Raw genomic sequence first — 46,028 nt, 5'->3', positions numbered from 1 at the left:
AAGGCGCATGGCTATGGAAGTCAGGGATCTGGCAATTGCTCAAATCGTTGTCTTATGTGGCGGAAATCCTGATATTTACTTCAAAACATAAAGAAATGGTCGGAATTTCTTCCGACCATGACTAGCCCCAAGGCCCCTTTCCATAAAATTATCTACAGTGATTTACAAACTCACCCCACGTTTCCACGGAATGAAATCATCCTGATGCAGTTGCTCAGCTTTCGTATATACTTCACCGCTGGCAGCCTGGATCACATATTCCAGGATCTGCTCACCCATTTCTGCAATGGAGTGCTGACCACTGATGATAGAACCGGTGTCGATATCGATGATATCAGGCATGCGGGTAGCCAGTTTGGTATTGGTGGCCAGTTTTACTACCGGGGCAATCGGGTTGCCGGTAGGGGTGCCTAAGCCGGTGGTAAACAGTACGATATTAGCGCCGGAACCTACTTCTGCAGAGGTGGACTCCACATCGTTGCCCGGTGTGCAGAGCAGGTTTAAGCCTGGTTTGGTTACATATTCAGTATAGTCGAGTACATCGGTTACCGGGGAGGTGCCGCCTTTTTTAGCAGCGCCTGCGGACTTGATAGCGTCGGTGATGAGGCCATCCTTGATGTTACCCGGGGAGGGGTTCATATAAAAGCCGGAGCCTACAGATTGTGCCTGGTTTTCGTACGCACGCATGATGCGGATGAATTTCTCAGATGTATATTCCGTGGTACAGCGGTTAATCAGTTCCTGCTCTACGCCGCAGAGTTCCGGGAACTCGGACAGGATGGAGGTACCACCAAGTGCAACCAGCAGGTCGGAAGTATGGCCCACTGCCGGATTGGCGGAGATGCCGGAGAAACCATCGGAGCCGCCGCATTCCAGGCCTATCACCAGTTTGGAGAGTGGTGCAGGCTGGCGGGTAACTTTGTTGGCTTCCACCATTGCGAGGAAAGTATCTTTAATGGCAGAAGAGAGCATATTGAATTCGGAAGAACTCTTTTGCTGCTCATATACCAGGATTGGCTTGTTGAAATCAGGATTCAGCTTTTTCAGTGATTCCTGCAGGATGCTTACCTGTGCGTGCTGACAGCCGAGGCTCAGCACTGTTGCTCCTGCCACGTTTGGATGGTGAATGTAGCCTGCCAGCAATGCGCAAAGAGCATCTGAATCCTGGCGGGTACCCCCACAACCACCTTCGTGGGTGAGGAATTTAATACCGTCTATATTAGGGAAAATGGTGCTGCGACTGTTTGTGTCTGCTGATTTACCTGCTTCATAATTTTTAATCGCATTCAGGTCCCCTTTTTTATAAAGGGCTACCAGGTCGGTCACCTGCTCATTGTAAACCTCTGCAGGCGCAAATCCCAGCCCTTTTTCGAAGGCGGTTTTGATGACGCTTACATTCCTGTTTTCACAGAATACCAATGGTATAACCAACCAGTAATTACGGGTGCCTACCTGGCCATCCTGGCGGTGGTAGCCCATAAAGGTCCGGTCCTTCCACTGGCTTACGTCAGGAGCCTGCCATTGCTCGCTGCCATCTTTTTCATGAAAGGCGTTGGCGTCATGAATCACATTTTCTGTGGTCATCAGTCCGCCCTGCCTGATGGTGGTTACCGCTTTGGCTACCAGTACACCATACATGGTGATCGGGTCTCCACTCGTGACATCATTAATAAGGAATTTATGTTTGGCAGGCGTAAGCTGCAAGAGTTCTATGTTGTGGCCGTTGAAGGTGATCTTTGTTCCAGCCTGGAGGTCTTGTAATGCAACCAGCACGTTATCTGCCGGATGTATCTGTAAATAACTGTTCATAAAGGCTAAAGTATGAAGATTTGATGCGGGCTGGTAATACTATAATGTTAATCCCTGATGAAATTTTGACAAGTTGTAAAATCAGCTGAAATCTGTTACAGTGGCAAGTTACGAATGAATCAGGAAATGAGAAATAACAATTATGAGGGTTTAAATACCATTTGAAAAAAAGTTTATGCAAACGTTTGAACAATTATTACATTTAGATACTTTTATCGACCACGTTGACAACGGGACAATGAATTTTTAACAGTCCGGGCAGGCTGATACCATCTTTGGGGGAACATTTGCAACCAATTTTAGTACGCGAGCGATGCGGTGCCCGGAGCGCTTTTCTTATAGTAAACAACTAGCCCTATGAGGTTGAATCATTCTATATTCCACGTTGTGTTGGCTACAGGACTAAGCCTGGCCACACCCACCGTTACGGCACAGCAGAAAACTGCGCCGGCCAATTACCTGGAAAATGCCTGGAAACAGGCCGGTGGCGCAGCTGCCATCACCAATGCGGCTACCTGGCAACAACAGCTTAAACAGCGTATTGCCTCCCGGCTGGCAGCTATTGACGCGGCTACCCGCCAGGACATGATTGCCGATGCGGAGAAAGCCATGTCTTTTTCATGGCCTTCCATCACCGCGGAAGTATACCTGCAATTCAGGGATAATGGCAATCGTATCAACTTTGAAAATATTCAGTTTGAGCGTCGTAAAGTGCTGGCCACGCTCATTGCCGGAGAGTTGGCAGAAAACAAGGGCCGCTTTATGCCACAGATCGTAAATGGCCTCTGGCTGATCCTGGAAGAAAGTACCTGGGTACTGCCTGCGCACATCGGTGCACAGAAGCAGGGCAGCAATCTGCCTGACCCGAACGAACAGGTGATCGATTTGTTTGCCGGTGAAACCGCTATGACGCTCTCCTGGGCCCAATTCCTGCTCCGCAGTGAGCTGGATAAATATTCCGTGATCGTGAATAAACGCATCGACTATGAGCTGGAAAAAAGGATTTATACCCCTTACCTCCAGCGCAACGATTTCTGGTGGATGGGCTTCAAAGGCGGACAGGTAAACAACTGGAACATCTGGATCAACTCCAACGTACTGAAAGCTGCATTGCTCAACCTCACGGACACGGATAAACGTAATCTGGTGATTGAAAAAAGCATCCGCAGTGCCGATAATTTCGTGAACGCTTACGCACCTGATGGTGGCTGTGATGAAGGTCCGAGCTACTGGGGACACGCAGGCGGCAAGCTCATTGAACTGCTGGACGATCTGAACAGCAGCAGTGGTGGTAAGCTGGATTTCAGTAACAATAAGCTGATGCATGCGATAGGTGCATACATCTATAAAATGCATGTGGACAGCAACCGGTTTGTCAACTTCGCAGATGCTTCGGCACGCAGTGTGCCGCCTTCCCAGGATGTATTTATGTACGGCAAAATGTACAATGATGAGGAACTAAAGCAATTCGGCGCTTACCTCAATCAGCTGGAACGCCGTGGTGGCGATAATATCCGGATTTCCGCACTGGGAATTTTCGTGTATAAATTATTATTGGGAGATGAAATGCTGCGTACGAAAGCCGTAGCGCCATTCGCGGGTGTTAACTGGTTACCGGATTTACAGGTATTGTCGCTCCGCAGCAAGCCAGGCAGCAGCGCTGGACTGTTTTTTGCCGCACAGGGCGGACATAACGCCGAAAGTCACAACCACAATGATGTAGGCAATTTTGTGTTGTATATGAATGGTAAGCCTGCGGTGATTGATGTAGGTGTGGGTACTTATACGAAGCAAACCTTCAGCAAGGATCGTTACAAGCTGTGGTACATGCAGTCGCAATGGCACAACTGCCCTACCATTAACGGTGTGCAGCAGAAAGATGGCCGTGCTTTCCAGGCGAACCATGTACAGTTTACGCCGCAAAAAAGCGCTGATAAGCTACAGATGGATATAGCCGCTGCTTATCCGGCGGAAGCACAGGTGAACAAATGGCAGCGCACTTTCAATTTCATTCCCGGCAAACAGCGCCTGGAACTGACGGAGGCCTACGCACTGAAGGAGTGGAAAGAAGCCTTCCGGGATCATTTCATGACCTGCCTGCCGGTAGATGCCAGCAAAGCCGGAAAAATAGTGCTGTCAGCAAAAGAGGGAACGCTGGTGATTACCTACAACCCCGCTGAGTTTGCGGTGGAAACGGAGCAGCAGGAAATCGCAGATGGGCGCTTGTCGCCGGTATGGGGCAGCAGCGTAACGCGTATTACGCTGGTGTCGAAGGGGAAGAAGCTGACCGGTAGCCACAGCATTGCATTTGTGATGGAATAGCCCTGCAAGGCAAGAAAGTAATGCGCTACTTGTTGCAGAAAAGTAAGCTGGTCGCCTTATTGGATTTGTGATGGAATAGCCTTGCAAGGCAAGAAAATTACGAGCTACTATTGAACAAAAGTCAGCATTGGTCAATGAGTAAGGCTATAATAGCACACCTGCTACTGCATGAAAGCAGCATCAGAACATAACAAACCGGGAGATGCCACACCGTCGTCATATCGATGAAATAACGATTTAGCATGCGCTGGCATCTCCCTGTAAAAATATTTTTTAACACAGCCAAACACAGTGCTGACAAGCCTTTCCGATGAACAATGAAAAAAGGGCTTGGATTATTGCAAACGTTTGCATTAATTTAGAGTCTTGATAGACCGGCAACTGGTAACAATGCTAAAAACAATCAGGCCTTGGAAAGAAGAAACTTTATCAGGATGGCCCCGTTAGCCGGACTCGCGGGAATGATACCATCGGCGGCATTTGCATCAGCCACCACCACGCAAGAGAACAATTCCACAGCTGCACTTACCGACCGTGCGTACCACGTTCAGCTATTACAGAAAATTGTTGCTCCCGTTGTGGAAAACATGAGCAGGGGTACCCTGAAGAAAAACATGCCGAAAGAAAAAGGTCCGGGATATGGGCTGGCACTGGAAAAAGTGACCTACCTGGAAGCTTTTGGCAGATGTATTTCAGGCATGGCACCATGGCTGGCATTACCGGACGATGCTACCGCAGAAGGTAAGCTGAGAAAGCAACTGCGCGAGCAGGTGCTGCAAGGCATTGTGAATGGCGTAAATCCGGCATCGCCCGACTACCTGAATTTCCGGGAAGAAGGGCAGCCATTGGTTGATGCAGCATACCTGTGCCAGACATTTATGCGCGCACCAAAGGCTTTGTGGGAGCCGCTGGACAGCAAAACCAAACAAAATATAGTTACCGAACTCAAAGAGCTGCGCCGTATAAGGCCGGCTTATAACAACTGGCTCCTGTTTGCAGGCATGGTGGAAGCCTTTCTGTTGTCGATCCATGAAGAGTATGAACCGCTGCGCACGATGATTGCCACGCAGAAAATGAAAGAGTGGTATGCAGGAGATGGTTTTTATGCGGACGGGCCGCAGTTTTCACTCGACTACTACAACGGATACGTGATACACCCTATGTTCACGGATATGTTGAAAGTACTGATGGACAACCAGCAGGGTACCAAAGCAGATTATGATCAGGCCATGAAACGTATGCAGCGCTTCGCTGAACTGCAGGAACGCATGATTGCTCCTGATGGTACTTATCCTGCTTTGGGACGATCTATGACCTATCGTACGGCTGCCTTTCAGCCTCTCGTACAGCTGGCATTAATGCATCAGCTGCCGGAAGGAGTGGAGCCGGCTCAGGTGCGCTGTGCCATGACCGCCATCATGAAACGCATCTTTGAAATGGAAGGCACCTTCGATAAACAAGGGTGGCTGCAACTGGGTATAGCAGGCCATCAGCCGGAAGTAGCGGACGTATATACCTCTACCGGCAGCCTTTATATCTGCACCAACGGCTTCCTCGCATTGGGGCTGCCTGCGGAAGATCCTTTCTGGAGCGCACCTCCCGCTGAATGGACCGCGCAGAAAGTATGGAGTGGAAAACCCGTGAAAAAAGATTATCACGTGACCTATTAATTTAAAAACTAACTAAGCGTTACAGTATATGGGCAAAAATTATGAATCCCGTTATGCAAGCAGTCCTGCCGAAGTAAAGCAGATGAACACTGCGCAGTTGAGAGAAGCCTTTCTTATTGAAAAAGTATTTGCTGCTGACCAGATCAACTGGGTGCACACACATTACGACCGCTACCTCACCGGTGGCGCTATGCCTGTTAAAGGCGCCATGAAACTGGAAGTGATAGACCTGCTGAAAGCCGATTATTTCCTGGAACGCAGAGAGCTGGGAATGATCAACGTAGGCGGCGATGGTACGGTAGAAGCAGATGGCGTAAAATACGAGATTGCCTTCAAAGAAGCACTCTACATCGGTAAAGGCACTAAGGAAGTTACTTTCCATAGCAAAGATGCCGCAAATCCGGCTAAATTTTACCTGAACTCCACGCCGGCGCATCATACCTATCCAACAAAGAAAGTTTCAAAAAATGAAGCTGAAATTGTTACTTTAGGAGCACTGGAAACTTCCAATCACCGTACCATCAACAAACTGCTGGTAAACTCCGTACTGGAAACCTGCCAGCTGCAAATGGGTATGACAGAACTGAAGCCAGGCAGCGTGTGGAATACTATGCCGGCACATACGCACGACAGAAGAATGGAAGTTTACTTCTACTTTGAAGTACCGGAAGCACAGAGTGTATGCCACTTTATGGGTCAGCCGCAGGAAACCCGCCACATCTGGATGCAAAACGAACAGGCGATTATTTCTCCGCCATGGTCCGTTCACTCCGGTGCAGGCACCAGCAACTATACCTTCATCTGGGGTATGGCCGGCGAAAACCTCGACTACGGCGATATGGACCACTGCAAAATCAATGAGCTACGTTAGTAACTGATATAATCCGTAATCATGATGAAAAATATACTGAAGGTGAGTCTCGCGGGACTTACCTTATTCCACGCATCCGCCGCTATGGCGCTGCCGGTGGGCGACTCCTCTCTGTCGGCCCCGTCAGTAATTGCCCAAATGGAGAAAGTAGGCACATGGCAATGGAATAAACTTGATACCAAAGGGTTTGCTTACGGCCGAACCAACTGGACCAACGGTGCCTTGTATACAGGCATGTTCAAACTGGCACAGGTATCCGAGAATCCCTCCTATATCCGCCACCTGGTACAGGTAGGAGTGGAAAGTGACTGGAATACCGGGCAAGACCGCTTCCACGCCGATGACTACTGCGTAGGCCAGCTCTATTCCCAACTCTACTCCATCTACAAAGATCCGGTAATGATTGAACGCTGGCGCAAGCTGGCCGATACCATCGTGGCCCAGCCACATACCGAATCACTGGAATGGGTAAACGGTATCGCACACCGCGAATGGGCCTGGTGTGATGCCCTGTTCATGGCTCCTCCCGCACTGGGATACCTGAGCACCGCCACCAACGACCCGAAATATCTGCAAACTGCCGATAAACTGTGGTGGAAAACAACTGATTTTCTCTATAGTAAAGAAGATAGCCTCTACTACCGCGATGCCACCTTCTTCAATAAAAAGGAAGCCAACGGCGCCCGCATGTTCTGGAGTCGCGGTAACGGCTGGGTAATCGGTGGCCTCGCACGCCTGCTCGATAATATGCCGGCTAACTACGCCAACAGAGCAAAATTTACGGAGCTGTTTAAACAAATGGCTTATAAGGTAGCACGCCTGCAAACCAGCGATGGTACCTGGCATGCGAGCCTGCTCGATCCAGCCAGCTACCCCTCCAAAGAAACAAGTGGTACCGGTTTTTACGTGTATGCGTTAACGTGGGGAGTGAACAACGGTATCCTGCCGGAGAAAGAATTTTTACCAGTCATCAAAAAAGGCTGGGAAGCCCTGGTAAGCTGCGTGCAGCCAGGTGGTAAACTCGGCTTTGTCCAGGAAATTGGTGCAGCCCCCGGCAAAACCACTGCGGACGATACAGAAGTATACGGCGTAGGTGCGTTTCTGTTAGCAGGCGCTGAGCTGATTAAACTGGATATCAGTCACCAACAGGGTGTGGCCATTCAAATGACTAACAGCACTGGTGTTAACCGCCCGGGTGAGTTAGTGGAGATAGCCATGTCCTCTTTTGCCAAAGCACAAGGAAAGGCTAAAACCTTCAAAGTGATCAATGCGGTGACCGGCAAAGAAATCCCGTACCAGCTGGTATCTAATGGTGCAAAAGCAGCATCTTCCATCCTGTTGCAGGTAAACGCCGCACCTGGTGCTACCGTGACCGCCTTTGTAAGAGAAGGTGAGCCGGCACCGGTTAAAGCTGCCGCCTACGGCAGATACGTGCCGGAACGTAAAGATGACTATGCCTGGGAAAACGACCGCATGGCCTATCGTATGTACGGCGCCGCACTGGAAAATACCCCGAAGGAAATGGCCTTTGGTATTGACGTATGGGCAAAACGTACCAATGAACTGGTGATCAATGAATGGTATAAAACCGATAACTATCACCACGACAACGGCCAGGGCCTCGACTACTACAGTGTTGGCCTCACGCTGGGTGCCGGCGACAACGCGCCTTACATCAAAGATTCCATCTACTTCCCTAAAAACTACCGTAAGTATAAAACACTGGAAAACGGTCCGCTGCGCACCACCTTCCAGCTGATATACGAAAGCTGGAACGCTGCCGGCACACCGGTGACTGTGACCAAAACCATCAGCCTGGACGCCGGTTCACAATTGAACCGTATGTCGTACCAGTACAGCTTCAAAGGCAAGGAAATGCCGGTAGTAACGGGCATCGTTAAACGTAAAGAAGCAGGCACCATCCTGCTCAACGAAAAAACCGGTGTAATGGGTTACTGGGAGCCGCAACATGGCGAAGATGGTACCCTTGGACTGGGAGCCGTATTTCCGGAAGCTAAGCCAGGCATGAAAACAGATAACGTACATTTGCTTACGCCAGGCGTAGCCACCAGCACTGCCCCTTATGTGTATTACATGGGTGCAGCCTGGAGCAAAGGCGGACGTTATACCAATGCAGCCGAATGGTTTAGCTACCTCGAGGATTTTGCAAAACGCGTGCAACATCCGATGGAAGTAAAAATTAAGTAATTCTTCAAATTAGAAATAATGTTTGAATTAAACGGAAAAGTAGCCCTGGTAACAGGTTGCAAACGTGGTATCGGTATGGCGATGGCAGTGGCACTGGCAAAGGCCGGTGCAGACATCATCGGCGTATCTGCCTCACTGGAACTGAGTGGCAGTGAAGTGGAGAAAGCAGTGACTGCATTAGGCAGGCGTTTCAAAGCTTATCAGTGCGACTTTGCAGACAGAGATTCCCTGTATGCCTTCATCAGGCAAGTGCAGAAAGACGAGCCGGTAATTGATATCCTGGTAAACAACGCAGGTACCATCATGCGTAAGCCTGCAGCTGAGCATCCGGATGAATACTGGGATACCGTAATCAACACCAACCTGAACGCACAGTTCATCCTCACCCGCGAAATCGGTAAAACGATGATTGAAAGAGGCAGCGGAAAAGTGATATTCACCGCTTCCCTGCTCACTTTCCAGGGAGGTATCAACGTACCAGGCTATGCAGCCAGCAAAGGTGCCGTTGGTTCACTGGTGAAAGCATTCGCCAATGAATGGGCATCCAAAGGGGTGAACGTAAACGCTATTGCACCGGGGTATATCGCTACCGATAACACCGCCGCACTGCGCGCCGATCAGCAACGCAGCACCTCCATCCTCGACCGCATACCTGCGGGCCGCTGGGGTGAGCCGGAAGATTTTGAAGGACCTATCGTATTCCTTGCTTCTAAAGCATCAGACTATGTGCACGGAACTATCCTGACCGTAGATGGTGGCTGGATGGGCAGATAACATACTATCATTGCAGGAAAAGCCATATAAATTCCATGAGTAAACGAACAGAAAAAACGATTGTAGATATTGCGGAAGAACTGCAACTCTCAGTTTCCACAGTATCCAGGGCGCTGAACGACCATCCTAACATCAGCGCACGTACGAAAGAACGTGTGAAAAAGGTGGCCAAAAAAATAGGATATCGTCCGAATGCACTCGCTGCAGGTTTGCGTAATAACAAAAGCAAAACCATCGGCCTGATAGTGCCCAGAATTTCTATGTTTTTTCCTGCAACGATCAGTACCATCATTCAGAATAAATTACAGGAATTCGGTTATAACCTGATCATCTGCCAGTCAAACGATTCCTACGACCAGGAAGTAGCCTTGGCGAATACTTTGTATTCCGCAAGGGTGGACGGACTGGTGGTGTCCACCACACTATACACCACTGATTTCTCGCACTTTGATATCTTCCGTAATAATAACATTCCCCTGGTGTTTTTTGACCGGGTGCCAAAGGATTATAACGTGAAGGTGATTAAGGGAGATGACTACCGTGGCGGTTATGTAGCCACCACGCACCTGGTAGAGAAGGGCTGTAAAGACATTGTGCATATCTCAGGACCGCTGACCTGTTGTTTATACAGCGATCGTGTGGCAGGTTACAAAGCAGCATTGCAGGAGCATGGGTTAACGTCTAAAAAGAACCGTATTTTTTACCAGGAACTGACGCGTGAAAACGCCTGGCAGACCTGCGAAAAAATATTCGGACATCAACCCTATCCGGATGGCATCTTTGCCTCCAACGATACTACTGCAATTACCATCGTCGAATATTGCAGAAAGATGAACCTGCGCGTACCGGAAGATGTGAAAATCGTTGGCTACTCCAATGATCCCCGCACAGAAATCGTGACGCCGCCAATATCTTCTATCGACCAATATCCCGCCATGATGGGTGAGCGGGTGGTAGCTGTACTGATGGAACTGATCAACGGCCGCCAGAGCGCTGAACCACGATATTCACAGGAGATAATTCCTATCCAGCTGATAGAGCGGCAATCCAGCGCCGGAAAGTCAAAAACGGGCAAAAAGAAATTGACTTTATCTTAACTCAGACGTATATACGAAATCATGAAAAGAAAGCTTATTATTCCATTATTACTGTCAGCATTGTGTTTGCAATCGTATGCACAAGTTGGCAAGGCCAACAAGGACCTGCTGAAAAAAGCAGATGAATCCTTACAGTTTGCCGCCCGTCAGTACAAACTGATGGCCAAACATTTACCTGATTCTGTATTGCCAAAAACAACGAATTCAAAAACAGGTGCATTGGCAACTTCCGGCAGTGGCTGGTGGTGCTCCGGATTTTACCCCGGTGTAAACTGGTACCTGTTTGAATACACGAAAGATCAGGCCTTCAAAGATGAGGCGCTGAAACGTCAGGCACTGGTAGAGAAAGAAAAAAATAACAAAGGAACACATGACCTCGGGTTTATGATGTTCTGTCCTTTTGGCAATGCATACCGTATTACCAAAGATCCGGCATATAAAGATGTGCTGCTCACCAGCGCGGCCTCTTTATCCACCCGTTTCAATCCAACGGTAGGTTGTATTAAATCATGGGACCATGGCACCTGGAAGTTTCCGGTGATCATTGATAACATGATGAACCTGGAGCTGCTGACCTGGGCCAGCAAAAACGGCGGTGGTAAAAAGTTTGCAGAGATTGCTAAAACCCACGCCAACACTACCATGAAACATCATTTCCGTCCGGATTACAGCTCTTACCATGTAATTGATTACGATCCGGCTACAGGCGCGGTGTTGCAGAAAAAAACGCACCAGGGCCTGGCAGATAGCTCTGCATGGTCGCGCGGACAGGCATGGGGCCTCTATGGCTACACCATGATGTACCGTGAAACAAAAGATAAAAAATACCTGGCGCAGGCAAAACATATTGCGGACTACATTCTCAATAATCCACACATGCCGGCTGATCTGGTGCCTTACTGGGACTATGATGCGCCAAACATTCCAAATGCGCCACGTGATGCTTCTGCCGCAGCTGTTGCTGCCTCGGCATTGCTGGAGCTGAGCAAATACACCGACAAAGCTACCGGTAACCGCTACTGGGGTGCAGCTGAAACCATGCTGACCAGCCTCTGTAGCCCTGCTTACCTGGCAAAGGAAGGTGAAAACAACGACTTCATCCTGATGCATAGCACAGGGTCACTGCCTCATAACTCTGAGGTAGACGTTCCCCTGACGTATGCGGATTACTACTTTGTTGAGGCGCTTGTGCGCTACAAACAATGGGCTAAATAATATCTTAAAGGTAACGGGGTGGGGGTTTTCCTTCACCCCCTTTTTTGATTAAAAAATTCAACACTGTGAACAGAAGAAATTTCCTGCAAGCCATCCCCGTAGCGGGGTTGGCAGGCTCCTTAGGTACTGGTAACGGACTATTGAAAGAAGTAGCAGCCAATGCGGCGGCGAAGCCGGTATCCGACAGAGATTATAACGCCACTTTACTATATCGTATATCCCATCCTGTTATAGATGCACTGAGTCGCGGCCAGCTGAAACAGCAGATGCCGCGTGAAGTAGCGCCTCACTACGCCAAACCGGTAGATAAAGTGACCTACCTGGAGGCTTTTGGCCGTACCATTTCCGGCGTAGCTCCCTGGTTGGAATTAGGGGGAGATGATACTGCCGAGGGCAGGCAGCGTGCCGCGTTACTGCAAAAAGCTAAAGTGGCGATGCACCAGGCCACTGATCCTAACGGCGCCGACTATATGACGTTCAATAATAAGTTTGATGCACAACCCCTGGTAGACGGTGCTTTCCTCGCACTCGGCATTCTGAGGGCGCCTAATCAGCTGTGGGGGAACTTGCCTGCCGCTACGCGCCAGCAAGTGATCGACGCCCTGAAAGGACTGCGTGTAGCCAGAACGTTTAACAATAACTGGGTACTGTTTGCTGCCATGATTGAAGCGTTCCTGCTGCAGTTTGATGGCGGCTGGGATCGTAAGCCGGTGGATACCGCCATCAGCAAAATGATGGAATGGTATAAAGGTGACAGCATGTACGGCGATGGTTCCTCCTTCCATTACGATTACTACAATGGCTTTGTGATGCACCCGATGTTGGTGCAGGTGCTCAAAGTGCTGGTGGATAAAGGGGAAGGCAGCAAGGAACAATATGAGCTGGCATTAAAGCGCATGCAGCGCTATGGTGCCATCCAGGAGCGATTGATCATGCCTGACGGCGCATTTCCGGTAGTAGGCCGTTCTATGGCGTACCGTAGTGGGGCATTTCAACCGCTGGCGCAACTGGCGCTGGAAGATAAACTACCGGCAGAGGTTTCACAGGCACAGGTAAGAGGTGCATTAACGGCCATGCATAAACGTATTTTTAGTAACCCTGGTAACTTCGACAAGCAGGGCTGGTTGCAGATAGGTTTCTGCGGACATCAGCCGGAAATTGGCGATTATTATATTTCTACAGGTAGCTTATATCTTTGCACCAACAGTTTCCTGCCGCTGGGATTGCCAGCGCAGCATGCGTTCTGGACGGCGCCTGCCGCGGACTGGAGCGCCGTGAAAGCCTATGGAGGGCAGGGGCTTAAGGCTGATCATGCCATCGGAATATAATCATGGAGCAGCCAGTAATATGCCTGGCTCGGCAATAATATTTTGCAATACAGCAGGGGATGAGATATAACCAAATATCTCATCCCCTGCTTTTTTATACATGGGTGCTAAAGGTGCTAGCTCCCGGAAAAACCTGCAGGCATCAATATTTTCCGTGAGTGAGTAGTCGGCAGGAAGATATTTATTGGTGGGTATAAAGCTATACAGTCCTCCGTTGCTGCTCATAAAATGTGAGAGGATATAATCTGCACATCGGCGGGATACTACCAGTGCTGCTGCATTTGCTGTGACCTTATACAAGGAGTGCTGTGCTATGCCGGTATACAAAATATCACTAAGTGTCAGCGTTGTTTTAAAGGCCGTATCGTGCAAATAGCCACCATCCGGCGTTTTATAATAGTGTTCCAATTCCTTAAGAATGGTAGTCGCTTTTTGCAGATATACAGGGTTAGGGGCCGCTGTATACAGGTGTAAAAGTGCGGTAGCAAGTTGTGCGTTTTCTTTGGCGTAGCAGGTACTGTCTATCCTGGGAATCCCCTGCTGTAGTCGCTCGCTTGCATGTAGTTGAAAGTAATCACCGGCGTGTACGCCCTGAACAAGGTCTGCATCCTGAGAATTATAGTAGAGGCCGGAGGGACTGCACAGAAATTGATTGAGGTAGGAAAGGATATGCCTGGCTTGCAATAATGCGCTGCTATCCTTAGTGGTGGCATAGTAATCTGCATAAATTTTGATGTAACGTGCCTGAATGCTTAATATCTTTTCGAAATGAGGATAGTCCCATCCATTGCGTGTACTATATTGATATACGCCTCCCCACACGCTGTCATTTAGTTTATATGACTGTGGAATGGTAATCCGTAACCACCTGCGGAGTAGTGAATCAGTTTGGTACTGTTGCAGTGCATAGGCGATACCATCATATTCGAGGAAACGTTGTTGCATATCATATCCACCCTTTTTCATATCCAGGTAGGAGATGAAATTGTTACGTACGAAAGTGGCGGTAGCCGGAGACCATTTTTTTATTTTGTAGGGCTGGCTGGTAGTCCCTGATTTTGCTGGTGGCATGATGCGCGCTGCTGCATAAGCCTTTTGGAGTAGCGCCAGAAATGGCTCCGGAGCTTCATACCCGGCATTTTTCAGTATTTCCCTGCCATCTTCATAAAAAATAATAGTAGCAGGCCAGCCATAATCCTTGTAGCGTGCAAACAAGTCCGGACGCTTATCCTGATCCTCCCTTACCGTAATATAGTTTTCCGCCAGATACTTGCTGATCTGCGGGTTGTTGTAAGTAGAATCGTCCATTACATGACACCAATGGCACCAGCTGGCGCCAAGGTCCAATAATACTGGTTTATGTTCCAGTTGTGCCTGTTTGAAGATGTCAGCGGAAAAAGACTGCCAATGAATCTCCTGGGCCATCAGCGGCAAATTAGCAGCCGTAAATAATATGAAAAGTAACCAACGCATGTTATCATGTACGGGAGGCCGGTCATTTTGGTTCACCTCCATCTGAAATGATGGAGGTAACCAGATTTACAGCCAGGTAATCGGGAAACCGTGCAATGGCATCGCACCGTGGCAGCAATTTTAAGGGTGCAAGTATAGCACTGCTGCGAAATCCCGGCAGCGTAGCATTTATATCTCCCTAAACAAGAAAAGCCCACGCAGGAAATTTTTTGAGGCAAATGAATATATAAATAATTGTAAATAAGACTAATAATAAACTCCGCTATAGTTATCCCTCTTTATTTGTTTAAACTTTTATTAGGATATGAAATAATTTATTATTTTTATCGTATAACCTATTACGATAGTATAAAGCTTATTGAGATAAAGAAGTAATAACCAAAATCTGATTAAAGTATAATCGCACGTAAAACTGCCAATTTTTTGTTGTAACCAAATTTCATTGACTGCTTGTAAATGCTTAGAGGAAATGATCCTGATGCCAAATTGTGTCCTTGTGTTACTATTCATCTACAACGCTAAACCGATTTATTAACTGTATAACTTTCTACCTATAACATAGTAAGAGGAAATGCCAATGATGGTATAACGACTTTATTTATTCATTCAACCAAAATCTGAACTTCATGAGGAAACTATTACTCGTGGTGGCCAGCATGCTATTACTAGCATTTTCTGTAATGGCCCAGAATCAAACTGTTTCAGGTCGTGTCACTGACGAAACAGGTGGCAACCTGACAGGAGTAACTGTGAGTTTTCCGGGTGGTAAAACCGGGACAGTCACCAACGTTAAAGGGGAATTTACACTCACCATCCCCGCAGCAGTTAAGCAGTTACGTATTTCATTTGTAGGCTACGAAACCAAATTGGTAGCCATCACCGGCAGCAACGTTGGGGTGGTAACGTTAGGCCTCGACAGCAAAACAATTTCAGAGGTTGTTATCGTAGGTTACGGTACACAACGCAGAACAGAAGTAACAGGAAACATCGCCTCCGTGAGAGGAGGTGCAGTAGCTGAAATGCCTATCCAGAGCTTTGAAGCGGGATTAGGTGGCCGTGCTACCGGTGTGCAAATCACCGTTCCAAATGGTGTGGTAAATAACCCGCCGGTATTCCGTATCCGTGGTGTAAACTCCTTGTCACTGAGCGCATATCCGCTGATCATTATCGACGGTGTACCTACCTTCACCGGTGATCAGGGCGCAACCAGTGCACCACTCAATCCGCTGGCAAGTATTAACCCGAGCGACATCGCCAGTATCGATATCGCTAAAGATGCGGCTGCTACCGCCATCTATGGTAGCCGCGCAGCAAACGGTGTGGTATTTATTACCACCAAGAAAGGCAGAATGGGTAAAACCAGGTTTAACTACGACGGCTGGGTAGGCTGGAGTAAGCCTACACGCCTGCCTACACTACTTAATGCACAACAGTACATTGATATCAAAAACGAAGGATTAAAAAATGCGAATAACGCTGCCAGGTATAAAGCCAATCAGGATGCAAACGGCAATATGGTAGATGTGAACTGGCTGGATGTAGTTTATCGCGACAAAGCATTTTCACAAAGCCATAGCTTCAACGCTTCCGGCGCTACTGAAACTACCAGCTACTATTTTTCCGGTGGTTATACCAACCAGGAAGGTATCCTGAAACGTAACTCTTTTGGTCGTAAAAATCTGTTGTTTAACCTCGATCAGAAAATAGGAAAAGTACTTACCGTAGGTACTAAATTGTCCTACAGTAATGAGCAGAGTCTGATTTCCGGTTCCTCCGGATCACTGGAAGGAGAAGCCTTCAACTCCGGTGGTTTGGCCAGGCTGGGCTTTCTCACCTCACCTACTACTTCCCCATACAATAACGACGGCTCCTATAACGTAGACGGTGCGCAGATCGGCCGTCAAAACAACCCGGCACTGGCAGTAGGTATTTACAACCCTCAGGTATTGCTGGACCTGGACCACTCCAACACAGAAAACAATCACATTCAGGCAAACGTATACGGTGAGCTGAAACCATTCGACTGGTTAACGTTGAAAACCAACTACGGTATCGACTATCTGCTGATGAATAACGACATCTACCAGAACAACCAAAACGGTGATGGTTATGCCTCCAATGGTGATATCTTCAACATCTACACACAAGTTAAAAGATGGGTGTGGACCAACACCGCTGACCTGAATAAATCATTCGGTAAAAATAATATCGGATTGCTGCTCGGTCTGGAACAACAGCACGATGACTATCAGCGCTATGGTCTGGAAAGACAGAATCAGACAGATAATATGTTCAATACAATTCAGGGCGGCTGGCTGAGTGATTTCTCTACCGGTTTAAGCAGAGGTGAAAACTATCTTTACTCTGCCTTCTCCCGATTGAATTATAACTACGATGCAAAATATTTCCTGAGCGCCAACCTGCGTCAGGATCAATATTCAGCCTTGTCACCCGGTCATAAAAAAGGTACCTTCTACGGCTTTAGCGGTGGTTGGGAAATAGCGAAAGAAAAATTCTGGTCCGGTAGCGGCATCGGTAATGTGTTCAGCAATTTCAAAATCAGGGCAAGCTACGGTAAAGTAGGTAACATGGCAGGTTTGGGTAACTTCGACTTCATGTACCTCTACACCCCGCAGTTATTTGGCGGTGCCCCATCCATGTACTTCAGCCAGTCCGGTAACTCAGCACTGGGTTGGGAAGAAAGCAAGAAAACGGATGTGGGTATTAACTTCGGTATCTTAAAAGACCGTGTTAATTTTGAACTCGCTTATTACCACAACAATGTGGACGGCCTGATCCTGCGGATGTCATCCCCTCCAAGTTCCGGTTTACCTTCTACCATCCCGGTAAACGTTGGTTCCCTGTTCAATAAAGGTATAGAGGCATCTGTAAACGCTACAGTTATTGATCATGGTGGCTTTACCTGGACTTCTAACTTCAATTTCAGCTACAACAAAAATCAGATCACCTCTCTGCTGGATGGTGTGACTGAAATACCATACACTACCAGTGGTCTGGAACAAACTTCCATCAATAAAGTGGGCATGCCGGTAGGTATGATTTACGTGGTACGTTCTGCGGGTGTAAATCCGAAAAACGGTCGCCGTATGCTGATCAACAAAGACAACAAACAGGTGGAATATGATCCGTTAGCGAAGGCTTACTACGATATGGAAGGCAAGCCTGTGAGTGCAGTGAGCGTAACCTCTGCAGTGCCTTTTGCGAATACGAATCCAAAATATGTAGGTGGTTTCGAAAATACTTTTAGATACAAAGGATTTGAACTGAATGTAATGCTGACTTACCAGGCAGGTTTCTCCGTGTATTATGGCTCCAACGCGGGCTTGAGAGATCAGCGCTATTGGAATAACAGCACCGATGTACTGAACAGATGGCAGAAAGAAGGTGATGTAACCGACTTCCCTAAAATCTATTACGGTGATAACGTTTCCAACGGTTCTTCCTATGCTATTTCTGCCAACGTGTTTAAAGGAGATTTCGTGAAGCTCCGCAATGTTGGTTTGAGCTATAACATTCCTTCCGAAGTAGTGAAACGTGCGCATCTCAGCGGAGTACGCGTGTATGCACAGGCACAAAACCTGGCTATCTGGACTAAATATCCTGGTCCTGATCCGGAAGTATCTTCCAATGGTAACAGTCCATCCGGACAGGGTATTGACCGTAATACACTGGCCAACGGCAGAACTGTAACAGTAGGTGTTAATGTTAATTTCTAAACCGAATGAAGATGAAAAAAATCAGCATATATACACTGTTGCTGGCAATGGGGCTGGCTTCCTGCAGTAAAGATGATCTGCTTAATCCGATTCCTGCCGGTGATATGCCCGATTACGTGGCATTTCAGACTAAGGATCGTATAGCGAGTTTGAACAATGGGTTGTATACCCGCTTAAAAGACGGACGTTTTCTTGGAGGTAAATTTCAGATCGCCAATGAAGTACGTGCAGAAGATTATCAGAATGAATTGTCTAACAGCGTAACCTTTAACCTTACCTGGAGAAGAGGCGCCAGCAATGAAACGCAGGAGGTAAAAGAGATCTGGAACTATGGTTATCTCACCATCAATAATGCCAATCTTTTCATCGACGGTATGAATGCCGGCGGTGGTAGTAAAGTTGTTGGAGACGAGCTGGCCAAAGTTTATATCGGTGAAGCCAAATTTGTACGTGCACTTTCCTACTTTAGTCTGCTGCAGTTATACGCCCGCCCATACTGGGATGGCAATGGCAGCAAGGCCGGTTTGATTATTTATACCGAAGGTAATAAAGACAAAGGCTCTTACCAGAAAGCGAGGAGTACAGTGGCTGAAACCTATACACAGATCCTCAAGGATCTGGATGAAGCCGAAACAGCTTTGCCTAAATCAAGTGCCGGCTCAAGTACCGCAGTAACACATGCTAACTTTTACAGTGTGATCGCTTTAAAAATGCGTGTATACCTGCATATGGGCCAGTACGATAAAGTGGTGACCGAAGGTGCTAAAATTGTAAGCGCAGCGGCACCTTATGTATCTCCCGGTGGTCATGGCTTACAGGCGGATGTTACCAAAGTGTTTCAGGCGCCGTATACCACCAACGAGTCTATTTTCTCACTGCCTTTCACCAGTACGGTGGGTGACTTTCCGGGTACACAAACACAGCTCGGTTACTACTTTGCGCCAAATGATGGTCCGTATGGCGGTAATGGTGAGTACACACTTATCAGCACCGGTATTGTAAGCGATGCCGGCTGGAAAGCGGGCGATGCACGCCGTGCCATGGTGTATAATGACGGTGCGGATAACTATATGACCAAATTTGGTACACCTAGTCCGTATACTGACTGGGTACCGGTGTTGCGCTATGCGGAAGTACTGTTGAACCTGGCAGAAGCGAAAGCGCGGTTAGGTGCTGGTATTGATGCAGGTGCACTGGCGTTGCTGAATGCCATCAGGCATCGTTCTGATCCTACTACTACTTTTGTGGCCGGTGATTTTGCTGCCAAGCAAAATTTAATTGATGCCATCACAAAAGAAAAACATATTGAAATGCTGGGCGAAGGCTTCAGAGGAATGGAAGTAACCCGTTTGGGACTGCCATTTGTAGCCAGGGGTGGTATTGTAGCGATAGATCCTGCCGCTGCAAAATACATTTACCCGATATCTTCCGATGAGCTGGTGTATAACAAGCTTTGCGTGGATAACCAGTAAAATTTTTGTTTCCTCTTTGTAGCGGCGCGGCATTTTCCAATGCTGGTCTTATTCATAAGCAATAATGGAGTCCCTCCCTTCCCAAGGGGGGGACATTCCGTTTTAAGCAGCGCTTACAGGCTCTATAACCCTGTTGCAGGGCTTCTTGTTCATCCCCGAAAAAAACACGGTTCTCTGTTTTCATGCGTTTACCAGAGCTGCATTGCAGGGTCCCATATATTTTCAGTTTTTTATTGCCACCCAGGGTGATGGTGCCTGCCTGTATGAGTTGCAGGAGTTTTTTGCTGCGTGTGTAGGCGGTGGTGCCCAGTTGTTGGTGGTGTATCATAAATATTTTTCAGGGAGATGTGAGTGCTGCTCTGGCAAGGTATCGCGTGTAACCGTGTTTGTTAGTGAGCGGTAAGTGCCCGCCTGGTACCAGTAATACACGCGTATCAAACATCTTTTTCCGGGGAGATGTTAGCGGCCTCCCAGCCCAGTATCGCGTTTTTGCGGGTAGCACCCCAGTGGTAGCTGCCGGTTTCCCCGTTGGCTTTTATCACGCGGTGGCAGGGAATCAAAAAGGCCACCGGATTGCTGCCTATGGCGGTACCTACTGCGCGGGAAGCGTTAGGGTGATTTATTTTTTGCGCGATGTCCGAATAGGTGCTCACGGCTCCCAGCGGTATATGCAGCAGCGCATCCCAAACTTTCAGCTGAAAGGGGGTGCCTTTGAGGTGGAGCTTGATGTCGGATAAGCTGGCCCAGTCCTGCGTAAAAATATACAGGGCATGCTGTTGCATCAGATCCGTCATTTGCCTGAAAGTGGCTGCGGGAAAGGCTTGTACGAGTCCGGTAAGTGCGGCGGTTTCATCTTCCGCAAAAGCCATATAACAGATGCCTTTAGTGGTGCTGGCTACAATCACGTTGCCAAAAGGGCTTTCCGCGAAGCTGTAGTTGATTTGTAAAGCTTTTCCACCGTTTTTGTATTCGCCGGGTGTCATGCTTTCGATGTTGATAAACAGGTCGTGCAGGCGTCCGGTGCCGGAAAGCCCTGTTTCAAATGCCACATCCAGGAGGGTGGCCTGGTCCTGTTTGAGCAGGGATTTGGCGTAGTCGAGGGTGAGGAACTGCAGGAATTTTTTGGGAGATACGCCTGCCCATTCTGCAAACACCCTTTGGAAATGAAAAGGGCTAAGGTGTGCAGCAGCAGCTATTTCCCGTAGGTCCGGCTGTTCTTTGAAGTGGGTTTTAATGTAGTCGATGGCGATTGCCACTTTTTCATAATTGTCCATATCAATCACTTTTAACACAAAGGTAGTCGGGGTGACTTGACCGGTAAACCCGATAATTGCGCAGTTTATCTATATCATATTTTGTGATATGAGTTTTTTTTGTAGATTTCCAAAGATAAAGGAAGCTATTAATACCTAAAATTTCATGGTCATGAAAATCAAGAAGAGCATGGCTTTATTAGCCGCTGCCTTTGTGGCTGCCGGGGCGCTCTGCTCCCTGTCGCTGCCACAGCAAGCGGAGAAGCCAAAAAACCTGAAGGTGCTGCCTAAAAACATCAGTCATGAAGAGCTGATTGTGGTAATGCGCAACTTCAACAATGCCCTGGGGGTAAAGTGTGGATTTTGCCACGCGCCATCCAAGGATGATCCCAAACACATGGATTTCGCCAGTGACGAAAATCCGCACAAAGGAGTAGCACGCGATATGATGCGTATGACCAGCCGTATTAACAAGAAATTTTTCAAAGGTTCCGAGCCGATGACAGTTACCTGTTATACCTGTCACCACGGTAATGAAGAGCCAGTGAGCAAGCCTGCCGAAAAGGCACCACAGGCGGCGCCTGCCAGGTAAGTTTTTCCGGCCCTTTAGGGGGGGGACTAAAAAGTAAAATGAAGGCGCCGGGCGTCGCATGTATGCGGTTTTGTTTCCAGCACTTACCACTTTTAGTCAGCCTCAAAAAGCCCGTAGGGAGGGCATTTCAGTGTCCTTCCTGCGGCCTCCGGTATCCAAGCCCAGTTTTAACACCGCGAATACACGAAATCACGTATCTTTGCATCTGTCTTTTGAGATAATAGCATACAACCTGAAAAACTTGCTCTCCTCATTGGTCATCTGTACAGGATTTTTTACCTGTAACGTATTCATAACAGACCAGATAAACTTTCACATTATTTGTAATAGCTAATCCGGTCAACCCCGACGCACATCCCGGGTTAAATTATTAAACATGCAATTTGAGCAATTAGGGCTTATTGAGCCCATTTTGAAAGCAGTAAAAGCCGAAGGCTATACGACCCCAACCCCGATCCAGGAACAATCCATTCCAATTGTATTAACCGGAAAAGACCTGTTAGGCTGCGCCCAAACCGGTACTGGTAAAACAGCCGCTTTTGCGATTCCTATTTTACAGCGACTCTACAATGAAAACCTTTCTTCCGGCGGGTATAAGCACATCCGTGCACTCATCCTCACGCCTACACGCGAGCTGGCCTCCCAGATCGGTGACAGCTTTACCGCCTATGGTAAGCACACAGGCCTGAAACATGATGTAATTTTTGGTGGTGTACCACAGCACAAACAGGTGATATCGCTGCGCAGCGGTACCGATATCCTGATTGCTACGCCAGGCCGTTTGCTCGACCTGATGAACCAGGGTATCATCTACCTCAATTACCTGGATGTATTTGTACTGGATGAAGCAGACCGCATGCTGGACATGGGTTTCATCAACGATATTAAAAAAATTATCAAGGAACTGCCTGCCGAAAGACAAACACTGTTTTTCTCGGCTACCATGCCTCCTAAGATTTCCCAGCTGGCCAGTTCCTTACTGTATAAGCCTGAAAAGGTGACCGTTACGCCTGTTTCTTCCACTGCCGAAAGGGTGGAGCAGGGGGTGTATTACATCCGCAAAAAAGATAAACAGGCATTGCTGGAGCTGATCCTGAAAAACAAGGAGATAGACCGTACCATCGTGTTTACACAAACCAAGCACGGAGCGGACAGGATCGCCAAAAACCTGAAGCGCCACGGCATCACTGCCGATGCGTTGCATGGGGATAAATCACAGTCTTCCAGAGAAATGGCGCTGGCCAACTTCAAAAGTGGCCGTATGCGCGTGCTGGTAGCTACTGACATTGCTGCCCGCGGTATTGACGTGGATGCACTGGAACATGTGATCAACTATGACCTGCCGAATGTGGCCGAAACCTATGTGCACCGTATTGGTCGTACAGGAAGGGCCGGCGCCTCCGGTATTGCCCTTTCCTTCTGCGATCATGAAGAAAGAGATTACCTGAAAAGCATTCACCGGCTTACCAAACAGGAAATCACTGTGCTGCGCCATCCGTTTGAAGAAGCGGCCAACATGGAAGCAAGAAGTGCTAACCCGGATGCACCAAAGGCAGATCCGCGCAGGCCAAAGCCAAGAAACATGCACAAGAAGCGCTATCAGAATGATAAGCGTGATAAGAAGAAAGTAGATTTCTAAGATATGGGTTCTCCGGAATCATTGTAAAGACAGGATGTATCAAAAGAAAACGAACGTCCTGAGCATTACCTAAATGACTGCCTGACTCCATCAGGCACCCGAATAAAAAGTGGGTGTATCAGACTTTTGATACACCCACTTTTCTATATTGCAATTTGTGTGGACCTTCGTATGATCATAGAAGAGCGGATCACTGTATTTCTCTCCCAATTTTTGCTCTTCCTTTTTTCCAGCATATTAAATAATACGGTGGCAGCACTTTTGCCCATATCATGGGCAGGCTGAATGATGGTGGTGAGCCCGGGATTCAAGAGGCTGGCTGTTTCCAGGTTAGAGAAGCTGAGTATTTTTACGTCAGCTGGTATGGAGAGTCCCAGCGATGCGCAGGCATGGTAGCTGGCGATAGCCAGTTTTTCCACGGAAGCAAAAATGCCATCCGGCTTTTCAATGGCCAGCATATTGGTTATCAGCTCCTGGTTGCGTTGCGGATCGGTGCTGCAGGGCAACAGTAACGACTCCACCTGGCCACTTTTTGTGGCGATGGCCTGTTGAAATCCCTGCATACGTTTGCAGTCGATTGACAGGTGCGGGGAGATGGAGAGGTACGCAATTTTTTTACAACCCACCTCCATCAGGTGATGGGTGGCCAGCAGGCTGCTGTCGAAATCATCAGTGGTAACGGTGGGAGCATCCAGATCGGCGCAGATCCGGTCAAAAAATACGATGGGAATACCCTGTTCCCGGATAGGGTGCAGGTGCTGTATATTGGTGGTATTTCCCGCCATGGACATCAGGATGCCGTCTACCCTTCCACTCAGCAAATGCTGAATGACCTCCGCTTCTTTCTGTTGATTTTCGTGGGTGAAATAAATCAGTACATGATAGTTCTTTTCCTGTGCAATGGCTTCTATACCATTGATTACGTGGGAAAAAAAGTTATTGGAAATTTCCGGTATAATCACTGCAATAGTTTTGCTGCGCTGTCGGCGCAAGCTGCTGGCATAGTGATTTGGCTGGTAATTTAGCTGCCGGGCCAATGCATGTACTTTCTCTTTTGTTTCTGCACTGATCTCATAGCTATCCATCAGCGCCCTTGATACTGTGGATATTGCCAGGTTTAGTTCCCTGGCAAGCATTTTAATGGTGATTGCACTCATAAGACTTTACCTCTTTTTCATACTCTGTGGACCTGATACTAATTTAGCGCAATTTGATGTTTTATGCAAACGTTTCCGTAGAATTTTTCCGGAGTCAACCGATTTGCCCCTACATTTAACCTTACTGGTACAAAATATTAGCCTTTCAATAAAAATTACACTAAAAGCAGAGCTATGTTCTCGCGTAAATTCCTTTTAATCGTTATGATGCTGTTTGGTGTCCTCGCTACTTCGGCCCAAACAAAGAAGCTCACAGGAAAAGTAACCGGGGTGGATAACAGCCCCCTGCCGGGAGTCACCGTTCAGGTATCCGGTACTAAAGTAGCCACTGTCACATCCGGAGAAGGTACGTTTACCTTAAACATACCCGCAGGCACCAAGGCGGTGCTGCTACTCTCGTCTATCGGATATGAGCCGTTACAGTATACGGCCACCACGGATAATGTAACCATTGTCCTGAAGGAAGCAGTGAAATCATTGTCGGATGTAGTAGTAGTAGGATACGGTACCACCAAGCGTAAAGACCTCACTGGTTCCATCAGCTCCGTGCCCATTGCCAACATCGAAAAATCACCGGTATTTGGTACCGCCCAGCTGCTGCAAGGGCAGGTGAGCGGCGTGCAGGTAACGCAAACCAATGCGCAGCCCGGTGCCGCCTTCTCCGTGCGGGTACGTGGTACCAACTCCATCACTGCCGGCAGTGATCCGCTGTATGTGATCGATGGTTACGCTGGTGCGGATTTCTCCACCATCAACCCATCGGATATCGCTACCATCGACGTTCTGAAAGACGTATCAGCCACCGCTATCTACGGTAGCCGCGGCGCTAACGGAGTGGTAATCATCACCACCAAACAAGGTGTGCCAGGAAGAAATAATGTGTCGGTAGACTTTTACCGCGGCGTACAGGAAGTGTCCCGCATGCTGAAAATGATGGATGCTACCCAGTTTGGGAATTACCTGAATACGGTACAAACCTATCAGGGCAAAGCACCGGTATATACACAAGCCGGCCTGGATACCCTGGGTAAAGGCACCAACTGGCTGGATGAAATTATCCGTACCGCACCGGTAACCAATGCGAACGTTTCTCTCTCCGGAGGAAGCGAAGGCACGAAGTATTTCCTGGGCGCAAGTTATTTCGATCAGCAGGGTATCATCATTAACTCCGGTTATAAAAGAGGAACGCTGAGGTTTAACCTTACCCGCGACATCAGTAAAAAAGTACGTGTAGGTATTAACTCATCTGTTTCCTACAACACACAAGGCCTGGCTGCCATCAACTCCAACGGAGGTTCTACCGGCGGTACATTGCTGGATGCCATGCGTATCAGCCCTATCGGCCCGGTGTATAATCCGGACGGCACCTATACTTTCGTGGGTGCTAACCAGGACCTGCTTTCGCAGATCGGTAACCCTGTGGCAAACGCCATGCTTAACACCGATAAACAGAAAGAGATCCGCACTTTCGCCAACATGTTCGGCGAATGGGAAATCATAAAAGGGCTGAAACTCAGGTCTACCCTGGGTGGTGAGTACAGGTCTACCCGTGAGGATATCTTTCATCCTACCACCACCTACTGGGGTGCACAGGATAAAGGGCTGGCTTCTATTGAAAACCGCGTAGCTTATAACTACCTGACAGAGCATACCCTCACTTACGATAAAGCCATCAATAAAAATAACGCCATCACCGTATTGGCTGGTTATACCTATCAGCTGTGGAGAACGGAAGGTTCTACCAACACGATCAATAACCTGACTACCAACAAATACGGTACTACCAACATGAGCGTAGGTACCGCCGTGCCGGTAAGGGTGCAGCCGTATGAAAATGCGATTCAGTCCTACCTGGGAAGAATCAATTACCGCCTGATGGAAAAATACCTTTTCACGGTAAGCATGCGTGCGGATGGAACTTCCAAATTCGGCCCTAACAAAAAATGGGGTTATTACCCTTCCGGTGCTTTTGCCTGGAGAGTATCCGATGAGGAATTCCTGAAGAATGTAAAACAGATCAGCGACCTGAAAGCGCGCATCAGCTATGGCAGCGTAGGTAACCAAAGTATAGATCCTTATCTCTCTTTACAACAATATACTACCAACAGTTATATTCTTAGCCAGGGCCGCGTAGTAGGTACTTCCGCCAACAACCTGGGTAATGCTGACCTGGGGTGGGAAAGTACCAGTGCATTTGATTTCGGGTTTGACCTGGGACTGTGGAATAACAGGTTGACCATTACTGCGGATTACTACAATAAACAAACCTCTGACCTGTTGTTCAACAAAGCAATTCCTTCCACATCCGGCTTTACAGGTGTGATGGCGAATATCGGTACAGTAGAAAACAAAGGTTATGAATTGGGCATCAGCAGTGTAAACATTGAAACGCCGAAATTAAGCTGGACTACCTCATTCAATATTGCTACCAATAAAAACAAGATTAAAAGCCTGGGTGGACAAAACAACATACCACAAGGTAACGTAAGTTCCTCTGTATTCCCTGGTGGTCAGAACTCTGGTATCCTCAGGGTAGGAGAATCCATTGGTTCCTTCTATGGGTACCAGTTTGGTGGTATCTGGCAATCACAGGAACAGATCACCGCAAGTGGAACCAAACAAACTGTAAAACCAGGTGATCCGATTTATGTGGATCAAAATGGCGACGGCGTACTTTCTGCCGATAAAGACAGGGTAATAATTGGTCATGCGCTGCCTAAATTCACGTACGGTTTCACCAGTAACCTGAAATATGGTCCATGGGCTCTCAGCATCTTCCTGCAAGGGGTACAAGGTCAGGATATCCTGAATGTAAGCCGTATTGAAATGGAAAATGGCGCTGTGTACAGCAACAAGTTTGCTTATGTGGCTACTGACAGTTGGCATGGAGAAGGTACCAGCAACACGCTGCCTGCCATCGGAAGCGGACTTAGAAGAGCATCCAATGTAACCAGTGATATTGTGGAAGACGGAAGTTTCCTCCGCATTAAAACTGTAACGCTCTCCTATCAGCTGCCACTGCCAAAAATAACCAGGGATGTATTTAAGTCGGCCAGCATTTATGCTACCGTACAAAACCTGTATACATTCACCAACTATTCTGGCTTTGATCCGGAGGTGAATACGTACGCTAATTCCTTCGGTAACTATACTTCTCTAAATATTGATTACAACCCTTATCCAAACATCAGAACCTATATGGTAGGTGTTAAGTTCGGATTCTAAAAATTGTATTCACAGAGAAAACTATTAAAAATGAAAAAACAAATTTCCATCATATTATTGGCAGCAGCCGCCATGTTTGGTTCGTGCAAAAAAGGGCTGGATGAAACACCGGAAGGGTTTCTGACAAAGGATAATGCCTTTGTGGACGCGAGTGATGCCCAGTCAGCAGTTAACGGATTGCTCAGTGCATTACAACCGCAGGCTTATTATCAGCGTACTATTTATGTTATCACCGAATGCTCCGGCGATGCGTTGCAGCCTATTGCCGGACAAACGCCAGAGCGCCTGGAAATGTTCAACATCACTTATAATGCAGGTAATGTTGAAATCCGTAACTGGTGGCAGAACAGTTATAAGTTGATTTCCCGCGCAAATGATATCATCGCTTATGTTCCTGCCATTAATATGGATGAAGCGCAGAAAAAGAATTTGCTGGGCAATGCTTATTTCATGCGTGGTATGGCCTACTTTGATCTCGTAAGAAGTTTTGGGGATGTACCATTAATGCTGACTCCTGTTACTTCCATCGCTGATCCGAATATGTTCCCTACACGTACTGAAGGTGGTACAGTATATAAGCAGGTTATTGAAGACCTTAAGTACGCGGAGGCTAACTGCTTCCCTGAAAATAAAATTACCCTCAAGGGAATGGTTTCTTCCGGCGCTGCCTCAGCCATGTTGGCAAGGGTATACCTGCAACGCAACAGTACCCAGTGGAAAGATGCTGCGGACAACCAGAATGCGTTGGATGCATGTAACAAGGTAATTGGTTCAGGCCTGTACAAGCTCCTGGACAATTATGCCGATGTTTTCGACTGTGACAAAGAAAATGGACCAGAGCACATCTTTAGCGTGCAGTTTGGTACAAACGGTTCCGGTACTACGCAGAACATTATCGTGAGGATGTTTTCACCTGCAGGCCTGGGTGGTTCAGGCTCATTCATGACCACGCAGCAGTTTTTCCAGAAAGGTTACTTCTCTGCGGCAGATACCCGCAAAACCTTTAACCTGTCTGATTTCGATGGTGCTAAAAAAGTAGATCCCTTCATTTACAAATACCGGGATGCGCAATGGGCCAAAAACAGTAACAACGCCCGCAATAACTGGCCTATCCTCCGCTACGCTGACGTGCTGATGATGCAGTCCGAGGCAATGAACAATCTGAATCCGGCAGATGCCGCCAAGTTCGACGGCCTCAACGCCGTAAGGAAACGTGCAGGCCTCACCGCGCCTGAGTTTCAGCTGAACCTGACCAACACACCTAATGCCCAGGCTTTTGTGGATACCCTGGTAAACGACCGCTCCCGTGAGCTTTGCGTGGAAGGCCATCGCAGATGGGACCTGATCAGGTTAGGTAAGTATAAAGAGGTACAGCAGTCGCTCGGCCATAAAGTGGAAGACTACCAATTACTGCTGCCATTGCCGCAAACAGAGCTGGATGCTAATACAGCCCTGAAGCAAAATCCGCTATATAACTAAAATTAAAAGATATCTTTCCAAAGGAGGCCGCACACTGTTGCGGCCTTTTTTTTGCTGTAAAATCCCCTTTTTCCCATCAAAAAAATGACGATAGAACTATTATATACATCATATTCCCGAATAAATAACCGTGATGTCACTGTGTTATTCCTTATTTTGAGCAGCCTTTTATCTGCTATCACGATAAGAATACGGGGTTATCTGAGAAATCCCGTTGACCATTTGATATTGTATTTTTATTTTTTGATTTTGACCCTTTTAATGAGATGGATACCCGAGCCAACAAATTGAGTGAGCTAATTCGTAGACGTCCCGCCATGTTTGTCGGAAACCTGCACTTTACCGGTTTTGCCAACATGCTGGAGTTTGTATTAGAAGAAATGTTAACTGAGATCACGACTGATACGACCATTGAGATTGAATTCCTGAAAACCAATGCTATCCGGATGACTGCAAAAAAAGTAGCCACCGCCGGACTAATTAACTGTATCTATAATCTGGATCAGCCGGATATGCAACAAACCAATTCCCTGCCGGTAGCCATCATCGTGGCGCTGAGCCTGCACGCGGAAATGGAGATCCATCACCTGGCTGATGTGATCACGCTCGATAGTAAACAGGGGGAATACATTCTTAATGCGAAGACCGGCGAACATACGGCCGGCCAGGTTATCATTGAGTTTACGCCAGACCCGCTGATATTCCATGAGTTTACCCCTGATTATGAGCAAACCGCTGCACTGATGCAAAAGTTCGCTTACCTGTACCCGGGGGTAAAAATCATTGTGGAAGACCACCGGCAGGACCACCGGCGTAACGTGTTCCGCTACCCACAGGGCATCAGCCGGCTGCTGGATATGGCCGTTGCACAGCATCCGCATGCCAGCCCGTTTTTCAGGCTCGACCTGAAAGCGGCCATACGCGATTATGTATACCAGGTGAGCTTTTGCTACCAGCCATTGTGGCTAACGACCTCGTATGTACGTTCTTTTGCCAACCACTATGAGCTGTTTCTCGGTGGAGCCTTGATAGAAGGAGTACAGGATGGTATTATATTAGCGATAAAGGAGGCCGCGCTGATCACAAAAACAAAAATCCGCATCAGTAAAAAGAAGCTGGTGGAAAGCATGATCCTGATTGCAGCGGTGAGGGGGAAGGGACTGGAATTTGTAGGTCCCGGAAAGTGGCGGCTGGAGGCTGCTGCCGTGAAAAGTGATATTAAGAAATACGTGTTTGCAGAAGTAGCCAGGTACCTCGCCATCAACCCCGATGAGCGGAACCGTGTAGTGCTGAATTTTGCTTACGAATTTGAATAGTGTAGCCGGGTTTCCGCTGCCACAGCAGAGAAACCCGGTCTGAATTTACTATTGTAATATGCCGGCAGGAATTTTGCCATCGATTTCACTGAAAGATAATCCCAGGAGTTTAGCTACCACAGGTGCTACATCTGTCACATTCATTTCCTTTACCACCACACCTTTTTTCAGGCCAGGACCGAAGGCCACAAAGCCGGTCTGAATTTCTTTAAAGTCCGGATAGTACCCATGGGCGCCACCTTTACCGGCTTTTACCAGCTCCCCTTTCAAGGTGCCGGAAATGTTGATACCATCGCTGGCAGCTAAGGCCAGGGCAGCATTAGGATCCGCCCCTACCTGTGCGAGTTGCTTTTTATCAATAATATTAAACATCGCCTGTTGATTGGCAGGCAGTGCTTTGAGCAGCGCCAGTACTTTATTGAGGGTAGCCACATCGTTTTTATCTTTCAGATGCAGGAAGGCAGATCCGCCACTGGTATGAAATTGGGCTTTCCAGTCGCCGGTTGCTACGTTATTCATCAGTCCATTTTTTGCCAGGAGTATATTGGGCGAAAAAATCTGTTTCACGTTTACAAAGCCGTGGTCGCCGGTTACAATGATGACGGTACTATCGTATATGCCTGCACGTTTGAGTGATTCAATGACGGTACCGAGTGCTCTGTCGGCGCCGGCTACTGATTTGCGTACCAGGAGGCCGTCGCGGCCTTCCTCATGCTCGTAATGATCCGCGCAGGGGAGGTGCAGTGTGGTAAATGCCGGTTTGTAGGTTCGGATGAGGTAAGCGCCAATGCGGGCTACGTTTTCGTCCATGATCAGCTCGCCGTTTTCCATGGTGATATCGGCAGCGGCCATGGTGCCGGTAGCGTTCTCCTGTACCTCTTTCCAGAGGTTTGCCGGCGTGCATACCGAGGCGGTAAGCTCACGGCGGTCTTTATTATTGCCTGAAGGCCAGATGTCAGGTACATTATAATCCACCGGCGCACCTACCGTTACCGGCCAGATAACGTTGGCAGAAGTTTTACCCGCTTTACGTACGAGGTCGTACAGTGTCGGCGTTTTAATAGCTTCATATTGCCAGTACCAGCGGCCCGTAGCGCCTGCAGGCTCAAAGGGAGCATTGTAAAACACACCATGCTTAGCCGGCGTTACACCGGTAATGATGGAAGTATGATCCGGATAGGTAACACTCGGGAAGATGCAGTTGACACCGTCGGCGGCCACACCGTTTTCTTTCAGGTGCCGCAGGTTAAACATGCCCCAGGAGGCATCGGTATAAAATTCAGGCCGGAAACCATCGATCGTTATCAGCACCACATGCGATGCCTTTTGTGCGTAAGTACCAACGCCGGCGGCCAGTAGCGCGCCCAGCAGCAACATCTTCTTCATTTTTTTGGGCGCAAAGATATCCTGTAGTAAAAATTATATATGTTAAGTTATTATTAAGCGGCGGTAAACATTCTCCGAAAAAAGCAACGCCTGATGATTACTTTTGTGCTCCTATCTAAAATCAGGCGTCAGTGAATAAAAAATATTACATCATAGATTTCGACAGCACCTTTACGCAGGTAGAGGCGCTGGATGAATTAGCCCGCATTTCTTTGCAGGATCATCCGGACCGTGAGCTTATTTATAAAAAAATAGAAGACCTCACCAACCAGGCCATGGAAGGGAAGTTGTCGTTCAGGGAAAGCCTGGCAGGCAGAGTGAAGCTGCTGGAAGCTAACAAAGAGCACCTGAAGCTACTCGTGAAGCACCTGAAAAAGCTGGTTTCTCCATCTTTCGCCAGAAATAAAAATTTCTTTAAAAACCATGCGGATGAGGTATTGATTGTGTCTGGCGGGTTTAAAGAATTTATTACACCGGTAGTTTTACCTTATCATATCCGTAAAGCAAATATTTATGCCAACACTTTTGTGTTTGATGAAACCGGAAAAATTATAGGTTATGATGAAACCAATCCGTTGTCATTTGAAGGTGGGAAAGTGAAGCTGCTGAAGGAGCTGCAACTGCAAGGGGAAATCCATGGTATCGGCGATGGCTACTCCGATTTTCAGCTGAAAGAATTTGGCATGATCAAGAAGTTCTACGCCTTTACGGAGAATGTTGCCCGTAAATCCGTGGTAGAAAAAGCAGATCACGTAACACCGAGTCTCGACGAGTTCCTGTATATCAACAACCTGCCTGCGGCCATTTCCTACCCTAAAAACAGGATTAATTGTGTGGTGACAGCACAGGTGCCCGACCAGGTGGTGAAACAGCTGAAAAAAGAAGGATATACGGTAAAACAGGTGGAAAAACTGGAGAGCAGTCAGGTAGCCAAAGCGCGTATCATTGTTGCCGGAGGAAAAGAAAAGATCAGCGGGGAGGTATTGGAAGCAGCAGGCAAGCTGAAACTGATTGCGTACCTGGGTAATGCAGCCAAAGCTATTTCCCTTGCTACCTGCACCCAGAAAGGAGTGATAGTATTTGATGATTTTAAAAAGCCTGCGTCCGTACTGAAACGCATTACCGGGTTTATCAATAACGGTGATTCGTTTAAGAGTGTGAACTTTCCGAATATACAGCTGCCGGCATTATCAAACGTGCATCGCTGTATTCATGTGCATAAAAATGTACCGGGTGTGATGGCGCACATCAACCAGGTGTTTGCGGATCATCAGATCAACATTGTATCACAGTACCTCATGACCAATGATCATATCGGGTATGTGATTGCAGATATTCGTTCGGACTATGATAAAGTGTTGTTGAAAGCGTTGAAGAAAGTAGAGAACACGATCAGCTTCCGGGTATTGTATTAAGCAAAAAAAAACGGAGACCACCGGTCTCCGTTTTTTGTTCCACAGGGTAGAAAGTGTGGGCAGGATAGGATTCGAACCTATGAAGTCGTAGACAGCGGATTTACAGTCCGCCCCATTTGGCCGCTCTGGAACCTGCCCGTAAGTAGAGAAAAAAAAGGAACAGACCTGATGTCTATTCCTTGTGTTGTTGTTGCGGACCAGACGGGACTCGAACCCGCGACCTCCGCCGTGACAGGGCGGCATTCTAACCAACTGAACTACTGATCCTCAATACTGGCGGCCTTTTGAGCCGTTTGTTATTCCCCGTTTGGGGTTGCAAATATAGCAACAATAATTTCATTCCACCAAAATTATTTTTAAAAAAAGAAAATATTTGCAACTTTACAGCATCAACCCATTTTAAAACCTTACCTATGAATGCCGCGCTGGTCGTGATTTTGCTGCTCCTGTCCAATATAATTTTTTCAGCAATAGGATTTCGTAATAAAAATTTCTTCTGCAAATATCAGTTTATTGTGGAGAAGGTATTGCTGCAACGTCAATACTGGCGTGTGTTTACGGCGGGCTTTCTGCATGTGGGCTGGGGGCATCTGGTGGTAAACATGCTTACCTTTTATTTTTTTTCGGTAGATATGGTATACGCAGTTGCTGCATGGCAGCTGTTTCTGGTTTACTTCGCCAGTTTGATCGGCGGACAGCTTTTTGCGTTGCTCCTGCACCGCCGCCATGGTGATTACAGCGCAGTTGGCGCCAGCGGCGCTGTGGCAGGCGTGGTGTTTGCCGCCATTGTACACTCACCGGAAATGTACATTAACCTGCTTGGCCTCCTCAGCATACCCGGATGGCTATACGCCATTGGTTACATTTTAATTTCGATCTACGGCATCCGTTCCAAGTCCGATAATATTGGGCATGAAGCCCACCTGGCAGGGGCACTCACCGGCATGCTGCTCATGATTGCTTTGTACCCTGCCATCCTGCGGGCACACTATCTCTACATATCCGCGATACTGCTACCGTGTATTTTTTTCATCTACATCGTGCTCACCCGGCCTTACATTTTGCTCATCCGCAATAACTTCTTCCAGCAACAACAAACCTACATGAGCATCGACGATAAATACCGGATGGAAAGAGCCCACCGCGAAAAACAGGTGGATGCCATCCTGGAAAAAATTCAGCGCAAAGGCATGATCAGCCTTACCAGCGAAGAGAGAAAGACCCTGGAAGAATATTCCAGTAAGCTGTAGGGTAACCGAAAATCCGTATTTTGCGCTAACCCAAATGATATCAACATGGATCAGCTGAAAGAGAAATTACGGGTTTTCGTATGGCCGTACGCGATAGTAGCCATTAGCTATTTAGTATTATATTCTGTTTGTCACTGGTTGTTTTTTATACGGCTGGAGTTATTTTCGGCCGATGAGGATGTACTCAATTACTGGGCGCCCATGGGGCTGGCGTGGGTTCCCATCCTGCTATTCTTCCGGGAACGACTGCTTAAACTGCAACTTAAAAACCCGGAGAACAAAGTGTTCCTGATTCAGCTTTACCTCTGGCTCGCCATCAGCGTACCAACGGTAGTGGCGCAATCTTATCTTATTGCCGCTACCGGCAAACTAACCAACCTGTCAGTTATATCAGACATCGCGAAGGTACCGCCAACGAAATATTATCATCTCTCCCAAACCTATATAGATAAAGCTAATGCAGGTGTGGTAAATGATGCGGAAATCAGCGGCAAGCTGAATGAAGACTTTAAGATGTACCTATATGTAGTGCTGCCTATCCTCGATAAACCGGCGGATACCAGCCGTCATAAGGCAGTAGCCTGGTATGCGCTGAAATACAGCAAAACGGTGCCCAACAAACTGAGTGCGGATGAAAAAGAAAAGGAATTCCGGCAGTTCGCCAGTGAGAGCCAGCAACAATTTGACCGCCTCAATGCCAACGATTACAGCTACCTGGAAAAGGTGCCCAACAGCCAGGATAAAGAAGCCTGGCTGGCAGCTATCAAAGAAAACAAACCTTTTGCCGGCAGCGGTAACATTCTGCTGCAACCTAAGTTTGGGGATTTCGCACAGCATACGCCCTCCATTTTATGGACGATACTGGCCTTTATGCTGGGGCTGGTGATCTGGGTGGCCATTGTTATCTACACAAGAATAAAACCCGCTGAAAAAGCATTTAACAACGACTGGCATACACCACATACGGCTGATCACGGTCACGCACACACGGAAATGCCGCAAAGGCCACAACAGCCCCGGCAGCCTTCTTTTTTTACACCACGTCCCGGGTATTATGTAACGCCGGTGCTGATGTATCTCAACATTGGCGTGTACCTGCTGATGGTGGTGAGCGGACTGGGAGTAATGGCCTTCCGGGCAGATGACCTGCTGCAGTGGGGAGCCAACTACAGACCTTATACGGTAAACGGGCAATGGTGGCGGTTACTTACCAGCACCTTCCTGCACGGGGGACTGGTACATATGGCCTCCAATATGTTTGGACTGGTGTTTGCCGGCGCCTTCCTGGAACCATTGCTCGGCGGGAAAAGACTGCTTATCGCCTATCTGGTAACCGGTATTGTGGCCAGCGCCGCCAGTATTGCCTGGCACCCGGATACCGTGAGCGTAGGCGCCTCCGGTGCTATTTTTGGCCTGTTTGGTATGTGCGTGGTATTCCTTGCCAAAGCCCGTAAAAATGAATACGCTAAGCGCCAGCTGTATAACATCCTCATGCTGATTGGGTATAACCTGCTGTGGGGCCTTAGCGGTGGAATCGACAATGCCGCACATATCGGTGGCCTCCTCAGTGGTATGCTGGTAGGCCTGCTCCTGCACCCCGGCGTTAAAAAAAGAATACTGGAAATGCAGCAAGGAGAACCGCTGGACGAGGAAAATCTTGATTAATTACAAAAAATTCCCATATTTGAGGTCTGAAAAGCCTTATTTTGTAATAAACCAATGCCTCCTATGAAAATTAAGTTATCCATATTCACCCTGCTGCTGGCAGCGGGTAGTGCCTATGCACAGGCTCCTGCCTGCGATTGTGCTGCTGAATTCAAGTACATCAGGCAGAAGGTGGAAACCAATTATTCCGGATTCAATGATAAAGTGAAACAATACGGCAGGAAATCCTACGATAGCCTGGTGAGCAGCCTGCAAAAGCTGGCACCGGAAGCAGTACGGCCTACCTACTGCCTGTTCCTCGTAAAGCAGTATATCGATTTTTTCCATGATGGGCATCTGATCCTCGACCGCCCGGCAGATAACAGCCGCCATGCGATGCCGGAAATTGTCCGCGCCCGTGCCGCCAGAAAAGAGGTGGAGCCGGTGCCACTCAGCAACCAGACTATCACCCGTTTGAAAACATCCACCGGCCCGGAAGGCATTTTCTGGAATGAAGAGGGTACCGTGCGCATGGCCGTGACGGAATCAAAAAATAAATTCCGCGATTATGTAGCACAGGTGATGCTGTCATATGATAACAAATGGCGTAAAGGCGATATTTTGATGGAATTGAAATATGATACCATCAACTACGTGTTTAACGGTTACGAATATACGGACATGGGGCTGCTGAAAAATATCAGCCTTGTTACCAACAGTAACTCTTTTGGTAAATGGATACGGGAAAGTGCCGGCGGTAAACCCGGTAGTGGCCAGCAACCAGTATTGCCGCCAGCTACCTACGTTAAAAAACTCTCTGATAAAACTTATTACCTGCGCCTGGCTTCCTTTGAACAGGACCAGCTGGATGCGATCGACAGCGTGATGAAAGCTAACAATACTGCTATTGCAGCCCATCCCAACTTAATCATTGATGTACGTGGTAATGGTGGTGGCAGTGATGCCGCCTTTGCAGCCGTGAGTCCTTTGTTGTACACCGATTCTATCCGCATCACCGGTGCGGATGTTTGGGCTACGGAAGACAATATCGTTAGCTGGAAGGAACTGTTGAATGCCGGCTTACCGGATGATACTAAGGCAGCACTGCAAAAAGTAATAGATACCATGAGTGCCAACAAAGGCAAGATGGTGGCCATTACCAGAGATGCCTGGAAAAAAGTGACCGCCAGCAACCCCGCACCTAAAAAGGTGGTGGTACTGATGGATGGTGGTTGTGCCAGCACAACAGAAGAATTTTTACTGCAGGCAAAACAGAGTAAGAAAACCACACTGATGGGTACTCCCAGTGCAGGTATTGCTGATTATGCCAATGTGCGTGTCGCTAAATTTAAATCGCTGCCTTTTGTAGTAGGTTACCCTACCAGCAGAAACAGAAGAATTGACAAAGGACAGGGAGTAGATAACGCAGGGGTGAAACCAGCAGTGGTGATCAGGGACTCGGACGATTGGATTGGTTACGCGCAAAGCTATCTCGAAAAATAATGCTAACAAAAAATCCGCCTTACAGCGGATTTTTTTCTTTATAGGCTTCCATGGCCAACCGGCCATGATGATCTGCGATACGTGTGGTTTCCGGGAGCCGGTAGAGTCGCGCCATTTCCAGCACAACAGCCGTAGCGGTGTCCAGTGAAACCAGGTGCCCCGTGGATACAAATACGGGATTGATATTATCCTGGGTACGCAGGGCGCTGCCAATGACCTGCCCATCGTCTTCCGCCAATAACGGTGCTACGCTTCCCCTTCTGGCGCCAGGTTCTTCGAATGCCCCATACAGCTTTGTTTTTCCGCAGCCGATCGTTGGTACGTTCAACATGATTCCCAGGTGAGAAGCCATGCCAAACCGGCGGGGATGCGCAATCCCGTGCCCGTCGCAGATGATCAGATCAGGTTTAAGCGTTAGCTTTTCCCAGGCGGCCAGCAATGGCGGCATTTCTCTGAAAGAAAACAGCCCTGGTATATATGGGAAAGTAACCTCCATTACGTGTGTAGCTACTGCAGCCACTTCCAGCGTATCATAGTGTAATACGGCAATAGCGCCTGCAATAAGATTGGTATCCTTATCGTATTCCACATCGGCGCCGGCAATATAACGTATAGGTTGTTGGAAACGGTTTTCAGTAATGATTTGCTGTCGTAATTTTTCCTGCTCAGCGACGGCATCAGGTTCAGTTAGCATGGTGCTGGTCTTTTTGCTAATATCGGCAATTTTTATTTAATTTTTTGTCGGAATTCACCCGGTCATTGTCGTACCTAACCACCGCGCTAACCAGATAAACGTTTTAAGTTTGCATTGTAATCGTACACACGTCAACACTGAAAAAATAAATGATATGAACACCGTTATTACTGTACAAAGCACCGTTAATGCCCCAGCAGCAAAAGTTTGGAACCTGTATAACACCCCTGAGCATGTAGTGAACTGGAATAATGCATCGGAAGACTGGCATACCCCGCATGCCGAAAATGATCTTCGTGTAGGCGGTCAGTTTAAGTATACGATGGCTGCAAAAGATGGCAGTTTCTCCTTCGATTTTGGCGGAGAGTATACTACTGTAGACCAGGAAAAAGAAATTGCCTATGTACTGGGCGATGGCAGGAAAGTGCAGGTCACGTTTGTGCCGGCAGGTGATGGAACTACTGTTACCACACAGTTTGAGGCGGAGTCGCAGAACTCCATTGAAATGCAGCAGGGTGGATGGCAGGCTATTCTGGATAATTTTAAGAAATATGCGGAAGCGAATTAATCATTCACCTTTGTGGGGCTGGGAAGGCTTTGAGAATCGTTTACACGACAATTAGTCTCCATCAGGTACCCGAATAAATTAGGGCTGACCATTACTTTTTGGTCAGCCCCACATGCGCCCCGATCACTGCAGGGCTTCGGGGCGCATGGATATGTTAAACGTTGGTAAGTCCAAGTGCTTTAAATGTTTTAGGTCCTACAACTCCATCCGCATCCAATCCATTTTTCTGCTGGAATTGTTTTACTGCGGAAAATGTAGTGGCTTCAAATACGCCACTGGCAACAATCGCCGGGTTGGCGCCTTTTTTATTCAGTGCCTGTTGAATGAGCAATACTACTTCCCCGCTATCACCTTTACGTATATACGATCCCGTTGTAATCTTTGTATCGCTTACCGGTGGCTTTACCGTAGCTTCCTGCAACAATCCAAGCAGCTGGGTATCTACTTTTCCTGTTACTGCGAGTTTGTTTTTCTGTTGAAACTGCTCGATGATATTTTTGGTTTCATCACCAAAAATGCCATCTACAGTAATAGTGTATTTGAGGTCGAACAGTAGTTTTTGCAGGGTAATAACTTCACTGCCGCGATCTCCTTTTTTGAGTAAATACGCGGGTGCGGGAATGTCTGGCTCCTTATCCAATGCGAATGGTTTTACAAATGCTCTGACGGAACTTTTGTTACGCGTGCGGAGCATCACATTACCCCCATCGCTGTCGTTACCAGTGGCGGTATTGCCTTCCCAGGCCTGGAAGCTGGTACGTTCCGCGTTCAGCCATTTTACGAATATACCGGTATGGTTGCAGATGCCTTTACCGGACCAGTCGTACAACACAATATCTCCTTCCTGGGGGGAGGTAACAATGCGGTTATTTCTTTTCCAGTAATTGTAGCCGGATTGGCAGCCCTGGTAGCCTTTGGGACTGTCGATAGCCTCGAGCGGATGCCCGGCCTGGTCATATACATAGCTCACAAAGATGGCGCACCAGGCGTATCCGTCTAGGCCGTACCATTTGCCATATTTGGTTTTGTTGCTCCCCGGGGGAGTTTCAGTATTGCCTTTTTCTGCGGCAGCTACTGCGATAATCTTACTTCTTGACATAAGGATTTATTTGAGGTTATACTAATTTCGGGGCATGTGGGGTCGAACAATAATAGTAAGTTCCGCATTTTTAGGGATATTTCAAAGGGGGCATCTCAGCTTCCGCATAAATACGCATTTTTACAGTATGAAACTCCATATTTTCGGTGCTGCCGGCACAGGTGTTACTACGCTGGGAAAGGCCATGGCCGGTTATTACGACGTTCCTTATTTCGACAGTGATCTTTACTTCTGGCAGGCCACTGTATTGCCATTTTCGGAGCGGCGGCCTCCTGCTGAGCGTAATGCGATGATATCCCGCGAGTTGGCAGCGGTGCCATCGTGGGTTTTGGGTGGTTCAATCATTAATTGGGGAGATGAGGTATTCCCTTCGTTTGATGGCATCGTGTTTTTGTGGGTGCCTGCGGAGGTACGAATGCAACGCGTACGGCAAAGAGAATATGAACGTTATGGCGCCTTGCTGGACACCGATGCGGCCATGAAAGAAAAGTTCAACACCTTTCTTGCATGGGCCGCCAATTATGATCACGATACAGGTATTTCCAACAGAACATTAAAGGCACATGAAGCATGGCTGGCCCGGCAAACTGCGCCTGTATTGCAGTTAAAAGGTGACCTCAGTTTGGAAGAGCGTATGGAAGCTATTATGGACTGGTGGCGGCACCTCAAAAAGTAATGGTTACCATTCCTGTAATACTTCTACAAATCTTTCCAGTTCTTCTTCCACATTGTAATAATGGGGAGATACGCGGAGTACCCAATCCACGCCTTTCTCCTCGAAATCTATCATGGCAGACTGCCGGGTGGTGGTATGCAGGTTGATGCCTCTGTCCCGGAAGTACTGTTTTGCCCCTGTTTCCTGACGGCCCTGCATGGCAAAGGTGACGATGCTGCAAGGTTGCGCGCCTCTGTCCATCAGTTGCACGCCGGGCACGGAGGCGAGCTCTTTGCGAAGAAACCCGCACAGTATCTCATTGCGATTCGCTATGGCTTGTATACCGATATCGTTAGCATATTTCAGTGCCGTGGCGCTACCGATAACGGACATGTAATTCTTCTCCCATAATTCAAACCTTTTAGCATCCTTACGTGCCTGGTAGGTAAAGGTGGATGTCCAGTCGGCGCCCCGCATATCCGGCATCAGCGGTTCCAGTCCGGCATGCAGTACTTTATCGGAAACATATAGCAGCCCGGCACCCCTGGGGCCCCGTAGAAACTTACGCAAAGTGCCGCTGATGAAATCAGCTTTGATTGCCAGCGCGTCCACAGGGAGTTGACCGAGCGACTGGCAGGCATCCAGGAGGAATAAGGTATCCAGCCGGGTCGTGATATCGCCGATGGCAGCTACAGGCTGCACCAGCCCTGAGCTGGTAGGCACGTGGGTAACAGACACCAGCACCGGGCGATGTTGTTTGATCTTATTTTCCAGGTCCTCCAGGTCAATTTCGCCGGAAGGGGTATTCTTCACCAATTCCAGCCGGATGCCATAGCGTTTTTGCAATGACAATAAGGTGATGAAATTGGAAGGATAATCGTTTTCTGTAAGCAGTACTACATCGCCATTTTTAAATGGTACGGCGGAGAGGGCCAGGTTATATGCATCAGTAGCACTGGTGGCGTATGCGATGTTGCTGCTTCTGGTGTTGAGCAGGGTAGCAGCCTGATCATAAAAAGCCATGATGGCGGGAGCATATTTATCCGCTGTTTCGTAGCCGCCGAAGTCCGTTTCCTGAACTAGATAATCTTGCATGGCATGCTGGACCGGCTTAGGAATCAGGGAAGCCCCGGCATTATTGAGGTGGATGACATTGCTACATCCTGGTGTGTCTCTTCTGAGCAGATTGAGGTCCATAAAAGCAGTAACTTAGGTAAACAATGTTTCAAATATAGTCATGAAAAAGTTTATCCTGATCCTTATTCTGATAGCCAGCGTAGGCGTGATACGTGCGCAAACGATCAAGTCGGGCGATTACACCACCAAATATACCATTGGCAGTGATGGTACCATCAAGAATGGCAGTTACACGGTGGTGGGTAAAATCAGCAGCAGTGGTACGGTGCAGAATGCGCACTATCAAACAATTGGTTATGTAAAGGACGGTAAGATCCAGGATGGTAGTTATTCTACCGTAGGGTATGTGAAAGAGGACGGTACTGTACAAAACAGCAGTTACAATACAATTGGCTACATCAAGGATGATGGCCGGGTGCAGAATAAATCGTACAGTACCATCGGGTATGCTTCTGGTGTTAAGAAGGAGTGGGCTGCACTCGTATTCTTCTTTTTTAATTTTTGATTACCAGGCGTCTGCTATTAGTTCTTTATTAAGCATGGCGCCGGCTACGCTGCCGGTGGCCATAGCGTTGGCAACGGAACGGCCCATGGAGGTGATATCTCCGCAGGCATAAACGCCTGGTGCGGAGGTGCGTTGCATCATATCTGTTTTAATGGTGCCTTGTTCTGTGATGTCGAGCGCGAGCTGTTGGGGAATTTCGCTTTGCTGCAGCATGGCCGGGCGTGCATAGAGGGCGGTGATGGCGTAGGACGTACCATCAGCCAGTATTATTTTTTTCAGTTGTCCTTCCTCATGAATCATGGCTTTAATAGCGGTGGTGATCACCGGGATGTGGTGTTGCTGCAGCTTTGCCAGTTGTTCTTCCGTAAAATGATGCAGGCCGTTGGAAAATACGGTCAGTTGGCTGGTCCAGTTGCTGATGAGTTTTACAAAGTCGTATCCAGGTTCCCCGCTGGCGATGATGCCGGTAGGCTGGTCTTTCACTTCATATCCATGGCAGTAGGGGCAGTGGAGTATGCTGATACCCCAGCAGTCTGCAAAGCCTGGTATATCGGGCATTTCATCTTTCCATCCGGTGGCGAGCACCAGTTTTTTGCCCTGGTATTGCAGGTTATTTTTTGTGGAGATGTTAAATCCGTGTGGCGTGCGTGCCGCGATAGTGGCTATATCTGTTACGAAGGTAACAGTAGGGTAGGCCATCACCTGTTTTTTAGCGGTGGCGTTGATGTCGCCCGGTTTGGCGCCATCCAGGGTGATCACATTATGTGAATGTGGCGTGAACCGGTTGGCGGGTTGGCCACCATCGATTAGCAATACTGTTTTCTTTGATCTTGCCAGTGCCATGGCGGCCGACAGGCCAGCATAGCTTCCCCCTATGATAATAGCGTCGTAATGAATTTGTTGCATGGCGTACAGGTTACTTTCCTGCAAAAATAATAAAATGCAACTTTGTTGCAAAAAATATTATTCCCCGAAGGCTGGAAAAAAGTCCAATACATAATGATTTTAGTCCATCTGCGGAACGGGGTTGCGATAGTAGATTTGTGTTATCATTTTAAACAAACAGAAAGTATGGGTAGCAATAACAAACTGGCATTTTTGATTTTTCGTATAGGCATTGGCGTATTTTTCACCATTTTCGGTGTTATGAAATTGATAGGTGGGCCGCAGGTATGGGAGTTTTTAGGAGGCACGATGAAGTTTGTAGGTATTTCGTTCTGGCCTATGTTTTGGGGCTTGCTGGCCACATTGGCGGAGCTGCTGGGAGGATTGGCGTTGATCAGCGGATTTTTCGTACGGCCGTTGTCGGTAGCGCTGTTATTCACCATGATCATGGCGGCAATCCTGAAAGTGGTTAGTGGTGCTCCTTTTGCAGAGGTATCTTATCCGTTGGTGATGATATTGGTAACCGTATTCTTTGTGATGAACAAAGGGAAATATAGTGAAGCGTAAAAATGGGTCAACCTGAATAGTAAGAGAGCTGCACCTCAGTTAGAGGGCAGCTTTTTTTATTTTAGTGAGGAGAGCTCACGAAGATATTGCAGCAATATTTTTTCATCCCCATGGAGTCCGTTGTTGGTGGGTTTATTCCGTTGTGCTTTGAGTTTTTTCAGCCAGGGGTCGAGGGTACCTTCTTCATATTGGGAGAGCAGCAATGGATGTACATAATACTTTTTGCAAACGGCGCGGGTATTCCCCAGTTTGTTGGCAACACTGTCTATAATTGTCACGATGTTTTTGCGGCAGGCGGTGATGGTGTCGTAGGGTTCCAGATCGGCCAGGAGGTTGAAGGCATGGACGGTGCCGGCCCACGTTCTGAAGTCCTTACAGGTAAACTCCTGCGCGGAGCAGCATGCCTTGATATAATCGTTCACTTCCCCGGAATCCAGGTGATGGTGGTTTCCATCTTCTCCATAATACTGGAAAAGACTTTGCCCCGGGATATCCTGTACTTTCTTTAGGAGTCGGGCCAGGGCGGCATCTCTAAGTTCTATTTTATGTTCTACTCCTTTTTTTCCTTTGAATTGGAAGAAAGCCCTGCTGCCGGTGATTTTCACGTGCTTATTGCGCAGGGTGGTGAGACCGTGTGAGCCATATAGCTTTTCATATCCGGTGTTGCCTACGCGGATCTGGGTTTCTTCCATGACCAGGAGCGCTATGGCGATGACTTTATCTTTAGGGAGGCCTGTATGACGGAGGTCTTCGGCCACTTTTTTTCGTATAGCCGGCAGGTTTTCCCCAAATTGTTGAAGGCGGAAGTATTTGGTTTCATTTCTAACCTCGGCCCAGGCGTTGTGGTAGCGGTATTGCTTGCGGCCTTTGGTATCCGTGCCGGTGGCCTGCAGGTGTCCGTTGGGCCAGGTGCAGATCCATACGTTTTCCCAGGCGGGAGGCAGTACCAGTTTACGGATACGCTCCAGGGTAGCTTCATCGGTAACGGGCTGGCCTTGCGGATCGAGGTACCGGAAACTGCTGCCGCTACGCAGGCGGGTAATGCCAGGAGCATCGGATTTTACATACCGGAGCTTTACTGATTTAGCCACCGCCACAGGATCGCTGATTTGTTCTATGGTGATCATAACAGTAAGGAGTACACAAAGAATGCCACTTGGAAAGCCATCTGTCAAAAAAGTTGACAGAAATCTGCAATATGAGAGAAACAATTACTATTTTCAAGCACTTTTTAGTCCTTGTAGCGAAAGATGTTAATAGTCCCATGTGCGAATTCTAAATCTTCATATCCCAAACTCTAACTGTATGAAAAAAATATCCCGATTGCTCTTGGTGTGCCTGGTGGCAGGCGCTACTGCTATGTTTGTTTCTTCCTGTAGTAAGGATGGGTCCGCTGGTCCTGCCGGTCCTGCGGGTGCAAATGGCCAGAATGGTGCACAAGGTCCTGGTGGTCCTGCTGGTCCCGCTGGTCCTAAAGGAGATACTGGTGTTGCTAATGTTATTTATTCTGCCTGGCTGGATGTAAGGTTCTTGCCTGATACGATCCATACTGCAGGTGGAGGGGTAGATACGATTGGATATTATTCACAAATAGCTGCCCCTAAACTGACTTTAAATATGTTGAATACCGGTTTGGTGAAGGTTTACCTAAATGGTTTTTCAGCAACTGATCCTAGCCTGATAGCCCTGCCTTACTTCAGTGCATTTACTGGCCTTACGATTGAGGTGACTGCTAGTGTGGGTACCATCGATCTTTATTCGAATGGTGATATTAGCACCCTAATGGACAATAACGGGGTTAAATACTACCAATACCGGTATGTATTAGTTCCGGGCGGTGTGCGTGCAAGGTCTGTAATAGACTGGAATAATTATGCAGCCGTGAAGGAGTATTTAGGGCTGAAGGATTGATAGCTATAAATGATTTTGAGAACCGGCAGGCATTTCGCCTGCCGGTTTTTATGTGTGCCAGGCATGTGTTATAGCTCTAGGGTGCAAGTCCCGAATGCGCTTTGTAGTAGGAAGCATTAGCCAATAGCAAGGGTGTCCATTGTAAGATGGAATCTGAAGGAAGCTGGCGGCA

35 protein-coding genes and 2 tRNA genes are annotated in these 46,028 nt (G+C 47.9%); 24 read left to right on the top strand and 13 right to left on the bottom strand.

All coding sequences use genetic code 11. From position 1 onward, the window contains the following. Window positions 1-162: 162 nt before the first annotated feature. Window positions 163-1,809 (bottom strand): UxaA family hydrolase, encoded by a 1,647-nt coding sequence (locus KW844_RS28355; RefSeq protein WP_218380146.1) that lies wholly within the window; start codon window positions 1,807-1,809, stop codon window positions 163-165. A gap of 357 nt (window positions 1,810-2,166) precedes the next feature. Here KW844_RS28355 and KW844_RS28350 point away from each other — a divergent pair, with 357 nt between their 5' ends. From KW844_RS28350 to KW844_RS28315, 8 genes are all read left to right on the top strand, one after another. After that, window positions 2,167-4,131 carry a heparinase II/III family protein gene (locus tag KW844_RS28350; protein ID WP_218380145.1) on the top strand — a complete coding sequence of 655 codons (1,965 nt, stop codon included), beginning with the start codon at window positions 2,167-2,169 and terminating at the stop codon, window positions 4,129-4,131. A 410-nt stretch (window positions 4,132-4,541) separates the two neighbouring features. Then, window positions 4,542-5,801, top strand: coding sequence for a DUF2264 domain-containing protein (locus KW844_RS28345; RefSeq protein WP_255578678.1), 1,260 nt, complete (start codon window positions 4,542-4,544; stop codon window positions 5,799-5,801). Between the two features lie 28 nt (window positions 5,802-5,829). Next, window positions 5,830-6,672, top strand: coding sequence for a 5-dehydro-4-deoxy-D-glucuronate isomerase (gene kduI, locus KW844_RS28340; protein ID WP_218380144.1), 843 nt, complete (start codon window positions 5,830-5,832; stop codon window positions 6,670-6,672). A gap of 21 nt (window positions 6,673-6,693) precedes the next feature. Continuing rightward, window positions 6,694-8,880, top strand: a complete 2,187-nt coding sequence (locus KW844_RS28335; protein ID WP_218380143.1) for a DUF4861 family protein — start codon at window positions 6,694-6,696, stop codon at window positions 8,878-8,880. 18 nt (window positions 8,881-8,898) lie between these two features. After that, on the top strand, window positions 8,899-9,654 hold the full coding sequence (gene kduD / locus KW844_RS28330; RefSeq protein WP_218380142.1) for a 2-dehydro-3-deoxy-D-gluconate 5-dehydrogenase KduD: 756 nt from the start codon (window positions 8,899-8,901) through the stop codon (window positions 9,652-9,654). Window positions 9,655-9,689: 35 nt separating this feature from the next. Continuing rightward, window positions 9,690-10,751 (top strand): LacI family DNA-binding transcriptional regulator, encoded by a 1,062-nt coding sequence (locus KW844_RS28325; protein WP_218380141.1) that lies wholly within the window; start codon window positions 9,690-9,692, stop codon window positions 10,749-10,751. Between the two features lie 21 nt (window positions 10,752-10,772). Next, the gene (locus KW844_RS28320; protein ID WP_218380140.1) at window positions 10,773-11,966 is read left to right on the top strand and encodes a glycoside hydrolase family 88 protein; all 1,194 of its coding nucleotides are present in this window, start codon (window positions 10,773-10,775) and stop codon (window positions 11,964-11,966) included. Between the two features lie 65 nt (window positions 11,967-12,031). Further along, complete coding sequence (locus tag KW844_RS28315; protein ID WP_218380139.1) at window positions 12,032-13,294, top strand: DUF2264 domain-containing protein; 1,263 nt, start codon at window positions 12,032-12,034, stop codon at window positions 13,292-13,294. On the opposite strand, the gene KW844_RS28310 is transcribed toward KW844_RS28315, so the two are convergent. Further along, window positions 13,295-14,767, bottom strand: a complete 1,473-nt coding sequence (locus KW844_RS28310) for a DUF255 domain-containing protein (RefSeq protein ID WP_218380138.1) — start codon at window positions 14,765-14,767, stop codon at window positions 13,295-13,297. A gap of 626 nt (window positions 14,768-15,393) precedes the next feature. Between KW844_RS28310 and KW844_RS28305 the strand changes: the two genes are divergently transcribed. Further along, the gene (locus KW844_RS28305) at window positions 15,394-18,504 is read left to right on the top strand and encodes a SusC/RagA family TonB-linked outer membrane protein (protein WP_218380137.1); all 3,111 of its coding nucleotides are present in this window, start codon (window positions 15,394-15,396) and stop codon (window positions 18,502-18,504) included. A gap of 11 nt (window positions 18,505-18,515) precedes the next feature. Further along, on the top strand, window positions 18,516-19,976 hold the full coding sequence (locus KW844_RS28300) for a RagB/SusD family nutrient uptake outer membrane protein (protein WP_218380136.1): 1,461 nt from the start codon (window positions 18,516-18,518) through the stop codon (window positions 19,974-19,976). Between the two features lie 52 nt (window positions 19,977-20,028). Here KW844_RS28300 and KW844_RS28295 read toward each other — a convergent pair whose 3' ends face one another. Next, window positions 20,029-20,304, bottom strand: coding sequence for an Ada metal-binding domain-containing protein (locus KW844_RS28295; protein ID WP_218380135.1), 276 nt, complete (start codon window positions 20,302-20,304; stop codon window positions 20,029-20,031). A 106-nt stretch (window positions 20,305-20,410) separates the two neighbouring features. Further along, window positions 20,411-21,250, bottom strand: a complete 840-nt coding sequence (locus KW844_RS29325) for a methylated-DNA--[protein]-cysteine S-methyltransferase (RefSeq protein WP_218380134.1) — start codon at window positions 21,248-21,250, stop codon at window positions 20,411-20,413. Window positions 21,251-21,401: 151 nt separating this feature from the next. Between KW844_RS29325 and KW844_RS28285 the strand changes: the two genes are divergently transcribed. Together KW844_RS28285 and KW844_RS28280 are read left to right on the top strand one after the other, a co-directional pair. Next, window positions 21,402-21,821, top strand: a complete 420-nt coding sequence (locus KW844_RS28285) for a c-type cytochrome (RefSeq protein ID WP_218380133.1) — start codon at window positions 21,402-21,404, stop codon at window positions 21,819-21,821. Window positions 21,822-22,197: 376 nt separating this feature from the next. Beyond that, window positions 22,198-23,460, top strand: a complete 1,263-nt coding sequence (locus tag KW844_RS28280; protein ID WP_218380132.1) for a DEAD/DEAH box helicase — start codon at window positions 22,198-22,200, stop codon at window positions 23,458-23,460. Window positions 23,461-23,603: 143 nt separating this feature from the next. Here the strand turns inward: KW844_RS28280 and KW844_RS28275 are convergent, their stop codons facing one another. Further along, window positions 23,604-24,617: a LacI family DNA-binding transcriptional regulator gene (locus tag KW844_RS28275; protein ID WP_218380131.1), complete on the bottom strand. Its 1,014-nt coding sequence runs from the start codon at window positions 24,615-24,617 to the stop codon at window positions 23,604-23,606. A gap of 174 nt (window positions 24,618-24,791) precedes the next feature. Between KW844_RS28275 and KW844_RS28270 the strand changes: the two genes are divergently transcribed. From KW844_RS28270 to KW844_RS28260, 3 genes are all read left to right on the top strand, one after another. Next, complete coding sequence (locus KW844_RS28270) at window positions 24,792-27,842, top strand: TonB-dependent receptor (protein ID WP_218380130.1); 3,051 nt, start codon at window positions 24,792-24,794, stop codon at window positions 27,840-27,842. Window positions 27,843-27,872: 30 nt separating this feature from the next. Next, window positions 27,873-29,321 (top strand): RagB/SusD family nutrient uptake outer membrane protein, encoded by a 1,449-nt coding sequence (locus tag KW844_RS28265; protein WP_218380129.1) that lies wholly within the window; start codon window positions 27,873-27,875, stop codon window positions 29,319-29,321. A 317-nt stretch (window positions 29,322-29,638) separates the two neighbouring features. After that, window positions 29,639-30,637 carry a hypothetical protein gene (locus tag KW844_RS28260; RefSeq protein ID WP_218380128.1) on the top strand — a complete coding sequence of 333 codons (999 nt, stop codon included), beginning with the start codon at window positions 29,639-29,641 and terminating at the stop codon, window positions 30,635-30,637. 48 nt (window positions 30,638-30,685) lie between these two features. Here KW844_RS28260 and KW844_RS28255 read toward each other — a convergent pair whose 3' ends face one another. Beyond that, window positions 30,686-32,023: an alkaline phosphatase family protein gene (locus tag KW844_RS28255; RefSeq protein ID WP_218380127.1), complete on the bottom strand. Its 1,338-nt coding sequence runs from the start codon at window positions 32,021-32,023 to the stop codon at window positions 30,686-30,688. Window positions 32,024-32,154: 131 nt separating this feature from the next. On the opposite strand from KW844_RS28255, the gene KW844_RS29505 reads away from it, so the two are divergent. After that, window positions 32,155-33,438, top strand: a complete 1,284-nt coding sequence (locus tag KW844_RS29505) for an HAD-IB family phosphatase (RefSeq protein ID WP_218380126.1) — start codon at window positions 32,155-32,157, stop codon at window positions 33,436-33,438. A 56-nt stretch (window positions 33,439-33,494) separates the two neighbouring features. Here KW844_RS29505 and KW844_RS28245 read toward each other — a convergent pair. Beyond that, a tRNA-Tyr gene (locus KW844_RS28245) sits at window positions 33,495-33,576 on the bottom strand. Window positions 33,577-33,631: 55 nt separating this feature from the next. Further along, a tRNA-Asp gene (locus KW844_RS28240) sits at window positions 33,632-33,705 on the bottom strand. A 146-nt stretch (window positions 33,706-33,851) separates the two neighbouring features. Here KW844_RS28240 and KW844_RS28235 point away from each other — a divergent pair. From KW844_RS28235 to KW844_RS28225, 3 genes are all read left to right on the top strand, one after another. Next, complete coding sequence (locus KW844_RS28235) at window positions 33,852-34,688, top strand: rhomboid family intramembrane serine protease (protein ID WP_218380125.1); 837 nt, start codon at window positions 33,852-33,854, stop codon at window positions 34,686-34,688. Window positions 34,689-34,733: 45 nt separating this feature from the next. Further along, window positions 34,734-36,353, top strand: coding sequence for a rhomboid family intramembrane serine protease (locus KW844_RS28230; RefSeq protein WP_218380124.1), 1,620 nt, complete (start codon window positions 34,734-34,736; stop codon window positions 36,351-36,353). A gap of 63 nt (window positions 36,354-36,416) precedes the next feature. Further along, window positions 36,417-37,835, top strand: a complete 1,419-nt coding sequence (locus tag KW844_RS28225; RefSeq protein ID WP_218380123.1) for a S41 family peptidase — start codon at window positions 36,417-36,419, stop codon at window positions 37,833-37,835. Between the two features lie 19 nt (window positions 37,836-37,854). On the opposite strand, the gene nfi is transcribed toward KW844_RS28225, so the two are convergent. Further along, a complete protein-coding gene (gene nfi, locus KW844_RS28220) occupies window positions 37,855-38,529 on the bottom strand; it encodes a deoxyribonuclease V (RefSeq protein WP_218380122.1) in 675 nt (224 codons plus the stop codon). 154 nt (window positions 38,530-38,683) lie between these two features. Here nfi and KW844_RS28215 point away from each other — a divergent pair, with 154 nt between their 5' ends. Then, window positions 38,684-39,097 carry an SRPBCC family protein gene (locus KW844_RS28215; RefSeq protein ID WP_218380121.1) on the top strand — a complete coding sequence of 138 codons (414 nt, stop codon included), beginning with the start codon at window positions 38,684-38,686 and terminating at the stop codon, window positions 39,095-39,097. Between the two features lie 154 nt (window positions 39,098-39,251). Here KW844_RS28215 and KW844_RS28210 read toward each other — a convergent pair whose 3' ends face one another. Then, window positions 39,252-40,196 carry a peptidoglycan-binding protein gene (locus tag KW844_RS28210; RefSeq protein ID WP_218380120.1) on the bottom strand — a complete coding sequence of 315 codons (945 nt, stop codon included), beginning with the start codon at window positions 40,194-40,196 and terminating at the stop codon, window positions 39,252-39,254. Window positions 40,197-40,323: 127 nt separating this feature from the next. On the opposite strand from KW844_RS28210, the gene KW844_RS28205 reads away from it, so the two are divergent. Then, a complete protein-coding gene (locus KW844_RS28205; protein WP_218380119.1) occupies window positions 40,324-40,872 on the top strand; it encodes a hypothetical protein in 549 nt (182 codons plus the stop codon). A 3-nt stretch (window positions 40,873-40,875) separates the two neighbouring features. Here KW844_RS28205 and KW844_RS28200 read toward each other — a convergent pair whose 3' ends face one another. Further along, window positions 40,876-42,048: an aminotransferase class V-fold PLP-dependent enzyme gene (locus KW844_RS28200; RefSeq protein WP_218380118.1), complete on the bottom strand. Its 1,173-nt coding sequence runs from the start codon at window positions 42,046-42,048 to the stop codon at window positions 40,876-40,878. A 40-nt stretch (window positions 42,049-42,088) separates the two neighbouring features. On the opposite strand from KW844_RS28200, the gene KW844_RS28195 reads away from it, so the two are divergent. Beyond that, window positions 42,089-42,493, top strand: coding sequence for a 5-fold beta-flower protein (locus tag KW844_RS28195; protein WP_218380117.1), 405 nt, complete (start codon window positions 42,089-42,091; stop codon window positions 42,491-42,493). Here the strand turns inward: KW844_RS28195 and KW844_RS28190 are convergent, their stop codons facing one another. Further along, window positions 42,494-43,399 carry an NAD(P)/FAD-dependent oxidoreductase gene (locus tag KW844_RS28190; RefSeq protein WP_218380116.1) on the bottom strand — a complete coding sequence of 302 codons (906 nt, stop codon included), beginning with the start codon at window positions 43,397-43,399 and terminating at the stop codon, window positions 42,494-42,496. It abuts the gene before it with no gap. 165 nt (window positions 43,400-43,564) lie between these two features. On the opposite strand from KW844_RS28190, the gene KW844_RS28185 reads away from it, so the two are divergent. Further along, window positions 43,565-43,945: a DoxX family membrane protein gene (locus tag KW844_RS28185; protein ID WP_218380115.1), complete on the top strand. Its 381-nt coding sequence runs from the start codon at window positions 43,565-43,567 to the stop codon at window positions 43,943-43,945. A gap of 56 nt (window positions 43,946-44,001) precedes the next feature. Here KW844_RS28185 and KW844_RS28180 read toward each other — a convergent pair whose 3' ends face one another. Then, entirely contained in the window at window positions 44,002-45,072 is a 1,071-nt protein-coding gene (locus tag KW844_RS28180) for a DNA topoisomerase IB (RefSeq protein WP_255578676.1), read from the bottom strand. A gap of 178 nt (window positions 45,073-45,250) precedes the next feature. On the opposite strand from KW844_RS28180, the gene KW844_RS28175 reads away from it, so the two are divergent. Further along, on the top strand, window positions 45,251-45,856 hold the full coding sequence (locus KW844_RS28175) for a hypothetical protein (protein WP_218380114.1): 606 nt from the start codon (window positions 45,251-45,253) through the stop codon (window positions 45,854-45,856). Window positions 45,857-46,028: the final 172 nt, after the last annotated feature.

The organism is Chitinophaga sp. sic0106 (assembly GCF_019219075.1).
GTDB lineage: Bacteria > Bacteroidota > Bacteroidia > Chitinophagales > Chitinophagaceae > Chitinophaga.
Note: the sequence above shows the minus strand (reverse complement) of the source record. Positions and strands in the feature narration are given on the sequence as shown.

Coding starts and splice junctions, on each gene's coding strand:
- KW844_RS28210 (WP_218380120.1), bottom strand. CDS start 40,196: ATGTCAAGAAGTAAGATTATCGCAGTAGCTGCCGCAGAAAAAGGCAAT.
- KW844_RS29325 (WP_218380134.1), bottom strand. CDS start 21,250: ATGGACAATTATGAAAAAGTGGCAATCGCCATCGACTACATTAAAACC.
- KW844_RS28175 (WP_218380114.1), top strand. CDS start 45,251: ATGAAAAAAATATCCCGATTGCTCTTGGTGTGCCTGGTGGCAGGCGCT.
- KW844_RS28300 (WP_218380136.1), top strand. CDS start 18,516: ATGAAAAAAATCAGCATATATACACTGTTGCTGGCAATGGGGCTGGCT.
- KW844_RS28190 (WP_218380116.1), bottom strand. CDS start 43,399: ATGCAACAAATTCATTACGACGCTATTATCATAGGGGGAAGCTATGCT.
- KW844_RS28270 (WP_218380130.1), top strand. CDS start 24,792: ATGTTCTCGCGTAAATTCCTTTTAATCGTTATGATGCTGTTTGGTGTC.
- KW844_RS28195 (WP_218380117.1), top strand. CDS start 42,089: ATGAAAAAGTTTATCCTGATCCTTATTCTGATAGCCAGCGTAGGCGTG.
- kduD (WP_218380142.1), top strand. CDS start 8,899: ATGTTTGAATTAAACGGAAAAGTAGCCCTGGTAACAGGTTGCAAACGT.
- KW844_RS28180 (WP_255578676.1), bottom strand. CDS start 45,072: ATGATCACCATAGAACAAATCAGCGATCCTGTGGCGGTGGCTAAATCA.
- KW844_RS28255 (WP_218380127.1), bottom strand. CDS start 32,023: ATGAAGAAGATGTTGCTGCTGGGCGCGCTACTGGCCGCCGGCGTTGGT.
- KW844_RS28295 (WP_218380135.1), bottom strand. CDS start 20,304: ATGATACACCACCAACAACTGGGCACCACCGCCTACACACGCAGCAAA.
- KW844_RS28285 (WP_218380133.1), top strand. CDS start 21,402: ATGAAAATCAAGAAGAGCATGGCTTTATTAGCCGCTGCCTTTGTGGCT.
- KW844_RS28265 (WP_218380129.1), top strand. CDS start 27,873: ATGAAAAAACAAATTTCCATCATATTATTGGCAGCAGCCGCCATGTTT.
- KW844_RS28335 (WP_218380143.1), top strand. CDS start 6,694: ATGATGAAAAATATACTGAAGGTGAGTCTCGCGGGACTTACCTTATTC.
- KW844_RS28260 (WP_218380128.1), top strand. CDS start 29,639: ATGTTTGTCGGAAACCTGCACTTTACCGGTTTTGCCAACATGCTGGAG.
- KW844_RS28185 (WP_218380115.1), top strand. CDS start 43,565: ATGGGTAGCAATAACAAACTGGCATTTTTGATTTTTCGTATAGGCATT.
- KW844_RS28235 (WP_218380125.1), top strand. CDS start 33,852: ATGAATGCCGCGCTGGTCGTGATTTTGCTGCTCCTGTCCAATATAATT.
- KW844_RS28205 (WP_218380119.1), top strand. CDS start 40,324: ATGAAACTCCATATTTTCGGTGCTGCCGGCACAGGTGTTACTACGCTG.
- KW844_RS28320 (WP_218380140.1), top strand. CDS start 10,773: ATGAAAAGAAAGCTTATTATTCCATTATTACTGTCAGCATTGTGTTTG.
- KW844_RS28310 (WP_218380138.1), bottom strand. CDS start 14,767: ATGCGTTGGTTACTTTTCATATTATTTACGGCTGCTAATTTGCCGCTG.
- KW844_RS28225 (WP_218380123.1), top strand. CDS start 36,417: ATGAAAATTAAGTTATCCATATTCACCCTGCTGCTGGCAGCGGGTAGT.
- KW844_RS28325 (WP_218380141.1), top strand. CDS start 9,690: ATGAGTAAACGAACAGAAAAAACGATTGTAGATATTGCGGAAGAACTG.
- KW844_RS28230 (WP_218380124.1), top strand. CDS start 34,734: ATGGATCAGCTGAAAGAGAAATTACGGGTTTTCGTATGGCCGTACGCG.
- KW844_RS28305 (WP_218380137.1), top strand. CDS start 15,394: ATGAGGAAACTATTACTCGTGGTGGCCAGCATGCTATTACTAGCATTT.
- KW844_RS28280 (WP_218380132.1), top strand. CDS start 22,198: ATGCAATTTGAGCAATTAGGGCTTATTGAGCCCATTTTGAAAGCAGTA.
- KW844_RS28355 (WP_218380146.1), bottom strand. CDS start 1,809: ATGAACAGTTATTTACAGATACATCCGGCAGATAACGTGCTGGTTGCA.
- KW844_RS28350 (WP_218380145.1), top strand. CDS start 2,167: ATGAGGTTGAATCATTCTATATTCCACGTTGTGTTGGCTACAGGACTA.
- KW844_RS28275 (WP_218380131.1), bottom strand. CDS start 24,617: ATGAGTGCAATCACCATTAAAATGCTTGCCAGGGAACTAAACCTGGCA.
- nfi (WP_218380122.1), bottom strand. CDS start 38,529: ATGCTAACTGAACCTGATGCCGTCGCTGAGCAGGAAAAATTACGACAG.
- KW844_RS28215 (WP_218380121.1), top strand. CDS start 38,684: ATGAACACCGTTATTACTGTACAAAGCACCGTTAATGCCCCAGCAGCA.
- KW844_RS28200 (WP_218380118.1), bottom strand. CDS start 42,048: ATGGACCTCAATCTGCTCAGAAGAGACACACCAGGATGTAGCAATGTC.
- kduI (WP_218380144.1), top strand. CDS start 5,830: ATGGGCAAAAATTATGAATCCCGTTATGCAAGCAGTCCTGCCGAAGTA.